The organism is Candidatus Palauibacter scopulicola, assembly GCF_947581915.1.
GTDB classification, from domain to species: Bacteria; Gemmatimonadota; Gemmatimonadetes; order Palauibacterales; family Palauibacteraceae; genus Palauibacter; species Palauibacter scopulicola.
Genome location: NZ_CANPWG010000028.1, coordinates 1 through 55766, shown reverse-complemented (window position 1 = coordinate 55766; position 55766 = coordinate 1). Strand labels below are relative to the sequence as shown.

58 protein-coding genes and 1 pseudogene (1 of these 59 running past the window's edge) are annotated in these 55766 nt (G+C 69.5%); 36 read left to right on the top strand and 23 right to left on the bottom strand.

Translation table 11 applies throughout. The features are described from left to right. From RN743_RS05740 to RN743_RS05690, 11 genes are all read right to left on the bottom strand, one after another. Positions 1 to 208, bottom strand: partial view of a solute carrier family 23 protein gene (locus RN743_RS05740; protein WP_310777401.1) — the 5' end (the start) only. It extends 1580 nt beyond the left edge of the window; 208 of the gene's 1788 nt are visible here — the first part of the coding sequence; its start codon is at positions 206 to 208; the stop codon falls past the left edge of the window. 24 nt (positions 209 to 232) lie between these two features. Continuing rightward, positions 233 to 1537, bottom strand: a complete 1305-nt coding sequence (locus tag RN743_RS05735) for a TRAP transporter large permease (RefSeq protein WP_310777397.1) — start codon at positions 1535 to 1537, stop codon at positions 233 to 235. Next, complete coding sequence (locus RN743_RS05730) at positions 1537 to 2076, bottom strand: TRAP transporter small permease subunit (RefSeq protein ID WP_310777394.1); 540 nt, start codon at positions 2074 to 2076, stop codon at positions 1537 to 1539. Before RN743_RS05730 ends, RN743_RS05735 begins: the two co-directional genes overlap by 1 nt. Before the next feature lie 131 nt (positions 2077 to 2207). Beyond that, on the bottom strand, positions 2208 to 4253 hold the full coding sequence (locus RN743_RS05725; RefSeq protein ID WP_310777391.1) for a TonB-dependent receptor: 2046 nt from the start codon (positions 4251 to 4253) through the stop codon (positions 2208 to 2210). 119 nt (positions 4254 to 4372) lie between these two features. Continuing rightward, positions 4373 to 4741, bottom strand: a complete 369-nt coding sequence (locus RN743_RS05720) for a transcriptional repressor (RefSeq protein WP_310777387.1) — start codon at positions 4739 to 4741, stop codon at positions 4373 to 4375. Positions 4742 to 4814: 73 nt separating this feature from the next. After that, complete coding sequence (locus RN743_RS05715) at positions 4815 to 5600, bottom strand: MerR family transcriptional regulator (RefSeq protein WP_310777384.1); 786 nt, start codon at positions 5598 to 5600, stop codon at positions 4815 to 4817. Positions 5601 to 5689: 89 nt separating this feature from the next. Further along, positions 5690 to 6979 (bottom strand): HEAT repeat domain-containing protein, encoded by a 1290-nt coding sequence (locus RN743_RS05710; RefSeq protein ID WP_310777381.1) that lies wholly within the window; start codon positions 6977 to 6979, stop codon positions 5690 to 5692. A 7-nt stretch (positions 6980 to 6986) separates the two neighbouring features. Further along, positions 6987 to 8579 carry an Hsp70 family protein gene (locus RN743_RS05705; protein ID WP_310777379.1) on the bottom strand — a complete coding sequence of 531 codons (1593 nt, stop codon included), beginning with the start codon at positions 8577 to 8579 and terminating at the stop codon, positions 6987 to 6989. A 72-nt stretch (positions 8580 to 8651) separates the two neighbouring features. Beyond that, entirely contained in the window at positions 8652 to 9305 is a 654-nt protein-coding gene (locus RN743_RS05700) for an energy transducer TonB (RefSeq protein ID WP_310777377.1), read from the bottom strand. A gap of 145 nt (positions 9306 to 9450) precedes the next feature. After that, on the bottom strand, positions 9451 to 10572 hold the full coding sequence (locus RN743_RS05695) for an NAD(P)/FAD-dependent oxidoreductase (RefSeq protein ID WP_310777374.1): 1122 nt from the start codon (positions 10570 to 10572) through the stop codon (positions 9451 to 9453). Positions 10573 to 10579: 7 nt separating this feature from the next. Further along, positions 10580 to 10975, bottom strand: a complete 396-nt coding sequence (locus RN743_RS05690; protein ID WP_310777372.1) for a rhodanese-like domain-containing protein — start codon at positions 10973 to 10975, stop codon at positions 10580 to 10582. A gap of 178 nt (positions 10976 to 11153) precedes the next feature. On the opposite strand from RN743_RS05690, the gene RN743_RS05685 reads away from it, so the two are divergent. From RN743_RS05685 to RN743_RS05615, 17 genes and pseudogenes are all read left to right on the top strand, one after another. Further along, positions 11154 to 11600, top strand: coding sequence for a VOC family protein (locus RN743_RS05685; RefSeq protein ID WP_310777370.1), 447 nt, complete (start codon positions 11154 to 11156; stop codon positions 11598 to 11600). Continuing rightward, on the top strand, positions 11597 to 12409 hold the full coding sequence (locus RN743_RS05680; protein WP_310777367.1) for an ankyrin repeat domain-containing protein: 813 nt from the start codon (positions 11597 to 11599) through the stop codon (positions 12407 to 12409). Before RN743_RS05685 ends, RN743_RS05680 begins: the two co-directional genes overlap by 4 nt. A gap of 77 nt (positions 12410 to 12486) precedes the next feature. Further along, positions 12487 to 12837, top strand: coding sequence for a PadR family transcriptional regulator (locus RN743_RS05675; protein ID WP_310777364.1), 351 nt, complete (start codon positions 12487 to 12489; stop codon positions 12835 to 12837). Then, on the top strand, positions 12821 to 13531 hold the full coding sequence (locus RN743_RS05670) for a hypothetical protein (protein ID WP_310777361.1): 711 nt from the start codon (positions 12821 to 12823) through the stop codon (positions 13529 to 13531). The genes RN743_RS05675 and RN743_RS05670 overlap by 17 nt, the downstream gene beginning before the upstream one ends. A gap of 14 nt (positions 13532 to 13545) precedes the next feature. Then, positions 13546 to 14325: a hypothetical protein gene (locus tag RN743_RS05665; protein WP_310777357.1), complete on the top strand. Its 780-nt coding sequence runs from the start codon at positions 13546 to 13548 to the stop codon at positions 14323 to 14325. 193 nt (positions 14326 to 14518) lie between these two features. Beyond that, the gene (locus tag RN743_RS05660) at positions 14519 to 15697 is read left to right on the top strand and encodes a hypothetical protein (RefSeq protein WP_310777356.1); all 1179 of its coding nucleotides are present in this window, start codon (positions 14519 to 14521) and stop codon (positions 15695 to 15697) included. 105 nt (positions 15698 to 15802) lie between these two features. Next, positions 15803 to 16981 carry a membrane dipeptidase gene (locus RN743_RS05655; RefSeq protein ID WP_343218995.1) on the top strand — a complete coding sequence of 393 codons (1179 nt, stop codon included), beginning with the start codon at positions 15803 to 15805 and terminating at the stop codon, positions 16979 to 16981. A gap of 2 nt (positions 16982 to 16983) precedes the next feature. Then, the gene (locus tag RN743_RS05650; RefSeq protein WP_310777350.1) at positions 16984 to 18486 is read left to right on the top strand and encodes an amidohydrolase family protein; all 1503 of its coding nucleotides are present in this window, start codon (positions 16984 to 16986) and stop codon (positions 18484 to 18486) included. A gap of 180 nt (positions 18487 to 18666) precedes the next feature. After that, positions 18667 to 18957, top strand: coding sequence for a hypothetical protein (locus RN743_RS05645; protein ID WP_310777347.1), 291 nt, complete (start codon positions 18667 to 18669; stop codon positions 18955 to 18957). Next, positions 18954 to 19139, top strand: coding sequence for a hypothetical protein (locus tag RN743_RS05640; protein WP_310777345.1), 186 nt, complete (start codon positions 18954 to 18956; stop codon positions 19137 to 19139). Before RN743_RS05645 ends, RN743_RS05640 begins: the two co-directional genes overlap by 4 nt. Further along, positions 19140 to 20336, top strand: a complete 1197-nt coding sequence (locus tag RN743_RS05635; protein ID WP_310777341.1) for a dicarboxylate/amino acid:cation symporter — start codon at positions 19140 to 19142, stop codon at positions 20334 to 20336. A 31-nt stretch (positions 20337 to 20367) separates the two neighbouring features. Further along, on the top strand, positions 20368 to 21543 hold the full coding sequence (locus tag RN743_RS05630; RefSeq protein WP_310777338.1) for an aminotransferase class V-fold PLP-dependent enzyme: 1176 nt from the start codon (positions 20368 to 20370) through the stop codon (positions 21541 to 21543). A gap of 65 nt (positions 21544 to 21608) precedes the next feature. After that, positions 21609 to 21812: a type II toxin-antitoxin system HicA family toxin gene (locus tag RN743_RS05625; RefSeq protein WP_310777335.1), complete on the top strand. Its 204-nt coding sequence runs from the start codon at positions 21609 to 21611 to the stop codon at positions 21810 to 21812. Beyond that, complete coding sequence (locus RN743_RS16000) at positions 21761 to 22021, top strand: type II toxin-antitoxin system HicB family antitoxin (RefSeq protein ID WP_343218993.1); 261 nt, start codon at positions 21761 to 21763, stop codon at positions 22019 to 22021. Before RN743_RS05625 ends, RN743_RS16000 begins: the two co-directional genes overlap by 52 nt. Positions 22022 to 22661: 640 nt before the next feature. Beyond that, positions 22662 to 22931 (top strand): annotated as a pseudogene (locus tag RN743_RS15995) (amidase family protein); the annotation flags it as partial. 82 nt (positions 22932 to 23013) lie between these two features. Then, complete coding sequence (locus tag RN743_RS05620) at positions 23014 to 23877, top strand: amidase family protein (protein ID WP_343218992.1); 864 nt, start codon at positions 23014 to 23016, stop codon at positions 23875 to 23877. Further along, positions 23874 to 24914, top strand: a complete 1041-nt coding sequence (locus RN743_RS05615; RefSeq protein WP_310777333.1) for a GntG family PLP-dependent aldolase — start codon at positions 23874 to 23876, stop codon at positions 24912 to 24914. Before RN743_RS05620 ends, RN743_RS05615 begins: the two co-directional genes overlap by 4 nt. 22 nt (positions 24915 to 24936) lie before the next feature. On the opposite strand, the gene RN743_RS05610 is transcribed toward RN743_RS05615, so the two are convergent. Then, positions 24937 to 26043, bottom strand: a complete 1107-nt coding sequence (locus RN743_RS05610; RefSeq protein ID WP_310777329.1) for an AI-2E family transporter — start codon at positions 26041 to 26043, stop codon at positions 24937 to 24939. A 170-nt stretch (positions 26044 to 26213) separates the two neighbouring features. On the opposite strand from RN743_RS05610, the gene RN743_RS05605 reads away from it, so the two are divergent. From RN743_RS05605 to RN743_RS05570, 8 genes are all read left to right on the top strand, one after another. Continuing rightward, positions 26214 to 26639: a cobalamin B12-binding domain-containing protein gene (locus RN743_RS05605; protein ID WP_343218994.1), complete on the top strand. Its 426-nt coding sequence runs from the start codon at positions 26214 to 26216 to the stop codon at positions 26637 to 26639. Positions 26640 to 26647: 8 nt separating this feature from the next. Then, on the top strand, positions 26648 to 28258 hold the full coding sequence (locus RN743_RS05600) for an acyl-CoA carboxylase subunit beta (RefSeq protein ID WP_310777323.1): 1611 nt from the start codon (positions 26648 to 26650) through the stop codon (positions 28256 to 28258). Next, complete coding sequence (locus RN743_RS05595) at positions 28255 to 29727, top strand: acyclic terpene utilization AtuA family protein (RefSeq protein WP_310777320.1); 1473 nt, start codon at positions 28255 to 28257, stop codon at positions 29725 to 29727. Before RN743_RS05600 ends, RN743_RS05595 begins: the two co-directional genes overlap by 4 nt. Further along, positions 29724 to 30062, top strand: coding sequence for a hypothetical protein (locus RN743_RS05590; RefSeq protein ID WP_343218991.1), 339 nt, complete (start codon positions 29724 to 29726; stop codon positions 30060 to 30062). The genes RN743_RS05595 and RN743_RS05590 overlap by 4 nt, the downstream gene beginning before the upstream one ends. Positions 30063 to 30089: 27 nt before the next feature. Beyond that, complete coding sequence (locus RN743_RS05585; protein WP_310777313.1) at positions 30090 to 30878, top strand: enoyl-CoA hydratase/isomerase family protein; 789 nt, start codon at positions 30090 to 30092, stop codon at positions 30876 to 30878. A gap of 2 nt (positions 30879 to 30880) precedes the next feature. Next, positions 30881 to 31567: a hypothetical protein gene (locus RN743_RS05580; protein WP_310777309.1), complete on the top strand. Its 687-nt coding sequence runs from the start codon at positions 30881 to 30883 to the stop codon at positions 31565 to 31567. A gap of 4 nt (positions 31568 to 31571) precedes the next feature. Continuing rightward, positions 31572 to 31760: a hypothetical protein gene (locus RN743_RS05575; protein ID WP_310777306.1), complete on the top strand. Its 189-nt coding sequence runs from the start codon at positions 31572 to 31574 to the stop codon at positions 31758 to 31760. A gap of 61 nt (positions 31761 to 31821) precedes the next feature. After that, the gene (locus RN743_RS05570; protein ID WP_310777301.1) at positions 31822 to 33189 is read left to right on the top strand and encodes a RecQ family ATP-dependent DNA helicase; all 1368 of its coding nucleotides are present in this window, start codon (positions 31822 to 31824) and stop codon (positions 33187 to 33189) included. Here RN743_RS05570 and RN743_RS05565 read toward each other — a convergent pair. The 3 genes from RN743_RS05565 to RN743_RS05555 all read right to left on the bottom strand — a co-directional run bounded on the left by RN743_RS05565 (position 33122) and on the right by RN743_RS05555 (position 36915). Next, positions 33122 to 35287 carry a TonB-dependent receptor gene (locus RN743_RS05565; protein ID WP_310777298.1) on the bottom strand — a complete coding sequence of 722 codons (2166 nt, stop codon included), beginning with the start codon at positions 35285 to 35287 and terminating at the stop codon, positions 33122 to 33124. The two genes, RN743_RS05570 and RN743_RS05565, sit on opposite strands and share 68 nt — an antisense overlap. 235 nt (positions 35288 to 35522) lie before the next feature. Continuing rightward, positions 35523 to 36296, bottom strand: coding sequence for a hypothetical protein (locus RN743_RS05560; RefSeq protein WP_310777294.1), 774 nt, complete (start codon positions 36294 to 36296; stop codon positions 35523 to 35525). Positions 36297 to 36384: 88 nt separating this feature from the next. Next, positions 36385 to 36915, bottom strand: a complete 531-nt coding sequence (locus RN743_RS05555; RefSeq protein WP_310777291.1) for a sigma-70 family RNA polymerase sigma factor — start codon at positions 36913 to 36915, stop codon at positions 36385 to 36387. A gap of 270 nt (positions 36916 to 37185) precedes the next feature. On the opposite strand from RN743_RS05555, the gene RN743_RS05550 reads away from it, so the two are divergent. The 4 genes from RN743_RS05550 to rpmA all read left to right on the top strand — a co-directional run bounded on the left by RN743_RS05550 (position 37186) and on the right by rpmA (position 41123). Next, the gene (locus RN743_RS05550; protein ID WP_310777287.1) at positions 37186 to 38412 is read left to right on the top strand and encodes an acyl-CoA dehydrogenase family protein; all 1227 of its coding nucleotides are present in this window, start codon (positions 37186 to 37188) and stop codon (positions 38410 to 38412) included. 176 nt (positions 38413 to 38588) lie between these two features. Beyond that, the gene (locus RN743_RS05545) at positions 38589 to 40130 is read left to right on the top strand and encodes an Rne/Rng family ribonuclease (protein WP_310777285.1); all 1542 of its coding nucleotides are present in this window, start codon (positions 38589 to 38591) and stop codon (positions 40128 to 40130) included. 127 nt (positions 40131 to 40257) lie between these two features. Beyond that, positions 40258 to 40866 (top strand): 50S ribosomal protein L21, encoded by a 609-nt coding sequence (gene rplU / locus RN743_RS05540; protein ID WP_310777281.1) that lies wholly within the window; start codon positions 40258 to 40260, stop codon positions 40864 to 40866. Then, positions 40866 to 41123, top strand: coding sequence for a 50S ribosomal protein L27 (gene rpmA, locus RN743_RS05535; protein WP_310777279.1), 258 nt, complete (start codon positions 40866 to 40868; stop codon positions 41121 to 41123). Before rplU ends, rpmA begins: the two co-directional genes overlap by 1 nt. A 78-nt stretch (positions 41124 to 41201) precedes the next feature. Here the strand turns inward: rpmA and RN743_RS05530 are convergent, their stop codons facing one another. The 6 genes from RN743_RS05530 to RN743_RS05505 all read right to left on the bottom strand — a co-directional run bounded on the left by RN743_RS05530 (position 41202) and on the right by RN743_RS05505 (position 46784). Next, positions 41202 to 41981 (bottom strand): enoyl-CoA hydratase-related protein, encoded by a 780-nt coding sequence (locus tag RN743_RS05530; RefSeq protein WP_310777276.1) that lies wholly within the window; start codon positions 41979 to 41981, stop codon positions 41202 to 41204. Positions 41982 to 42070: 89 nt separating this feature from the next. Continuing rightward, positions 42071 to 42403 carry a type II toxin-antitoxin system PemK/MazF family toxin gene (locus RN743_RS05525; RefSeq protein ID WP_310777273.1) on the bottom strand — a complete coding sequence of 111 codons (333 nt, stop codon included), beginning with the start codon at positions 42401 to 42403 and terminating at the stop codon, positions 42071 to 42073. Beyond that, entirely contained in the window at positions 42393 to 42617 is a 225-nt protein-coding gene (locus tag RN743_RS05520; RefSeq protein ID WP_310777271.1) for an AbrB/MazE/SpoVT family DNA-binding domain-containing protein, read from the bottom strand. Before RN743_RS05520 ends, RN743_RS05525 begins: the two co-directional genes overlap by 11 nt. A gap of 127 nt (positions 42618 to 42744) precedes the next feature. Continuing rightward, on the bottom strand, positions 42745 to 44451 hold the full coding sequence (locus RN743_RS05515; RefSeq protein ID WP_310777268.1) for an amidohydrolase: 1707 nt from the start codon (positions 44449 to 44451) through the stop codon (positions 42745 to 42747). A 10-nt stretch (positions 44452 to 44461) separates the two neighbouring features. Further along, a complete protein-coding gene (locus RN743_RS05510) occupies positions 44462 to 46171 on the bottom strand; it encodes an amidohydrolase (protein ID WP_310777265.1) in 1710 nt (569 codons plus the stop codon). Between the two features lie 85 nt (positions 46172 to 46256). Further along, on the bottom strand, positions 46257 to 46784 hold the full coding sequence (locus RN743_RS05505; RefSeq protein WP_310777262.1) for a cupin domain-containing protein: 528 nt from the start codon (positions 46782 to 46784) through the stop codon (positions 46257 to 46259). Positions 46785 to 46940: 156 nt separating this feature from the next. Between RN743_RS05505 and RN743_RS05500 the strand changes: the two genes are divergently transcribed. From RN743_RS05500 to RN743_RS05490, 3 genes are all read left to right on the top strand, one after another. After that, positions 46941 to 47195: an AbrB/MazE/SpoVT family DNA-binding domain-containing protein gene (locus tag RN743_RS05500; protein WP_310777260.1), complete on the top strand. Its 255-nt coding sequence runs from the start codon at positions 46941 to 46943 to the stop codon at positions 47193 to 47195. Further along, a complete protein-coding gene (locus RN743_RS05495; protein WP_310777410.1) occupies positions 47195 to 47527 on the top strand; it encodes a type II toxin-antitoxin system PemK/MazF family toxin in 333 nt (110 codons plus the stop codon). Before RN743_RS05500 ends, RN743_RS05495 begins: the two co-directional genes overlap by 1 nt. Before the next feature lie 163 nt (positions 47528 to 47690). Continuing rightward, complete coding sequence (locus RN743_RS05490) at positions 47691 to 48959, top strand: aminotransferase class V-fold PLP-dependent enzyme (RefSeq protein WP_310777257.1); 1269 nt, start codon at positions 47691 to 47693, stop codon at positions 48957 to 48959. A 48-nt stretch (positions 48960 to 49007) separates the two neighbouring features. Here the strand turns inward: RN743_RS05490 and RN743_RS15990 are convergent, their stop codons facing one another. Continuing rightward, a complete protein-coding gene (locus RN743_RS15990) occupies positions 49008 to 49232 on the bottom strand; it encodes a DUF2188 domain-containing protein (RefSeq protein ID WP_343218990.1) in 225 nt (74 codons plus the stop codon). A gap of 134 nt (positions 49233 to 49366) precedes the next feature. Between RN743_RS15990 and RN743_RS05485 the strand changes: the two genes are divergently transcribed. Continuing rightward, the gene (locus RN743_RS05485) at positions 49367 to 50458 is read left to right on the top strand and encodes an XRE family transcriptional regulator (RefSeq protein WP_310777254.1); all 1092 of its coding nucleotides are present in this window, start codon (positions 49367 to 49369) and stop codon (positions 50456 to 50458) included. A gap of 226 nt (positions 50459 to 50684) precedes the next feature. Here RN743_RS05485 and RN743_RS05480 read toward each other — a convergent pair whose 3' ends face one another. Beyond that, complete coding sequence (locus tag RN743_RS05480; RefSeq protein ID WP_310777251.1) at positions 50685 to 52190, bottom strand: sodium/proline symporter; 1506 nt, start codon at positions 52188 to 52190, stop codon at positions 50685 to 50687. A gap of 174 nt (positions 52191 to 52364) precedes the next feature. Between RN743_RS05480 and RN743_RS05475 the strand changes: the two genes are divergently transcribed. The 3 genes from RN743_RS05475 to RN743_RS05465 form a co-directional block, all read left to right on the top strand. Next, a complete protein-coding gene (locus tag RN743_RS05475; protein ID WP_310777248.1) occupies positions 52365 to 54377 on the top strand; it encodes a TlpA disulfide reductase family protein in 2013 nt (670 codons plus the stop codon). Positions 54378 to 54485: 108 nt separating this feature from the next. After that, entirely contained in the window at positions 54486 to 54785 is a 300-nt protein-coding gene (locus RN743_RS05470) for a YciI family protein (RefSeq protein ID WP_310777246.1), read from the top strand. Positions 54786 to 54808: 23 nt separating this feature from the next. Further along, positions 54809 to 55766: Rieske 2Fe-2S domain-containing protein (locus RN743_RS05465; RefSeq protein ID WP_310777244.1), on the top strand; the 958-nt coding region annotated here is incomplete at its 3' end.

Genomic DNA, 55766 nt, shown 5'->3' with positions numbered 1-55766 from the left:
GGAGGATGGTGGCGACGCTGCACGCGAGGACGGAGGCGAACACCGCCCACAGCACGAGTTCGTCGGCGCCCCCCGCCTGGAACACGATCGTCGGGATCAGCACGGCCCCGTTGATCCCCATCGCGGCGAGCTGCAGGCCGAGCCCCAGGGCGACCGGCCCCGGAACCCGGTCCTCCACCTCGTATCGGAGACCGTCGGCCGCGCTCATCCGTGGACTCTCATCCGTGGACCCTCATCCGTACATCGCGTTCGGGAGGAACGTGGCGATGCGCGGGAAGAGCGCGATCAGGATCAGCGCCGCCAGCATCGCGAGCCAGAACGGCAGGATGCCGCGGAACATCGTGCGCACCGCCACGTCCGGCGCGACCCCCTTCACCACGAAGATGTTGAGCCCCACGGGCGGCGAGATCAGGCCCATCTCGAGCGTGACCACGATCATCACGCCGAACCAGATCATGTCCACCCCCAGCGACTCGAGGATCGGCTGCACGAGTGGCACGGTCAGCACGAGCATCGCGAACCCGTCCAGGAAGGTGCCGAGCACGATGAACATGAGCAGCACGAGCACGACGACCTGCGCGCCCGAAAACCCCTGCTCGCCGACCCACTCCGCCGCGACGAACGCGATGCCCGTGAGTCCGAGGAAGACCTTGAACACGAAGGCGCCGAACAGGACGAGGAACGCCGTGCCGCTCGCTTTCAGCGTTCCGTTGACGACGTCGACGACCGTCTTCCGGTTCAGGGCCCGCCGCACGCAGGCCGCGATGAGCGTGAGGCACGCGCCGACGCCGGCCGCCTCGATGGCGGAGAAGATGCCGGCGTAGATGCCGCCGATGGTCACGATGACGATGCCCACGATCCACGCGGCGCTCGCGGTGGCGCGCAGGCGCTCCCGCCACGGAACGGGCCTCCGGGCGTGCGGCGCCTTGTCCGGGTCGCGGCGGACGACGACCCAGACGGTGAGCACGAAGAGCAGCGTGAGCACGATCCCGGGCACGACGCCGGCCATGAACAGCCGGCCGATGCTCTCTTCGGTGACGATCCCGTAGATGACGAGGCCCGCCGAGGGCGGGATCAGGAAGCCGAGCGTGCCGCCGGCGGCGATGGCCCCGGTCGCGAGCGAGTCGTCGTACCTGAAGCGCCGCATCTCGGGCAGCGAGACGCGGCCCATGGTGAGCGCGGCGGCCAGCGACGAGCCGGAAAGGGCCGAGAACCCGGCGCAGGCGACGATCGACGCGGACGCGAGACTGCCCCGGAAGCGGCCCAGCCAGCTGTGGGCCGCGCGGTACAGGTCCCGACTCATCCCGGAGACGACGGCCAGACTCCCCATCAGCATGAACAGCGGGAGGATGGTGAGGGGATAGCGCGAGGCGACGGCGAAGATCTCGCCCGCCAGCACCGCCGTGACGGCGCCCGGGCGGACCGCGGCGATCCCGCCGAGGCCCACGACGAGCATCGCCAGCCCCACCGGCACCCGGATGAAGAGCAGGACGAAGAGGGCGAGAAAGCCCGCGAGGGCGATGCCGGTCCCGTCCATCACTCGGCCGGCTCGTTGGGGTCTTCGGCGTTCCACGCCGCGAACCCCAGGAGGAGTTGGGACAGGAGCAGCAGTCCGTAGGCGGCGAGCGACGCGCCGAGCGCGTAGTAGAACGGGAGGTGCGGGATCGACACGCTGCCGGTGACGGCGCCGCAGGGAAGACCGCAACTGCCGTGCGCGAACAGCGCGTACGCGGCCGCGGCGGTCGCGCCCACGCCGAGCAGCCGGGCGACGGCGTCCGTGATCCTCGTGACGCGCCGGCCCGCGAGGCGCGCGAGCAGGTTCACGCACACGTGCGAGCCCTCGCGCGCGCCGTACGCGACCGCCGCCGCCACGACGACGGCGAGCGACATCGTCGAGACGTCCTCGATCCAGAGCAGGGAATCGTTGAGGACGTAGCGCCAGAAGACCTCGGCCACCGTGATGGCCAGCAGCACAGCGAGTGCGACCCCGCCGGCGACGGCGAACCCCGCCGCCACGCGGCCGCAGAACGCCTCCGCGCTGGCGAAGGCGTCTCTATGCTCCTCGAAAACCGTCATGTCCCCCGCACAGACCGAGAGCTTCCGCGAATTCGCGCCTCAGCATAGCGGGTCGGAGCGGGTTTGCGTACGGAGCCTCGGATGCCGGGGGGGCGGACGCCGCGTTGGACGGGGGGCGCCCGCCGTCCGCGCTAGTACACGACGCGGTACGTCACGCTCAGGCTCCTCCCGGCCTCGGGCATGATCTCCTTCACCCGCGACAGGTGCCGCCTGTACTCCGTGTTGCCGATGTTGTCGAGGTGGAGCGTCAGGACGTGCGGCCGCCCGGCGAAGGTGAAGCGCACGCCGCCGGAGAAGCCGAAGACCGCGTATCCATCGGTGGGGTCCTCGAACCGCCCGGTCCGTTCCTGGCTTGAGGCCATCCGCGTCTCGGCCTCCACGAACCAGTTCACCGGCGAATAGCCGATCGCCACGCGACCCTGGAGCGGGGGCATGAACGGGAGGGGCTCGTCGGTGGCGCGGATCGTGCCGCGCACGTACGACGCGGCGGCCTCCAGCCTGAATCCGGCCGGCACCGACCATTCGAGCTGGCTCTCGAAGCCGGTCAGCACGGCGTCCTCCCCCACGAACTGATAGATGGGGAGCCGTACGCGGCTGAGTCGCCCCGTCGCCTGCGGAAAAATGTAGCCCGCGATCGTGTTCCTGAACCACGTCGCCTCGGCGCTCACGCGCTGTCCCGTGACGCGCCCGAACACGTCGATGCCGAGCCCCTTCTCCGTCTCGAGCGAGGGATTGCCGACGTCGTATGAATTGGCCGCGAGGTGCGGCCCCTCCGAGTAGAGTTCGTGTACATCGGGGGTACGAAAGGCGCGACCCACGCTCGCGCCGAGGGTGAACTGCCCCGTCACCGGCAGAAGCGCGCCCAGCGATCCGGAGACCGCGTCGAAGGAACGCGCGCGGATGTGTCCGATGTCGGAGGACGCGTCTTCCTCCTCCGGTTCAAGTTCGACCCGGTCGTAGCGGAGCCCGGCCTCGACCCTGACCGGATCGAGTCGAATCTCCTCGAGGAGGTATGCGGCCTGCGTCCTGCGCCGCGAATTCGGGGTGTACAGCGCGCCCGCGAATCCGAAGTCTTCCCACGAGACTCTCGCCCCGACGGCCCCCGATGCGAACGGCCCCCATCCCGCGTGCCGCGCCCGGGCCTCCCCGCTCACGATCTCGCGATCGTATTGGGCGCCGAGGATGTCCGGGGGTTCCATCTCGTGGTGCCGGTACCACGTGTAGCCGGCATCGACTTCGATCGCCTCCAGGCCGTGCCCGGGCCGGATGACGCTGCGGAGCCGGCCGGCGGCTCGCTCCTGCTCCGTGCGCACCGCGTTCGTGTGGCCGCCGACGAAACCTCCGGGGATCCCGTAGTCGTTCGCGAAGTAGCGAAACGAACCGCCCGCGTAGCCCCAGTCGTCCACCCATGACGTTCCGGCCGCCACGCTCCGCACATCGGTCTGGGTGCCCACCAGCCTCCCGATGGGCGTCCGCAGGTCCCCTCCCTCGCGCTTCGAGACCTCGACGCGAAGCGGGATGTTCTCGGTGACGCCGACGGTGAGCTGGCTGCTCCCCCCGATGCCGCGGGTCGCTCCCTGCCCCTGAAGCGAGGTGAACCCGGTCGCGCGGCCAGGCACCGTCCGCGGAACCTCATCCCGAATCACGTTGATCACGCCCCCGAGCGCGTTGCTGCCGTACAGGATCGCGCTCGGTCCGCGAATCACGTCGATCCGCTGAGCGGAGGAGGTGGTGACCGCCGAGGCGTGGTCCGGGCCGCTGCTGAGGACGTCCCCCACCCTCTGTCCGTCCTCGAGCACGAGGATGCGGTCTCCGCTCAGGCCGCGGATGACGGGCTGGGACGTGCCCGGCCCCATGCTGGTCACGGTGACCCCCGGAACCGATTCCACCGTCTGCGCGAGGGTTCCCGCGAGGTGCCGCTGCAGCGTCTCGTCCGAGAAGACGGCGGAAGGCCGGATCGCCTCGCTCACGGCCGTGGGACTCAGGACCGCCGTGACGACGATGTCCGGCAGGGTGATGGCGGCGACCTCGGAGGCCACCTCGACGGTGTCCGCGGCCTGCTGCTCGTGCGCGGCCTGCTGCGCGACCGGCGGCGAGCCCGCGGCGCCCGCCGGCACGCCCGCGAGGGTGATTCCGAGGAGGAGAAAGAGGATGTAGGAGCGTCTGGACATCATCATGTGGGCCCGGTGCGAGGGGTGGAGGGGAGGCTTGCCTGCGCCCGATTCTTAATGATAACGGGTTATCGTTAAACGGCAAAGGGTGGGGGGCCGTGGGGAGCGGCCGGGTCAGAGGTGCGTCACGCGCACGCCGCGCAGCGGCCGAAGAGAACCAACTCGTGGCTGTCGACCTGGAAGCCGTCGGGCGCCAGCGTCTCGACCTCGTCGGGGCACCGGTGGACGTCGAACGCCTGGTCGCAGGAGTTGCAGAGGAAATGGTGGTGATGCGGACGGTCGGCCAACTCGTAGCGAAGCCCGCCGCCCGGGAGCTTCACCCTCGACAGCCACCCCTCGCGGACCAGGGTCTTCACGTTCCGGTAGACGGTCGCCACGCCGAGCGACGGCACGATCCGCTGGCCGTACTCGAGGATCTCGTCGAGCGTGAGCGGGCGCCCCGCGTTCGTGAACACGCGGCGAATCGCGCGGCGTTGTCGAGTATCTCGTTGCATCGAAGTACACCCCCCGTGCAGTTGGACCATAATGATAACGCATTATCGCCCCCTGTCACGCGAGGCCCGCGCATCACTCACGCTCACGGTTTCTCCAGCGGGCTTCGTTGGCGCGGATCGCGTCCTGCACGAATACGGCGAGCCCCTCCCCGCGCTTCTCGAAGTACGCCTCGAAGCGCGCGTCGGCGGTGTACATGTCGGCGAGGTTCCGGTGCATGCCGTGGCTGCACGGATAGAACCAGCGGTCGATGTGGCGCCGGTGCTCCTCGGCCAGGTCCATCGCCGCGCGTCCGGCGGCCTGGGCGCCCTCCGCCATCAGCGCGGCCAGCCCGGCCACCACCGTCTCGCCCTCCTCGGTGATCCGCGCCCAGTCGTCCTTGCCGTACCCGCGCGTGCGCCGTATCGACTCCGCGTAGGCCTCCGTGCCGCCCCAGCGCCGCTCGACCTCCTCCCGGTACTGCTCGTGATCGAACTCCTCCAACCCCTCGAACATCTCCGTCCTGTCCATCTCCGTCTCCTCATCCATCGCCCTCAGGGCCCGGTCGACCCCTCGGATGATGCCGTCGGTCCTCCGCTGTCGTTCCCTGAGCAACTCACGCTGCGCCTCCAGCGCGCTCCGCCGGTCGTAGGCGGGGGCGTCGAGCAGCCGGCCGATCGCGTCCAGGCTGAACCGCAGCTCGCGCATCAGCCGGATCTGGCGCAGCCGCTCGAGGTCGTCGTAGGCGTAGAGCCGATACCCGTTCTCCGCCCGCCCCGACGGAACGAGCAGCCCGATCCGGTCGTAGTGATGCAGCGTGCGCACCGTCACGCCGGCCAGCCGCGCGACCTCCCCCACCGTATGAAGTTGCCCGCTTTCCATGCGCCCACGGTAAACCCTTACGTAACGTCAGGGTCAAGACGAGCAGATCACGGCTTCGAGGAGTCGGGCGAGGGGCCTCACCGTTCGACTCAGGGGGCTGGGGAGCTGCGGGGGAGGGTGCCGGGGTCGGGGGCCGGGGCCTGGGCGGAGCGGGGGAGGGTCTCGACTTCGACGTCGGCCGCGCTGGCGGCGCGTGGGAGGGCGGCGCGTGCCTCGAGCTTTCCGATCGCGGCGGAGATGGCCTGGCCCAGGTCGTCGCGCGTGCCAGCGCTCCTGTGCACCTCGCGGAGCCGTGGGAGCGCTTCCACGGCGTGGATCTCGGCAAGGGCGTTCGCGGCGTGCGCGCCGGAGGACCCCCCGAGCGCGTGGCCGAGCGCCGCGACGATCCCCGCCCGGTGTCCGCCGTCGTAGGCCTTGAGACGCCCGAAGTCGCCGCCGAGCGCCGCGCCCACGGTGACGACCAGCTCCGCCTCGCCCAGTTGCCGCAACGCCTCGGCGACCCCGTCGCGGAATCGCAGGCCGGCGGCCTTCCGCGCGTCGCCGAGCAGCGGGACGAGCGGCCCGATCGCGTCGGGGTGCCGAATCGCCGCGAGCGCCTCGACCGCCCGCAGCCGGAGCACCGCGTCGTCGTCCCAGAGGACATCCGCCAGGGCCGGGATCGCCGCCGGGTCCCCGAGCCGTCCGAGTTTGGCGGCCGCGTCGCGCCGCGGTCGGTCTCCCTCCCAGAGGACGTACTTGTCCATGATCTGGCCCCCGGGCGAGCCGAGCCGCCGGATGTGGACCGGGACATCGTCCGGCTGTGCCTTTCCGTTGTGGCAGACGTGCCGCAGGATCTCGCCGAAGAGGTCGAACAGGGCCCGGAGTTGCGCGAGGTCCTTGATCGCCCGCTCCGCCCGGAAGTGGAGTTCGTCCACCCCGTCGGGGAACCTGCTGAACCACCCGGCATGACCCTTGACGGACAGGTGGATCTTGGGCTGGACCTGGATGCCCGCCCGGATCTTCCGGTTGTCGAAGAGCCGCCGCAGGCGTCGCGGCGCGTTGCCCTTGATCACGAAGTCCCGGTCGAACCGGGGATGGCCGACCTCGATGTCCTGCAGGCCCATCGCCTTCCCCAGCCCGCTCAGGAGGCCCGCGCGGTAGATCTCGAACCGGAACCCGTCCGGATTGAAATAGGGCGCGCGGAGTCTTGTGAACGTCTGGTTCGTCTTGCCGTCGCCCGACGTGAAGGTGTCGAGCGTGAGGATCCAGTCGCCGGTGCGGGCCTGGACGGCGAACGGGTTGAAGAGACCGCCTTCGTGGAACTGCCCGTCCACCTCGCCCGCGAGCTGCCGCCAGACGTCTCTCCGCCTCGGTCCGAACAGGGCTTTGAGGAAGTTCATCGCAATCTCATCGCAGTCTCACCACGGGGTGCCTGACTTTCAGGTCCGTCTTCCGGTGCAGGTCATGTACGGTTACACACAGCCAGCGGTTTTCGTCCACCGAGTACGTGACGCGCAGCCGGGGCGCCGTGCCTCTGCCGGGCGGGTCCAGCGGGAGGGCGGGGTCCGCCTCGTTGAGGCACAGGCAGAACGCCCGCTCGCCCGCGGTCCGGGGCACGAAATAGCTGGAGCCGTTGCTGCGCTCCGTCCAGTCGATCGGGCGTCCGGCCACGCGTCCGACCTCGCAGATGAAGAGGTTGATGTGCCGCTGGCCATCTCGGCCGGGGGCGTAGTAGCGCGTCGCGAAGTTGTCGACCGTAGGGAAGCACGTGCCGCCGGGGATGAGCAGTTCGTACTCGGCGTCGGCATCGTCGTCGGGGAGGACGCGCAGCGCGTAGTCGTGGTAGATGAAGTCCTCGACGTGCGCGCCGCCGGCGAAGATGCATGCGCCGCGCGCGACGGCCGCGAAGGGGAGCCATTCCCGCACCTTCTCCCGGCCGAGCACGTCGCCCACGACGTTCCGCACCTCCGGCAGCAGCGTCGACCCGCCCTCGAGGATGACATCGTCGATGCCGTCGGCGAGGATCCCGTGCCGGGCGCGCAGCTCGGCGAGAAGCGCGTCGAGCAGTTCCCGGATCCGCACGTACAGGCCGTTCGCGGCGAGAATGTCGTTCAGGACGGGATAGTCGAGCTTCCCGTACGACTCGTTGCGGAAAGTGAAGTCACCCTCGTTCCCGGCGCTCGCGAGCAGCTTCACGCGCTCGGCCTCCCAGCGGAGCGCGACCTCCCATTCGGGCCAGTCGTGTAGCGCCGTGGGGACGAAGCGCTCCAGGATCCAGCCGTCGACGTCGTCCCCGCCGAGTTCCACCGCCTGCTTCGCCAGCACCTCCGCGCGCCCCGTCTCCACGGTCTGCGCGCCGTGGGTCCTCACGACGGCGGCCTCCATCGATCCGCCCCCGAAATCGAAGGCGACGAGCGTGGTGGGGCGTCCGACATCCACGCCGTAGCCGAGTGCGGCCGCGACGGGCTCGTCGAGCGTCCGGAACACGATCCCGGCCGGCCGCCGCCGAAGCCGCGCCCACACGCGCGCCCACCAGCCGCGGCGCTTCAGGCGCCGGACGATCGCCTGCAGTTCGGCCCGGTACGTCTCGTAGAAGCCGCTCGGCGTGGCGATCGTGAGGTCGGTGACTTCTTCCCCGAACCGCGTCTCGAGGGCGCCGATGACCTCCCGCAGGAAGAGCGCCGCGATGTCCTGGGCGGTGAAGGCCCTCCCGCCGGCCCGCGCCAGGGCCCGGCCGCTCTCCGTGCCGAGGTAGCGCTTGAAGCCGCGCGCGAAGCCGGTGGCCTGTCCGTCCCAGTTGTAGGTGACCGCCGCCTGCCCGATGAGGACTTCCTCGCCGTCCCCGTCCATGACGCACGCGCACGACGGAATGACCGGGGTCTGCGTGACGGGCTCCAGCTTCGCGAGGTCCGGCAGGTTCACGATGTGCGGCCGCCCGGACCGGTCTTCGCAGATGGTGGTGTTGGACGTCCCGAGATCGATGGCCCAGTGGGTCGACATGCGCAGCATTCTGCGCCGGTCGGGGGGGCAGGGGAAGGGAGGGAGGCTCCCGTCCGCGCCCGGGCGTTGGCGCTAGTTCACGCGGAACGTCACCCACTGCGAGACCCAGACGGCGGTGGCCCTGTCGCGGCTCTTCGCCGGACTGAACCGCATCGCCGGAACGACCCTGCCCGCTGCCTCGTCGAGGAGCGGATTACCGGAGGACGTCTTGACCTCGGATCTCTCGACCCGGCCCTCCTCCGACAGGTAGATCCACAGTTCGACGCGCCCTTCGATGCCGGCGTCCATCAGCGCCCGCGGATATTCCCGTTCCAGCACTTGCAGGACGTCCGCTCCGTTCAGCAGCACGGGGGGCGTGTCGTAGGGGATCAGGATCGGACGCTCCGACGGGTCGGGGGCCCGGGGACGCGGAGGCAGACCCCTCGGGGCCCGGTCCGGGACCGTGGGCGCGATCGTGATGTCCGGGGAAATGTCGACGGTGGAAACCCTCGGCGTGGCGGGACGCGCGATCGCTTCCGGCGGGGGCGGAATCCTCACCTCCGGCGGGAGCCGGATCGACTCGATCTCGTTCGCGACGGACCCCAGGGCCGCCGCCTCGAACGGCCGCACGAGGACGAAGAGCCCGATGTGGAGAAAGACGGCGACCAGCAAACCGATCCGTGTGAAGTTCGTACTGGCGCGCTTGAACCTGTCGTTCGCCGTGAGCCGAATGCCGGTGTCTTCCATCAGAATCACCTCCCGGTTCCCGCGGCCCTCCCGAGGCCCGCCACCGTTCGCCCCTCCGGTTGTCCCCACCCCCCCAATCTCATTGACGGACGTTCCCGCGGGAACGTCACATGGGCGGTTCCATCCTGCCGGGCCCGTGGGAGGCCTACCGGGAGCGGTGGAAGAACACCCCTTCGGCCAGTCTCCGGAACAGACTCCGGCTCAGGAGCCCGGCCTGCAACGCGCGCGCCACGGGAAGGTGGTCGAATCCCCAGCGGGCGACGCGTTTCAGGGCGTGGTTCGGATACGCGCGGCGCACGACCTCGCCGGGGTGGGGAGCGCCTGGGCGGTCGCCGCCGGCTCCGGGGCCGCCTCCGCCCAGGTGGTCGGTGATCGCGTCGGCGGCGAGCTTGCCGAACCGGTAGGCCTGGTGAATGCCGCCGGCGGTGAGCGGCGACACCATTCCGGCCGCGTCTCCGACGAGCAGGACCCGGTCCGCATAAAAATTACGCAGCCGCCCCCCGATCGGGATGACGCCGCCGCGCTTCTCCAGCACGCGTCTCCCGGCCAACCCGAACAGCCCGTCGATCTTCTCGCTGAACCGGCGCAGGTCGGCGCGGCGGTCCCGGTGGAGCGCCAGCCCGACCTGCGTGGCCCCGACGCCGGGCACGACCCACCCGATGTAGCCCGGCGCGCACTCGGGATCGATGAAGCAGTGCAGGCAGTCGCCGTCGCCGCCTCGGAACTCGTACTCCCACTCCACGCCCTTGAGGAGCCGGCGGTTGCGGTCCAGTCCGAAGCTCTCGGCCACCCGGGAGCGTGCCCCGTCGGCCCCGACGAGGAACCGGCACGTCACGCCGGAAGCCGGGCCTGAGCCCGCGAGCGTCAGCGGGCTCGAGCCCTGCGTCGACACCACGCCCTCGAAGGGAGCGCCGAAGCGGACCTCGGCGCCCGAGCGGCGCGTCTCATCGACGATGTGGCGGAGAAGCCCTGCCGTATCCGTCGCCATGAAGAAGTAGGAGTCCCGCTCCAATTCGACGAAGCGGTGGCTCGGATCGTAGACCCGGACGCGCTGGATTCGGCGGACGAGCGATGCCGGGGCGGCCCATTCCTCCCACGCCTCCTTGACGAGGATCCCGGTCGTGTGGATGCGCTCGCCCGGTTCCGACTGCCGCTCCAGGACGAGCACGGAGAGCCCGCGCTCCGCCGCCCGCCGCGCGCAGGCCAGCCCCGCGAACCCGGCCCCCACCACGACAAGATCGTAGTCCGCCGACTCCCGCGACCCCACAGCGGGTTCAGCAGCCGCAGGCGATCTCGGTGCCGGCGCGGGCTTCGGCGCCCTCGGTCGCGTGGCCGTCGCGCTTCCACCAGTCGAGGCCGCCCATGAGTTCGCGCACCTCGAACCCCAGGCTGAGGAGCTTGAGCGCGGTCTTCGTGGAAGCGTTGCAGCCGATGCCGTCGCAGTAGCAGACGTAGAGCCTCGACCGGTCGAGCGACGCCGTCGTCTCGGCGCTGATCTCCCGGTGCGGAAGGTTCACGGCGCCGGGGATGCGCTCGCGGGCGTACGCTCCGGCGGACCGGCCGTCGATCACGACGACGGGATCGTCCCGGTCCAGCGCTTCCTTGAGGTCCCACGCGTCGGTCTCGAAGGCAAGCTTCTGCCTGTAGTGATCCATCTGGGCGGTGTTCATGGTTCGCTCCGATTTCATCTGGAAGGTTCCCGAAGGAGGTGTGGGCGCGGGCCAGCCGGCTGCGGGGGTCACGCTCCTACTACCGAAGAGCATGAGCTGGTGCAAGTGCGGGCCAGGTGCGGGCCGGTGGCTGTCGCGCGGAGTTGTCATAACTCGCGATGATCGCCAACCTTGAGCCATGCAAACAACGAGGAACGTCTTTATCAACCTCCCGGTGGAGGATCTCGCTCGCGCGCGGGCCTTTTTCGCCGCTCTCGGTTTCGCCTTCGATGACGATTTCAGCGACGAGGCGACGCTCGGGATGGAGATCAACGGGAACTGCTACTGCATGCTCGTAACGCACGAGCGGTTCTCCACTTTCACGCCGCGACCCCTCGCGGAAGCTCGGGAGGCGACGGAGGTCCTGGTCTCCCTCCAACTGGAGAGCCGCGAGGAGGTGGACGGCTTCATGGAGACGGCGCTCGCGCACGGGGCGGACGAACCGCGGGAACCGATGGACTACGGCTTCATGTACGCCCGCGCCTTCGCGGACCCGGACGGGCACATCTGGGAACCGTTCTGGCTCGATCTCGAGGCGGCCCTCGCGGCCGGCCCCGTTGATGTCGACGAGGAGGGCGCCTCGTGACGGAGGCAACGCTGTTGTCGACGCTCCTTGCTCTTCCCGTTCTGGCAGCGGTCGGCGTCGCGCCGGTCCAGGCGCCGTGCGAGGGCTGGTTGACCGGGCCGTTCTGGGAAAAGGCGGATCCGGGGGCGGTGAGGGCCTGTCTTTCCGCCGGATACAGCGTCGACGACCGGTCCGCCCCCAATGAGGCCACGCCCCTGCATTGGGCGGCGCGGTTCAGCGACGATCCCGACGTGATCGGCACGCTGGTCAGGGCGGGTGCCCGCCTGGAAGCCACGACGCGCGCGCGTCTGACTCCCCTGCACTGGGCGGCCCGGTACAACCGGAACCCGACAGTCGCAGGGGCGCTGCTGGAATACGGGGCGGACGCATATGCCGAGACGCGACACGGCCGTACACCCCTTCACCTCGCCGCGCTGGTCAACGAGAACCCGCTCGTCGTGGATACGCTCGCCGGCGTGACCGACGTCAACGTCCGGAAGCACAACGGAGGGACGCCGCTGCACGACGCCGCCAGAAGAGTTCGGGACGGCACCATGGGGAACCCGAATCCCGCCATCGTGGACGTGCTGATCAGGCGCGGCGCCGACCTTTCGGCCGAGACCATGGGCGGCCTCACCCCCGCGGGGAGGGCCAGGGACGAGCGTCTGGCCGAGCTGCTGCGGGAGGAGGAAGCGCTCCTGGAGGCGGTACGAGCGCAGTTCCTTCAGTCGGTGGCGATGAGATGCGCCGTGGCGGTCCTCATCCTAGGCTTGCTGGGATACCTAGTCGCGCGATTGCGGAGAATGCGCCCCCGAGTCTCGGGCGCTTGAGAGCGAGTTGCCGCGCTTCGCCATGCATGATATGTAGTTATTCAACCTACGTGGCACTTCTATATGTCGAAAGGTGGATGAAGAACTCGATCTACAAGGAGCTGGTGGCGGCTTCGTCGCGCCCCTTGGTGCTCTCGATCCTCGCCGGTCGAGACACGTACGGCTACGAGATCATCAAGCAGGTGAAGCGGATTTCCGGCGGCGACCTGGAGTGGTCGGGCGGGATGCTCTATCCCCTCCTGCACCGGCTGGAGAAGGACGGCCTCATCGAAGGCTACTGGGAACCCGCCGAGGATGGACGACCGCGCAAGTACTACACGCTGACGACCCGCGGGCGGCGCCGGTTGGCCACCGACCGGAAGAGCTGGCGGGCTGTGTACGGAGTGCTCGAGTTATCCTGGCGAGGCGGCGATGTCCCGGCTGGATGACGAGATCCGGAACTGGCGCAGGGGTCTGGCGGCCGGGGGTCGGTTCTCAAGACGCGAACTGGCTGAACTCGAGGACCACCTGCGGGCCCACGCGGCCGACGAACGGGCGCGGGACGCCGCCCCGGGCTCCGCCGCCGGAGTCGAGGCTGCCGCCCGGGAAGAACTGGGCGACCCGACCGTACTCTCCCGCGAGTTCGCGAAGCAGGACGCCCCCGCGTGGCGAAGCCTCCTGCTGGCGGGGTGGGGGCTGTACGCGCTGTCGCTGATACTCTCGGACTTCGGCACCGTGGCATTCGAGCCGTCGCAACCGGACTTCAGGATGGCGGTCTCGTGGCAGGAGCTTCTGACGCCCGCCCCGATCTCCGTTTGGATCCTCGGGGCGTTCACGGCCCTGGTCATGGCGTCCACGTCGCTGGCCTTTCGGCGTGCCCGACGCTCGGTCGACGCGTGGGTGAGACACGTCCTCGTCGCCGTCGGCGCTTCAGCGCTTGGACTGGGAATGCTGAGCCTCCTCCGACCTATCCCGATCGCGGTCGACGCCGAACTCGTCGTGTACGGGCACCTGGGCCCGACCTATTGGGCGTGGTCGGCCTCCTTCGCCCTGGCGGGCTGCGCCTTGTGGCTGCGGGAGCGCGAGTGGCTCTCCCCGCCGCCGAAGGGCTCGCCGATGGACCCGAAGCAATCGCTGGCGTAGCCGGGCGTCGACGAATGATCGGCATCCTCGCGGACACGCCTCGCGATGCGGAGCTCATGCGACGGGCCGTCGTCGGCGGTGCTCGCGTAATCCACGCGGCGAACGACCTCGCGGCCACCGACCTCGAGATCGAGTGCCTGGTGTTCAGCAGCCGCAGCGGGCTCCTGGAGGAGAGGATCTCGCTCCTGCGTGAGGTCGAGCGGAAACTGCCGTGGGTTCCGGTCATCCTGGTGACGGACCGAAGAATCTCCATCGCGCGTCTCCTGAGCAGAGTGCAGGTGGCGGATCTCGTCTGGTTCGAGGATGTCGATCGCCAGCTCGCGTCCCGCATCGAGTCCGCACGCGGCGGGTCCGCGCTGCTGCAGATGGCGGAGAAGATGCGGCGGTCGACGGCGCCGCCGGCCCTCCGTTCCGCCGTGGCTCACGCCCTTCGGGAGGCCCGCCGCACGCCCGTCCGCAACGTGCAGGAACTCGCGGCGGCGGTGGACTGCTCTCCCGTGACGCTGTTTCAGCAGTTTCAGGCCCGCGCCCGCGGCCGGACGACGTTCAACCGGCTCCTTGGCGCGCTCGCCATCCTCCGGGCGCAACAGGTTCGAGCGACCGGCGCGAAGTGGAAGCAGGTGAGCGCGCAACTTGGACTCCCGCGGGAGACCCTCCGCCGGAAGGCGCAGAGGTGGCTGGGCTGCAATCTCCTCGAGCTTGAACGCATCCCCCCCAACCAGCTCCTCGCCGCCTTCGCCATGGAGCATTTCGCCCCGCTCCTCGACCCGCCGCCGCCAGACGGCGGGAACTGACGCGGGTCCGCGGCCGACCGGCCGCCGCGCCCCCTGAGCAGACCCATCCGATCTGTGCCGCAACAGTCCGCTGTGACTCCTATTTCATAGGGTTGCGTCCTGTTCCGCCGTCACGGTCGGATGCAGGTTTTGACCTCTCGACCGCCCCAACCGGAAACCCTGCCGACACGCTGCCTCCGGCGACACGACGAACATGCATTTCTCTCTGCAGCTCGAACCGCAGAACTGGCTCGCGGAAGGCAACCTGTATTGGATCCTCGGTATCGCACTGCCCGTGCTGATGGTCGGCATGGCGGCCGGCACGATTTCCGTCAACTCCGCGACGCACCTGTCCAATGTTCGGCGGGCGAGCCGTAGGCTCGAGTCGTGGTTGACGCTCAGCGACAGGGCCACGGAGGAAAGGGCGGTGGTGCGCCACGCCTCGACACGCGGCGCCGGCGCCGCATTCAGCCGCTCCTATGCACGACTGTGGCTGCTCCTCCGGGTGCAGCTCCCCCGGCGCAGGTATCTCGACGACGTAGAGACGATTCGAAGACGCAACCGCAAAGCGTTCATCGACGCGCGGCTTGCCGCCCTCGAGAGGCAGACAACGCCCGAACGCAGAGACGTCGGATCTCTGGTCTCCGGCCTGCGGAACCGCATCAGGGTCATCCGCATCAGAGTCATCCGCGACAAGGGCGTCCGTCAGGCCCTCGCCATCGGTGTCGCGACATCGGTCGTGGCATTCGCCATCGCGATGACGCAGGCCCCAGCGGTTGCGGCCGGACTTGCGGAGTACGGTCCCGCAGCCGCGGCGCTGGCGATGTTTCTACTGCTCGCCATCGTGTACGTCCTGGGCGGGGTCCTGCTGCGGTGGTGTCGAGCGGACCGGCACACCGCGATCGGGGCGTTCGCCTGGGGAAGCTCCATTCCGCTTTTTCTGGGCGTGAACGCCCTCGGGTTGAGCGCGCTCGGGATGCCCGACAACGACAGGCTCTACCATCCACTGACCGTCGGCCTGGCGGCGATCTGCATGGTGATGATGTTCGCAGTACGGGAAGTCCTGTACCATCGATACCGCGCCATGGCGACCGCCACGCACGAGGACCACGCGAACGAGTATCGCGCCGTCGGCGAAACACTATGGTTCGCTTCCGATGGTGGCCGCCTGGAAGCGTGGCTGCAGATCCGGATCGGCGTCTGCTACACCTTCGTCGTCATCCACCTCCTCGTCCCCCCGATCCGCGAACTGGCGCTCTGTGGAACGATGTGCGGAGACCTGGTCGCAATCACCGCGATCGCCGCGACGACCCTCCTCGTGCCCCTCGCGGCGCTGTTCATGGACGGAAGAACCCGAATTTCCCGCACGCGGAGTGCCTGCGCGTCCCCTTGATCCTACTGTACGGGACCGTGCTATAACCGATGCGGTTTCGCGGCTTCGCCGGAGAGCGAACCCGGGAGAGCGACGGAGGAGCCTGTGATCCGGGGTATGGAGACGATGGAGACCACGAACGCACGGAGCCTGGGGCGGCGGGCCTTTCTCGGGGTCGGAGCCGGACTCGCGCTGGCGGCTACGGGAGTCGGGGGTCGAGTCTGGGCGGCGGGACGCCGGGGGCAGGCCGATCCGTTTGTTGTCAACATGCTGGGGGGAATCCGGAACCCGAATCGGCGGGGGTCGCGGGGGCCTCTTGGTGGCGATCCGGAGGACGGGCCGCTCACGCTGGATGAGCGGGCGCTCTCCGACGCCCTTGCCTCGGGGACGGCCGCCGTCAACACGACGATCGGGTACGTGGCGGGGCTGCAGGAGCCGTTCGAGTACTCCGTCGCGGAGGTGGCGCGCTGGAACCGGATCATTCGGAACCATCCGGACGTGCTCCTCAAGGTCCGGGCGGCGAGCGACATCGAGCGTGCCGCCCGCGACGGCCGGGTCGGCGTCATCCAGGGGTTCCAGAACGGGGCCATGCTGGGGGAGGACGCGGGGCGGGTCGGCGTCTTCGCGGGGCTCGGCGTCAAGATCATCCAGCTCACGTACAACGGCCCCAACCAACTCGGGCATGGGTCGATGGTGCCGGAGAACGGGGGGCTCACGGACTTCGGGCGGGATGTGGTCGCCGAACTCAACGCCACGCGGACGCTGGTGGACCTGAGCCACAGCGGCGAGCGGACCTGCCTGGACGGGATCGAAGCCTCCGCCGCGCCCGTCGCGATCACGCACACCGGCTGCCGGGCGGTGACGGACCTGCCGCGCAACAAGACGGACCGGGAACTGCGGCTCGTCGCCGAGGGCGGCGGGATCGTCGGGATCTACTTCATGCCCTTCCTCGCGGCCGACGGTATGGCCGTGGCGGAGGACGTGGTGCGGCACATCGAGCACGCGGTGCAGGTGTGCGGCGAGGAACACGTCGGGATCGGCACCGACGGGGGGACGACGGCCGTGGACGATCTCGACGCGGCGTACGAGGCGGCGCGCAGGGAGGTCGAGGCGCGGCGCAGGGCGGGGATCAGCGCGGCGGGGGAGCGCCCCGGCGTCGTCCCCTTCATCCCCGACCTTCAGGGCCCCGACCAGTTCCGGAAGCTGGCCGGCATGCTCGCCGCGCGCGGACACTCGTCGGAGCGCATCGAGCGAATCCTGGGACTCAACGCGCTGCGCGTCCTGCGCGACGTCTGGGGAGAATGAGGATGTGGAGACGGGCCGCGCGCAGGCCGCTGGCATGGTCGGCGGCGATGGTACTCTGCGTGCTCGCCGCCCCCCTCGCGGGCCAGTCGCGGAGCGGGGAACCGCCGCGGAATCCGAACGCGGAGTCCGAGACGACGATTTACGAGGGCGTGGCCATCCTCGACGGCACCGGCGCGCCGCTCATGCGGGACATGTCGATCGTCGTGCGAGACGGACGGATCGCGGCGCTCGCCCCGACGGACGGACTGTCGCTCGAAGACTGGCCCGAGGCGGAGGCCGAGGATGCGCGGGGGCTGTACGTCATCCCGGGACTCATTGAGAGCCACACGCACCTCGCCACGCGCGCGGATCGGGCGGCGGCCGAGTTCGAACTCAACCGCTTCATCTACGGCGGCGTGACGACGGTCCGGGACATGGCGGGCGATGTGCGGGCGCTCGCGGAACTCCAGCGGGCGGCGCTGGTGGGCGAGATCCCGGCGCCGGACATCCACTACGCGGCTCTGGTCGCGGGCGAGTCCTTCTTCGTCGACCCGCGCACACGGTCCTCGTCGATGGGAGAAGTGCCTGGGCGCGTGCCCTGGCTGCAGATCGTCGACGACGAGACGGATCTGGCCGAGACGATCGCGCTGGCCCGCGGCACCTGGGCGACGGGGCTCAAGACCTACGCTTCGATCGAGGGTCCCCTCCTGGCGCGGATCGCGGCGGAGGCGCGGCGGCAGGGGATGCCGGTGTGGTCCCACACGCACGTCGGCCCGGCCCTCCCGATGGACGTCGCGAGGGCGGGCGTCACCTCGATGTCCCACGTGTGCAGCCTGGCGAGCACCGCGATCCCGGACGAAGTGATGGCGGAGGCGCTGGCGGGCCGCCGCTCCGGCAGGGTCGACGTGGACCTCGACGATCCCCGCATCGACGCGGTCCTCGAGGAGATGAAACGCCAGGGCACGGTGCTCGACGCGACGCTCAAGGTCGGCTTCTTCCGCGAGCAGATGACGATGGCCCGGGACAGCGCCGCCGCACCCCCGGCGCCCCCGGCGCCGAGGCCGGACGCCCCGAGACCCGACGCCCCGAGTGAAGGGCCGGACGCGCCGCCTCCCGATCCGCGCCGGCGAGGCGTCCGCGCCGCGTGCAGCGCCGAGGAGAGCATTGGCCTCACGCGCCGCGCCCATGAGGCCGGCGTCCTGATCGCGGCGGGAACCGACGCCCCGCCGGCCCCGGGCGCCGAATGGCCGGCACTCTACGAGGAATTGGCTTACTTCCACGAGCGCGTGGGCATGCCCATGGCGGACGTCATCCAGACCGCCACGCGCAACGGCGCGCTCACGCTCGGTCTCGAGGGGGAGATCGGGACGGTCGAGGAAGGGAAGTACGCCAACCTCGTCTTCCTGGAAGCGGATCCCACGGCAGGCGTCGAAAACCTCAAGTCCATACGCTTCACACTGAAGCGCGGCGGCCGCTTCGACCGGGACGAATTCGAACTCGGCACCCAACCCTCGCGCCGTCCCTGACCGCGGTCGTCGGGCCGCCCGGCCCGGGCCGCCCCTCGGCCCGCAGGAGCGGGAATACGCCCGGAGCCGGCTGGAGCGGGACATGGAGTGGGACATGGAGCGGGGGAATCTCGATGGTCTCATTGCGTCACGTTCCACGCATTCTTACGCTGTGGATCACATTAACTGTGAGGCTGTGTCATGAGGAACATCACCGTGTCCGTGGATGAAGAGACGCATCGGATGGCGCGCGTCCGGGCCGCGGAGCTGGATACGTCGGTCTCGGCGCTCGTCAGGGGATACCTGAGAAGTCTTGCCGCTGAGGATGGGGTGGCGGCGGGAGGCGACTCGCGTGCCGTGGAGACGCCCAACGAGCGCCGGCGCAGGCTTCTGAAGGAATTGCGCGAAGACATCCGTGCCACCAGCGGGGGCTTCCGGGCGTCCGAAAACATCCCTCGCGACGAGCTTTACGAGCGCCGTGCGGTTCGTTGATACGAACGTCACTCATCTATGCGGCGAGCCTTTCGGCCGAGGAAGCCGGCAAGCGCCGGGCCGCGCACGCCCTCCTGAATCGAGAAGACCTGGCCCTTTCGGTGCAGGTCCTGCAGGAGTTCTACCACCAGGTCACAAGACCCAGTCGTCCGCACCCTAATCCGTTCTCCGAAGTGCGCTGAATGAAGGTGGGGCCGGGCGGGCGGATCCTCATTGGGATGCTCGCCGGCGTCGTCCTGGGGGCGGTGCTCGGGGAGCGCGTCGGCGCGATCCAGCCGCTGGGCGACCTCTTCATCACCCTCCTGATTCTGGCGGCCGCCCCCCTCGTCTTCTTCAATCTCCTCGCGGGTCTGACCTCGCTCACGGATCTGCGGACGCTGGGGCGGCTCGCGGGCAAGACCGTCGGGTTCTTCCTCACGACGGAACTGGTCGCGCTCTCGCTCGGATTGGGCGCCATGGCGCTCCTCCGCCCCGGCGTTGGCCTGCGGCTCACGGAGACGGGGCCGGAGGCGGTCTCGGGGGCGGTGGGCGAGGCCCCGTCGGTGGGCGATGTCCTCCTCGACATGATCCCGACGAACGTCTTCCGCGCCTTCGCCGAAGGGAACGTGGTGCAAATCGTCATCCTCGCGCTGATGCTGGGGATCGCGACCATGGCGCTGGGGGCCGGCCCGCGCGCTCGCCTCGCCACGCTGTTCGAGGACCTGGCGGGGCTCTTTCGGCGGCTCGTCCACATGATCCTGTGGATCGCACCCGTCGGGATCGGCGCCCTCGTCGCGGTCACGGTGGGCCGCTACGGGGCCGACCTGATCGGCCCGATGGCCCGCTTCCTCGCGGGACTCTGGGGGGCGCAGGTCGTCATCGTGACCGGGTACATGCTCCTGCTCAGCTTCTTCAGCGACTTCCGTCCTGCCCGCTTCCTGCGCGCCACGGGTTCGCTGTGGGCGACGACCGCCGCCACGACGTCCAGCCTCGCCTCGCTCTCCGTCGGTCTGGAGACGGCCGGGCGCCTCGACCTCCCGCGCCGCGTCTACTCCTTCGTCCTTCCCCTCGGGGCGCAACTGAACAAGGACGGGACCTCGGTCATGCTCGCGGCCGTCCTCCTCTTCACGGCGCAGGCCGCCGGCGTCACCTTCTCCCCGGCGGACTTCGTCACCATCCTGCTCCTGGGCATGCTGCTCTCGCACGGGACGGGCGGGGTTCCGGGGGGCGGGTTCGTGGTCGCGCTCATCTACGTGCAGGCGCTGAACCTGCCGATCGAGGTTGCGGCGATCGTGGGCGGGATCTACCGGCTGGTGGACATGAGCAACACGACGGTGAACATCATGGGAGACATGGTCGGCACGGCGCTCGTCGCCCGCTCCGAAGCGAGGCGAGCGTGAGGCGGAGCCCGATGGCGACCCGGAGGCGCCCATGAACCCGGATGTGAGAGCGCTCTTCCCCGGCGCGCGCGAGCAGCCCTACTTCGACATCTCCGCGAACTCACTCATGGCCGAGCCGGTGCGGGCGGCCATCGAGCGTCACCTCGGGGCGAGGATGTCGGGGCGGGGAGACAAGACGGAGATGGTGGCCACCGTCAATCGCGCGCGGGCCTCCTTCGCGTCGCTGATCGGCGCGCGTCCCGACGAGGTCGCGATCACGAAGAACGTCTCGGACGGCCTCAACCTGTTCGGCGCCAGCCTTCCGTGGCGGGCGGGGGACAACGTGGTGCTGTGTCCCGCGCTCGAGCACCCGAACAACATCTACCTCTGGTACAGCCTGGTCCGCACGGACGGGATCGAGGTGCGGCCGGTCGCGCCGGAGGAGGGGCACGTTCCGGTCGAGGCGATGGCCGCGGCGATGGACGAACGAACGCGGCTCGTGACCCTCCCGAGCATCACGTTCGCCCCGGGCTTCGTCACGGACATGAAGGCGATCGCTACGGCGGCCCGCGGCGTCGGAGCGCTGACGCTGGTGGACGCGGCGCAGTCGGTCGGCGCCCACCGCACGGACGTCGAAGATCTCGGCGTGGACGCGCTGGCCGTCGCGGCGCAGAAGGCCCTGCTCTCGGTGTACGGGTTCGGCTTCCTGTATGTGCGGCGCGAGGTGGCCGAGACGCTGACGCCGGTCCACGTGGCGCGCTTCGGGATCGAACTCGACGCGCACGAGACGGCGTACTCGGACGACGAACTCCGCTTCCGACCGGGCGCGCTGCGCTTCGACGTGGGCAACTACAACTACCTCGGGGCGGCGGCCACGGACGCGGCGCTGGACCTGCTCTCCGACTGGGGCGTCGGGCGCGTCGAGCGGCACGTGCGCGGTCTGGCAGCCGACCTGGCGAACGGGTTGCTGGACCTCGGCCTCCCGGTCGTCGGCGGGAGGCCCGGCCCCCACCTGGCGCACATCGTCTCCGTTGGCGAGAGCGGCGGCGGCCGCCACTACACGGCCGACGACCCCGCCATGAACTCGCTTTACGACCACCTGACGGCCGCCGGCATCCGCCTCGCGATCCGCACCGGCATGCTCCGCTTCTCCATCGGCGCCTACAACGACAAGTCCGACATCGACCGCGTCCTGAAGGCCGCTCAAGCCTGGTGCAGCACGAATTGAGACCCCGTTGAAGAGTGATCGGACACTTGGCGCAGCCAGGAACGAACAACTGCGCGGAGAGCTCGATGCCCAAGGTGCGAGAGGCCATACGGCTCGTGACGGCCGACGGCTGGAGACTGGTCCGAACACGCGGAAGTCATCGACAGTATCAACACCCCGAGAAGCCCGGTACGGTGACCATAGCGGGTCGACCGAGCAAAGACTTGGCCCTTGGAACGTGGAGGAGTATCCTCAAACAAGCGGGAATCGGACAGGGGAGGTTGCATTGAAATACGCGGCCGTCATCGAGAAAACCACGAATGGTTACTCCGGTTATGTGCCTGACTTGCCTGGGTGCGTGGCCGCCGGAGACTCATGTGAGGAGGCGGAGAAACTGCTCCGCCATGCGGTCGCCCTCCATGTTGAATCCCTTCGAGAGCACGGAGACCCCATCCCGGAGCCGCAGACTTCGGTTGCGTCGGTCGACGTGCCGGCATAGCAACTGCGGTAGCCGCCCGGCGGCGGTCGGCCTGGCGATACCCCACCTGCCGACAACATTCCCCCAATCAACTGTACGAGCGCCGCTGTGAGGGGTGACGATCATGTCACAGGACCATCGAAGAGAAGAATCTCGAACCCTGTCCGCCGGACGCTTGGATCGGCGGGGGTTCGTGGCGTCGCTGTCGGCGCTCGGGTTGGGCGGGACGGCGCTCCCGGCCGCGCTGTGGGCGCGCACCAACCAGGGGCAGGAGGCCGTGACCCGGGCTGACGTCAGCGCCGCCGTGCGCGTCGCCGGACTCGACTTCAGCGAGGACGAAGTCGAACTCATGGTGGAGGAAGTGAACGCGATGCGGGAGCGGTACGCGCAGCTCCGCACGCTGGGGATGCCGAACTCCGTCGTCCCCGCCCTCCACTTCGATCCCGTGCTTCCGGGGACCTCGTATCCGGCCCCATCCGCGTCGACCGTCTTCCACTACACGCGTCCGCGGGGTCTCGAGCGGCCCGCGGACCTCGATGCCCTCGCGTTTTGGCCGGTGACCGACCTGGCTCAGTTGATCCGCTCCCGGCAGGTGACGTCGACGGAACTCACGGAGATGTACCTGGGCAGGCTGCGCGCCCACGGCGATACGCTGCTGGCCGTGATCGCGCTCACCGAGGACCTCGCCATGCGACAGGCGGCGCGCGCGGACGCCGAGATCGCGCGGGGCTACTACCGGGGTCCGCTGCACGGGATCCCCTGGGGTGCGAAGGACCTTCTCTCCGAAGACGAAACCCTCACGACATGGGGCGCCAGGCCGTACGAGGACCAGTACATCCCGGAAGACTCCACCGTGGGGCGGAAGCTCGAGGAGGCGGGCGCGGTGCTCGTCGCGAAGCTCACGCTGGGGGCGCTGGCGCGCGGGGATGTGTGGTACGGGGGACTGACGCGGAACCCGTGGAACCTCGAGCAGGGGTCGAGCGGGTCCTCCCGCCGGTTCCACGGCGGCCGTCGTGGCGGGGCTCGTCGGATTTGCGATCGGGAGCGAGACGCTGGGCTCGATCGTCTCTCCCTCCACCCGCTGCGGCGCCTCGGGGCTCCGGCCCACCTTCGGGCGCGTGAGCCGGGCGGGGGCGATGGCCCTCTCGTGGTCGATGGACAAGCTGGGGCCGATCTGCCGCAGCGTGGAGGACTGCGCGATCGTGCTCGACGCGATTCAGGGATCGGACGACCAGGATCCGACGGCACGCGATGTGGCCTTCGACTGGGACCCGGAGCGCCCGCTCTCGGAGCTGCGCGTCGCCTACGTGCCCTCGGCCTTCGAGGCGGAGCGGGAGGACGCGGAGTGGAAGGCGTTCGACGAGGCGTCGCTGGAGGTCGTGCGCGGGTTCGGGATCGACCCGGTGCCCGTCGAACTCCCGGACGACCTCCCCTACGACGCGATGCGGATCATCCTCAGCGCCGAGCAGGGGGCGGCCTTCGACGACCTGATCGTGAGCGGGCGGGAGGATGAACTCGTGCAGCAGGGGGAGAACGCGCGCCCCAACATCATGCGCACCGGCCGCATGATTCCCGCGTCCGAATACATCCAGGCGAACCGGGCGCGCACGATCGCCATGCACCGCTTCGCGCGGACGATGGAGGGGATCGACGTCGTCGTCACGCCGAGTTTCGGGGGATCGATGCTCCTGCTCACGAACCTCACGGGCCACCCGCAGGTCGTGATCCCGAACGGGTTTCGGTCGGAGGACGGGACGCCGACGAGCATTTCGTTCGTCGGGAAGCTGTTCGGCGACGCGGAGGCGCTGCGGCTCGCGATGGCGGTGCAGGACGCGACGGAGCACCACCTGCGGCGCCCGCCGCGGTTCGCGTCGTGACGATCGACCTCCGCAGCGACACGGTGACGCGCCCCACGGAGGCGATGCGGGCGGCGATGGCGGCGGCCCCCGTGGGCGACGACTGCTACGGCGACGACCCCACGGTGCTCGAGCTGGAGCGGCGGACGGCGGCGATCCTCGGCAAGGAAGCCGCCATGTACGTGCCGACGGGGACGATGAGCAACCAGCTCGCCCTGCGCGCGCACACCGAGCCGGGCGACGCCGTGCTCATCGGGCCGGGCGCGCACATCTGGTTCGGCGAGGGGGGCGCCCCGTCGCCGATCTCCGGGGTCGTCATCCGGCCGCTCGAGGGCGAACGCGGCATGTTCGGCGCGGCGACGCTGCGGGCGGCGCTCAACCTCGACATGGGGACCGTGCGGGCCCGCATGCAGTCGCCCGTGCGCCTCGTCTGCGCCGAGAACACGCACAACGGGGCGGGCGGCGCCGTGTGGCCGCCGGAGCTCCTGCGCGAGATGCTCGCTGCCGCGCGCGAGGCCGGCCTCGCGACCCACCTCGACGGCGCCCGGCTGTGGAACGCGACCGCCGCCACCGGCATCCCCGAGGCCGAGTTCGCGGCGGGCTTCGACACGGTGAACGTCTGCTTCTCCAAGGCGCTCGGCGCCCCGCTGGGCTCCGCCCTCGCCGGCCCGGCCGACCTCATCGAGCGCGCCCGCCGCTTCAAGCAGCTGTACGGCGGCGGCTTCCGGCAGGCGGGGATCGTCGCCGCCGGCGCCCTGTACGCGCTCGAGCACCACCGCGGGCGGCTCGCGGAGGACCATGCCCGGGCGAGAACGCTGGTTCGCGGACTCTCCGCGATCCCCGGGCTGGAAGTCGACGTTGAAGGGGTGGAGACGAACATCGTCCGCTTCCGGACGACCGCGGTCGACGCGCCGGAGTTCGCGGCCCGCTGCCGCAACGAAGGGGTGCTGCTGAACGCCTACAGCCGGCGGGACCTGCGGGTCATCCCCAACCTCCACACGACGGATGACGATGTGAGGGCGGCACTGGACATCTTCCGCGCGGCCGCCGCGGCCTAGCGCGGCTTACGGATGTGCCCGCCTAGCCTTCTTTTCCGAGCGCGACGGCGACTTCGGCGTCGATCGCGGAGGTGATCTCGTCCGAGCGCTCCGAGCCCAGCAGGACCGCGATCCAGCGGGTGGACTCGTTCGTCCCCAGCACGATGCGGAACATCACCGTGAGCGGCACCGACAGCAGCATCCCCACCGGTCCCAGGACCCATCCCCAGAAGACGAGCGAAGCGAACACGACGAGCGTCGACAGGCCCACGCTGTACCCCATGACCTTCGGCTCGATGAGGTTGCCCCACACGATGTTGACGACGAGGAAGCCGGCCGCGGCGGCGACCGCCGTCCCGACCCCGACCGTGAGCCACGCGACCAGCACGGCGGGCACGGCGGCGATGAAGGACCCGATGTTGGGCACGTAGTTCAGCAGGAACGCGAGCACGCCCCACAGGATCGGGTAGTTGACGCCCAGGAGCGCCATCAGCCCCCACACGCAGAGCCCGGTGCCGAGGCTGACGATCGTCTTGAGCACGACGTAGCGCCGGACCGCGCTCCCGACCTTCTCCCAGTTCTCCCGCGCCTCCATCGCATCCGCCTCGCCCAGGGCGACCCGCACCTTGGTGGGAAAGCTCGAGACCTCGAGCAGCATGAAGACCATCGTGAGGATGATGAGGAGCCCGTTGGCGAGGATGAAGCCGAGGTTCTCGACGAGTTCCCGCATCAGGCCGAGCATCCAGCCCGGCGAGATCGCGATGAGTTCGTCGGTGTCGAGCAGAGGCGACTGGAGCCCGAACCGCACCATGTAGTCGCTCAGCGTGGCCTCCACCGCCTCGATCTGCTCCGCGAAGAGTCGGTCGAGCTGCGCTTCCGAGCGTCCGAGTTCGACGACGGGGGTCGCCAGCAGAGTCCCGGCCACCGTGCCGAGGGCGAGGATGACGAGCACGAGGACGAGGACCGCGACGGACTTGGGAATCCGGTGGTCCGTCATCCAGCGCAGCGGCGTCGAACACAGGATGGTGAGAAACAGCGCGAGCACGAAGGAGACGACGAGCGCGGAGGCGGCCCGCATCCCGGCCACGATGATGACGAAGGCCGCCAGGTTCAGAAGGGTTCGGTGTACTCGTGTCGCGTCGTCACGCATCACACGAGGGTGCGCGCCGGAGCGGGCCGGGGCAACCCCGGAGATGGCGGGCGCCGACGCCGGATCGTCGTTGCAGCGCGCGCCTTTCGGCGGATACTTTCGACCGTCCCCTCGTGACCGAAAACTCCCGGGATGAACGTCCGGGACGAACCGCCGGGAAGAAGCGCTTGATCGAACCGAAGATCCGTGTGCTCGTGGCCAAGCCGGGGCTCGACGGCCACGACCGTGGTGCGAAGGTGATGGCGGCCGCCCTCCAGGACGCGGGGATGGAGGTCATCTACACCGGACTCCACCAGACGCCCGAGATGATCGCCGCCACCGCGCTCCAGGAGGACGTGGACGTCGTGGCGCTCTCGATCCTGTCGGGGGCGCACATGACGCTCTTCCCGCGCGTGAAGTCGCTCCTCGACGGCCAGGGGATGGACGGCGTGCTGCTCACGGGGGGAGGGATCATCCCCGCCGAGGACATGGAGGCGCTGAACGACCTCGGCGTCGGCCGCCTCTTCGGGCCGGGGACCTCGACCGCCGAGGCCGTCGACTACATCCGCGCCTGGTTCGACGAGCACGGGCGCGAAGCCTCCGCGGCGAACGGCTAGCGGCGGCGGTGGGCAAAACCGACGACAGCCGGATGGGCGCGCTCGTGGCCGAACTGCGCGAGCTCGAAGCCCGGATCCAGCGCGGCGGCGGGGAAGCGCGCGTGGCCCGGCAGCACGCCCAGGGAAAACTCACGGCCCGCGAGCGGGTCGACCTTCTCATCGACGAGGGCGGCGGCTTCCTCGAGATCGGCCTCCTGATCGCGCACGACCGGTACGACGGCAAGGCGCCGGCCGCCGGCGTCGTCACCGGGGTGGGCGAGGTCTGCGGGCGCGAGGTCGCGATCGTCGCGAACGACCAGACGGTGAAGGCCGGGAGCTGGTGGCCCGAGACGATCGTGAAGATCCTGCGGGCGCAGGAGATCGCGATGCGGTGCCGCGTGCCGATCGTCTATCTCGTGGACTCGGCCGGCGTGAACCTGCCGTATCAGGGCGGAGTCTTCCCGGGACAGTACGGCGCCAGCCGCATCTTCTACTACAACTCGATCATGCGACACTACCTGGAGGTGCCGCAGATCTCCGCCGTGATGGGCCAGTGCATCGCGGGGGGCGCCTATCTCCCCGCCCTGTCGGACGTGATCGTGATGGTCGAGGGGACGAGCTTCATGGGTCTCGGGGGGCCGAACCTGGTGAAGGGGGCGACCGGGCAGGAGGTCGAGGCCGAGGAACTCGGCGGGGCGCTCATGCACAACCGCGTGAGCGGCGTGGCGCACTACCGGGTGGAGGACGACCGCGCGTGCATCGAGAAGGTCCGCGCGCTCGTCGCCGGACTCCCCGCCGGACTGCGCCCGGACCCCGCCGCCCGACCGCGGGACGCGGCGCGCGCCGCGGAGGAGGCCTACGCCCTCCTGCCCGGCGATCACCGGCAGCCCTTCGACATGGAGGCGGTCCTGGACACGATCCTCGACGAGGGTCCGTTCGATGAGTTCCAGGCGGACCGCGCGCCGGAGATGCTCACGGGCACGGGGCACATCGACGGCTACCGCGTGGGGGTCATCGCGAACCGGCGGGGCATGTTCCGGGGCGAGGCCGGCGAACCGCCGAAGTTCGGCGGGATCGTGTACACGGAGAGCGCCGAGAAGGTGGCTTACTTCATGGAGCTGTGCGACCGGCACGACACGCCGCTCCTCTTCGTGCAGGACGTGAGCGGGTTCATGGTCGGGCCGGAGGCGGAGCAGTCCGGCATCATCCGGGCGGGCGCGCGCATGGTGGAGTCGATGGCGACGGCCCGCGTGCCCAAGATCGTGCTCACGGTCAACCACGCGAGCGGGGCGGGGTATTACGCGATGGCGGCGCAGGGGTTCGACCCCGACTTCATCTTCACCTGGCCGACGGGGCGGATGGGGGTGATGGAGGGAGAGGCCGCCGTGCAGGCCGCGTTCGGACGCAAGCTGGAGGAGGCGGCGGGCGGGGAACTGGACGAGGAGACGGCGGCGGCGATCGCACGGACCCGGGAGAACTACGAGGAGCAGCTCGATGCGAAATACGCGGCGGCGCGCGGCTTCGTGGACGCGATCGTGACCCCGGAGGATACGCGGGCGGTGTTGTCGCTCGCGCTCCGTTGCTCCCTCGGAAACCCGGGGCCGCACCTCGGACCCTTCACGCTTCCGGACCGCCTGTGAACGCGCAGCCAGGGGCGCCGGAAGCCCTCGCGCTCGAGGAGCCATCCGCCGCGGTGGGACTCGAGGAGCGGCCGCTCCCGGCCCGCGCCCGGACCGACGGCAGCCGCCGGGTGCGCGTCGCCTCCGGGCAGGGGTTCTGGGGAGACTGGCAGGAGGCGCCCAAGCTGCAGGTGCGGCGCGGATCGATCGACTACCTGATGCTCGACTACCTGGCCGAGATCACGATGTCGATCATGCAGAAGCAGCGGGACCGGAACCCGGCCGCCGGCTACGCGCGCGACTTCGTGCCCCTGATGGACGACCTCATCCACGATCTCCTCGAGAAGGAGATCCGCGTGGTCTCGAACGCGGGCGGCGTGAACCCGGAGGGGTGCCGGGCCGAACTGGGGTTCGCGTTCGCGGACGAGTCGCTGCCGCGCCGGCCGCGGGTGGCGGTGATCACGGGCGACGACCTGATGGACTCGCTCGACGACCTCCTCGCGGCGGGACACGAACTCCGCCACATGGAGACGGGCGAGCCGCTCTCCACCGTGCGCGACCGGGTGGCCGCCGCGAACGCGTACCTCGGCGCCGAACCGATCATCGAGGCGCTCGGGCAGGGGGCGGACATCGTCGTGGCCGGGCGCTCGACGGACACCGCGCTCACCTACGCGCCGCTCATGCACGAGTTCTCCTGGCCGGCCGACGACTGGGACCGGCTCGCGCACGGGGTCGTCGCCGGGCACATCAACGAATGCGGCTGCCAGGCCTCCGGCGGGAACTCGCTCGTCGACTGGCGGGAGATCGACCTCACGCTGCCGGGCTATCCCATCGTCGAGGCCGAAGAGGACGGGACCTTCGTGGTGACGAAGCACCCGGGGCTCGGCGGGCGGGTGACGTGGGAGACGGTCGCGGAGCAGGTCCTGTACGAACTGGGCGACCCGAAGGAGTACATCACGCCGGACGTGATCGCGGACTTCTCGACCATCCGTCTCCGCGATCTGGGGAAGGACCGCGTGAGGGTCGATGGCGTGGCCGGCCGCTCGCGCACGGACAAGCTCAAGGTGTCCATCGCGTACCACGATGGTTTCAAGGCGGTGGGCGCCCTGACCTACGCCTGGCCCGACGCGGTGGACAAGGCGCGGCGCGCGGACGAGATCCTCCGCGGCCGCCTGCGGCACCTGGGGCTCGAGTTCGACGAGATCCGCACGGAGATCGTCGGCGCCGGCGCCTGTCACGGGCCGCTGGCGGGCGCTCCCTCCGAGGATCTGCCCGAGGTCACGCTGCGGGTCGGCGTCCGCAGTCCGGACCGGCACGCCGTGTCGCGCTTCAGCCGGGAGATCGCGCCCCTCATCCTCGCGGGCCCGCCCACCGTCACCGGCTTCGCGGGCGGCCGCCCCCGCGTTCAGGAGGTCGTCGCCTACTGGCCCGCGCTCATCGACCGCGGCGTCGTGGAGGGCAACGTGAGAGTGGAGACGATGGAGCTGTGAGAGTGCAGTTGAGGGAGATCGCATTCGCCCGTTCGGGCGACAAGGGAGACACCGCGAACGTGGGCCTCATCGCCTTTCGCCCGTCCATTTATCCGATTTTGGTAAAGGAAGTTACCGCTGAACGTGTGAAGTATCACTTCAAGGGAATCTGCGAAGGCGAGGTCGAGCGGTTCGAGCTTCCCAACCTGCGCGCGCTGAACTTCCTCCTCCACCGCTCGCTGGGAGGGGGCGGCACCGTGTCGCTCATGCTCGATGCCCAGGGGAAGACGTTCGCCACCGCGCTGCTGAGGATGGAGATCGACGTGCCGGACCACCTCCTGAACCGGGCGGACTAGGCTCGGCGCGGGGACTCGGAGGCCCTCATGTTCGAATACCTCGAGATCGAGATCGACGACCGGACCGGCGTGAACCGGATCCGTCTCGACCGCGCGGAGCGCCGCAACGCGCTGAGCGGGGCGCTCGTGGCGGAGATCAAGGAGGCGCTCGCGCTCGCCGAGGCGGACGCCCGGGTGCGCGTGATCGGGATCGGAGGGCGCGGCCCGGACTTCTGCGCCGGCGCCGACCTGGCGGAGGTGCAGGCCTCGGTCGAGGAGGGGGTCATGGCCAGCTTGCGGGAGGCGGAGGCGCTGGGCGAACTCTTCACCCTCCTGCGGAAGCTCTCGAAGCCGGTCGTCGCGGTCGTGCACGGCCGGGCGCTGGCGGGCGGTTGCGGTCTCGCGACGGCGTGCGATCTCGTGCTCGCGGCGGAGAGCGCCCGCTTCGGCTACCCGGAGGTGCAGCTCGGTTTCGTGCCCGCGATGGTGACGGCGATCCTGCGCCGGAACCTGGGGGAGAAGCGCGCCTTCGAGTTGATGGCGATCGGAGACACGATCGATGCGGCGGAGGCGTCGCGGCTGGGTCTCGTGAACCGGATCTATGGGGACGCGGCGTTCGAGGCGGAGAGTGCCGCCTTCCTGGCCGAACTCGCGGGGCGGAGCGCGTCCGCGCTCGCGCTCACGAAGAAGCTGCTGTACGGCACGGAGGGGCAGAGCTTCGAGGCGGCGGTGGCCACCGGCGCGCGCGTGAACGCGCTCGCCCGCATGACGGACGACTGCCAGTCCGGCATCCGCCGGTTCCTGGATCGCGGGGGGAAACGGGAGAAAGGGGAGTGAGCATGAGCGAGAACGGCGCGGCTTCGGCGTTGGGGTCGGGCTTCCTGTGGCGGGTCGGGGCGCTTGGCGCCGGCGCGTCGGGCATCGTCCTCCTCGCGACGGAAGGGGCGCCGCTCACCCTCGCCGTCCTCCTGCTCATCGCGGCGCTCGCCGCGGCGGGCGTGCTGCTGGGCGGCGGCGCGCACGGCGCCGCGGTCGAGGGCCCGCTCGACCTCAGCGCCCGCCTCGGGCTCGGGTTGCTCGGCGGCCTCCTCGGGGCCGCGGTCTCCGCCGTGGCGCGCACGGTCGTGGCGACGTTCGGCTCCATCGGCGCGGTGAGCATGGGACTGACCTCCGGATGGACGGGGGCGGAGTTCCTGTCGCACCTCGGCAGCGGCGCGGTCTGGGGCCTCATGCTCGGCGTGCTCTACACCTATCTCGCCGGCTCGCCCGCCGCCCGCGGCGCGACCTTCGCGCTGGCGCCGACCCTGTACGTCGTCATCCGGCTCGGCCTCGGCGAGCCCGCGCTCGACTTCGCCAGAGGGGACCTCCCGCTGGTGTCCGCGCTCGCGCTCTATGCGGGGCGGGGCGTGTTCGCCGTCTTCTCCATCCTCGCGGTCAACGTGCTGTGGGGGGCGATCGCCGGCGCGACCCTCGGCTGGGGGGAAGCGGGCGACGAGACCCCGGCCGCCCGCCCGATCGACGAATAGCGGAGTGAACGACCCGGCGGGGGCGTCGACGGCGGGCCGCGACTGGTGGCTCCGGCTGCAGGTCGGACTCGGCCTGGCCGGGGGCGCCACGTGGTTCATCGGCGCGTTCACGGAGCAGGACTTCGTCGCCGGCGTTGGCTGCGGCCTCCTCGTCGCTGCCGTCGTCCTCCGCCTGGGGCGCACGAGAGCCTGACCCGGCCCCGGGGGTGGATCCCGCGTTGATCCCGCGTTGACCGCGCGGCGCATCGAGGGGTGTGACGACCGACGACAGCACCGGCGCGGGGCGCCCCGTGGCCACCCTCGACGATGCGCGCGACCTCCTCAGGGACCGGTTCGGCTACGACGATTTCCGTCCCGCCCAGTCGCGCGTGGTGGAGGCGGTGCTCAGCGGACGGGACACGCTCGCGGTGCTGCCGACGGGCTTCGGCAAGTCCGTGTGCTTCCAGATCCCCGCCCTGCTGCGTCCGCGGGCCACGCTCGTCGTCTCGCCGCTCATCTCGCTCATCGAGGATCAGGTCGCCGGGGCCGAGCGCCGGGGCATGCGCGTGCTCGGCTGGACGAGCGCGACCCCGCGGCAGGAGGTGGACGAGGCCCTGGAGCGCGCCCGGCTCGGCGAACTCGACCTCCTGTACCTGGCGCCCGAGCGCCTGGAGAACCGGGCCGTGTGCGATCGTCTGCGCGAAGTGGGCGTGGCGGGCATCGCGGTCGACGAGGCGCACTGCGTGTCCCAGTGGGGGCACGACTTCCGTCCGTCGTACCTGCGGATCGGGCGGGCGAGGGAGAGGCTGGGCCGCCCCCCGCTGACGGCCCTCACGGCGACCGCGACGTGGCGAACGCGGCGCGAAATCGAGCGGTTCCTGGGGATGGAAGGGCCGATCCGCATCTTCGTGCCCGCGAACCGGCCGAACCTGCGCTACTCCGTGGAGATCGCCCCGGATGTGCGCGAGGCCTACCGGCGCGTGCGGCGCGAGGTGGCGGCGTGCGGGGGAGCATCGGCGGTCGTCTACGCGCGCACGCGGGGACTCAGCGCGCAGCTTGCGATCGCGCTCTCGAGGATGGGCGTGCCGAGCGCGCCGTACCACGCGCGCCTGCCGATCGAGCGGCGCCAGGCGACGCAGCGGGCCTTCCTGGACGGGAGCATTCGCGTGGTTTGCGCCACGACCGCGTTCGGCATGGGGATCGACCACCCGCACGTGCGCCTCGTCGCGCATCTCGGCGCCCCGGGGTCGCTGGAGGAGTACGTCCAGGAAGCGGGTCGCGCCGGCCGTGACGGCGAACCGGCGCGCTGCGCGATGGTCGCGATCCGCGGGAAACGCCGCCGCGCCCTTCCGTTCGGCCGGCGCGAGCGTCCCCGGCCGGGCAGCCCGCCGCCCGGCTCCGACCGGGCCGCCGCCCACGCCGAACGGCAAGCCGCCATGCAGGCCTACATCGAAACCCCCACCTGCCGCCGGGCGGCCATCGCCGCCTACTTCGGCGAACGCGCTCCGGTCTGCGACGGCTGCGACAACTGCGATCGCGACCGGGCCGCGCCCGCCCGCACCCCCGGTCGGAGCGTCAGAAGGACCACGACACGCCGAAGATGGCGATCACGGGGAGGGAAGCGAGCGGGGCGGGACGCGTGAGTTGCTGGTCCGACGTGGTCTGGTAGAAGAGCGCGTCCCGGCGATCCAGCGCGTTGAGCACCCGCACATACGGGGCGATCACGACGGACGAGCGGCCGATGCTCGCGACCCAGCGTCGGGAAATCTCGGCGTCGACCCGGAGATACGAATCCTCCGGCGCCCCGGAGAGCACCGGCAGGGGATCGTCACCGCTCGGCGCGCCCTTCTCCTCGCCTCCTCCGGTCACCGACGCGAAGGACAGGCCGGCCCCGTAGGCGAGCCGGATCCCGAAGTCGAACTCGCGCACGTTCGAGGAGAGCCCGCCGCTGAGGAGTTGCCGGCCCACGAACGGGGTGTCCTCGGCCGGATCGGTCGTCCACACGAACGCGATCGAGTAGCCGATCCAGCCTCGGATCGGACCCTCCTTCGCCTGCAGCCACAGATCCCCGCCCCAGGAGTAGAGCTGGTTTGCGTCGGGGAGATCGTCGAAGGACTTGAGGTAGGCTTCGACGCCGACGTCGACGCCGTTCTCGAGCGCGTTCTCGAATCCGACCACCAGATGGGAGGCGCCCGCGATACTGGACCCCGGCGTCGTCGGCGGGATGTAGTCGGGGTCCAACGTGGGTAGGACGCCGCCGATGGTGGGTCCGGTGAGGTCTCCCGAGAGGATGGATTCGGGTCCGCGCACCACCTGGTAGAACCTCCCGGCGGAGACGCGGAGGTCCGCCGCTTCCGTAAGGTGCCAGGTGACGGTGCCCCGCGGCGCGAACTTCGCGCGGCGGGAGGGGGCGAAATAGCTGGTCCGGAATCCCCCCCTCACCTCGACTTCGGGGGCCACTTCCCAGATGGCCTCGCCCCAGCCGGCCACCACGTCCGCGCGCCGCACCGCGTGGGTCAGGTCGTGCGCCGTTCGGCCACCGAGTACGGTTCTCCGGTCCACGACCGTCTCGTACGAGTCGAAGCCGCCGCCCGCGGCCCAGCGGAATTCGCGGCCTCCCGACTCGAACAGCGCCTCGGTGCGGGTGCGTACGGTCCGTGCAATGACGTCCGCGAACGAGACCTCGAAGTCGAGTTCCTTGTCGCGCGGCAACGGCAGGCCCGTGCCGAACCGCCCGTGCGCGCCCCGCAACGTGAACGTCCCGTTGCCCAGCGGAACGCGATAGCTCGCCGACCCCGCCAGGTTGCCCCAGTAGGCCGACTCCACCGCCCCGGCGTCCTCCAGGCGACCGATGTCGAGCAGCACGGACTCGCGGTTCCAGAACCCGGTGGCCGTAAGCTTCCCAGGCCCCAGGCGATAGTCCAGCCGACCCAGGAGGTCGCCGTACCCGTACGGCATCTCGCGCCCGTTCGTGATGACCCGATAGCCGAGCCCGTGCAGCGCCCGGCCGCTGAGGAGCACTCGCCCCGCGGGTCCGACCGGGCCCTCCGCCCGCAGGGTGCCGCCCAGGAGGTCGGCCGCGCCGGCGACGCGGAACCTCTCCGCGTCTCCCTCCCGGATCTTGAGATCGAGGACATAGGAAAGTCCCCCGTCGTAGCGCGCCGGCGTGCCGCCGATGTAAAGGGACGCTTCGTCGAGCACGCCGTCCGGGAAGGCGTCGAGGAGTCCGCTGAGGTGGAACGGCGCGTAGACGGGCGCGCCATCGAGCAGCACGAGCTTCAGGTCCGACGCGGCGCCCCGCACGTAGAGCACGCTGGTCGGATCCGCGGGATCGATGCCGGTTTCGTCCAGCGTCAGACCCGCCTCCGCCACGCCTGGAGATGAATCCAGCGCGCGGAGCTCCGTTTCTCCTTCCTCCCGGAACCCGTCGCGGGTGAGGCCCGGAGCGGGCAGCCGCCGCGCGAGGATGTGGGCGAACAGGCTCGGCATCGCGACGGGCCGCCGCTCCAGAGCCAGGTCGAGCGGGACGTCGCCGCCCGCCGGCACCAGGATGCTGGCGGCGAGCGGGTCGCGATCCAGCGCGCGCGCGACGAGATGGATGGGGCCCGCCGGAAGCCCTTCCGCCCGGTAGAAACCGTCGTCGTCCGTGACGAGGAACCAGGAAAACGCGGGAAAGCGGACTTCCACCGAAGCGGCTGCGATCGGCGTCTGGGATTCGGCGCGCAGCACGCGGCCGAACACGGCGCCAACAACCGGCGCGTCCTCGGGAGGGGGGGGCGGTGGGGGATCCTGAGCGAGAACCGGCGGAGCGAAGAGGCAGGTCGAAACGGGGCCGAGGAGCAGTGCGAATCGCCACGGATGGGAGACGGGCCCCGACCTTCGGTGCATGGGCTTCGTCATCCCGGGATCCACCCCTCAGGCTGGCAGTCCGTCAGGTCATCGTCGTCCGCCGCGGCGGCGTCCGGTGCCTGCGCTGCTACCCGTCGGTGCCGAGAAAGATCTCCACGCGACTCTCAGCCGCCGAATCCGTGCGCCGCAACTCGCCGCCCTCGAGGCGGACGACCTCGCTCTCATCGATGATTACAGAACCGGTCGCGGCGTTCCGCGGCAAGGTCACGCGGATCTCATCCGCCGCCCCCGCAACCTCGATGACGCCCGGCTCCACGTGGAAGCTCGCGTCACGGGTCTCCACCGTGGCCGTCTCTTCGTCGGACAGCTCGACCGTCAACCGCGTGCCTTCGTGCCCGCCGACCACCATGATGCGCACGGCGCCGTCGCGGGGGTCCACCGACACCCGGGAGGGTCCGGCGTCCCCGGCAACCTGGGAATCGCCCGCGATCCAGGCCGCAACGGCCTCGATCCCGCCGTCGACCCAGCCCCGGACCGGCGATCCCGGCACCGCGTACGCGCCCGCGGCGACGAGAAGCGTGATCCCCGCGGCCACCGCGACGGAGCGGCGGCTCAGCCTCGCCCAGCGTCGCGCCCGCGCGCTTGCGAGAGACGCCGGCGCCCGGCGCGCGGCTTCGCGCAGCGCCGCCGGCATCCCGGCCCGCGATTCCGGCGCCGAAAGCAGGTCGAGCGCCGCCGTCGCACGCCGCGTCGCGAAGCGCATCTCATCGAGGCGCGCCCGGGAATCCGGGCACGCCGCCACGCGCTCTTCGACGGCTCTCCGTTCTGCTGTGGTCAGCTCACCGTCGAGCAGCGCGAGCAGCGCTCCGTCGTCGACATGTGGCTGTTCACGCGTAGACATACTCAATCCTCACTATTTTCAACGCAGATTTCCAGTCGCATCCCGCAGATTTCCAGTCGCATCCCGACCGGTCACCCATCGTCCCCCCTCACCGGCCCCGACCGGTCTCGTCCTCCACGATCCGCGGATCCAGCGCCTCCGTGAACCGGCGCAGCGCCCGTGCAAGCAGCGTTCCGACCGATCCCGGCGCGACTTCGATCACTTCGGCGATCTCGGCGTACCGGAATCCTTCCTCTCTCATCAACAGCAACCGACGGTCGCGTTCGGGCATCTCCGCCAGCGCGGCGCGCACCGCCGCGACCCGTTCAGCCCGCAAGACCGGCTGATCCGGCGACTCGACCGGATCGTGCGCGAGATCGGTCTGGTCGTAGCGCTGCGACAGCAACCTTCGCCGTCGCGCGCTCATGCGAGCGTCGTCCCGCACCAGGTTCGTCGCCACCGTGAACAGCCAGCGCCGCACCTCCTCGTCCGGAAGCGTCTGTTCCAACAGCCGAACGAACGCCTCCTGTACGACATCCGCCGCAAGGTCGGCGTCACCCACCAGCCGGTCGACATACCGAAGGAGTGGCGTCCAGTGGTTCTTGTATGCCGCCTCGAAGTCCACGGTTTTCTCCTCCACACCGTTTCCGGTACGCGAAGAGCGCCGCGGGCTTGCACCCTTGCCATCCATAGGGTCAACGCCTGCCGGCGCCCGATCGTGACGCGTCCGGCCCTTCCAGATCTCCCGTTTCTGCCAGACGTTTCGGCGGGAGGCCCGCCTCCGGTACGTTAGGCACGCGGCGTCCCGAAGTCACAGCCCGCCCGCCGCCGGGCCACGCACCCGATCCTGGCGCGCAAGTGAGAAGTCCTGATTTGCGGCGCCGGCCGCACGCACCGAACAGAGGAGTGAATGGGAGACCCGAGTTTCCAACTGGAAGACCATCACGAGATGATCCGCGAGATGGTGCGGGAGTTCGCCAAGGCGGAGATCGCGCCCGTCGCCGCCGGCTACGATGAATCGGAGGATTTTCCGTGGGATACGGGCGCCCTCATGTCCGAACTGGGGCTGTTCGGGATTCCCTTCGAGGAGGAGATCGGCGGCGCCGGCATGGACCTTCTCGCCGCGTCCATCGCCGTCGAGGAACTCGCGCGCGTGGATGCGAGTCACTCGATCATGATCGGGGCGCACATGAGCCTGGCCGCGACCCCGATCGCGCGCTGGGGGACGGATGCACAGAAGGAACGTTTCCTCCGCCCTCTCGCGAGCGGCCGCGTGCTCGGCGGATTCGGGCTCACGGAGCCGGGGTCGGGTTCCGACGCGGGCGCCATGCGGACGACGGCCCGGAAGGCAGGGGACCGCTGGATCCTCAACGGCCGCAAGACGTGGATCACGCACGGGGGGGTGGGAGAGGTGTTCGTCGTCGGCGCCCTCACGTCCCCCGAGAAGGGTTCGCGCGGCATCACGGCGTTCGTCCTCACCAAGGAGACGTGCGATCTCGAAGACGCCGCGCGCGTCGGGTTCGGCCACTCCGAGGATCTCGAGCCGATGCCGGGCTTCAGCGCCGGGCAGAAGCTGCGCAAGCTGGGCTGGAACGCTTCCGACACGCGCGAACTCACGCTGGAGGACGTGGAGGTTCCGGAGGAGAACGTGCTCGGCGAGGTGGACCGGGGTTTCCCCGTCTTCCTCGACACCCTGGACGGCGGACGGGTCGGGATCGCCGCCCACGCGATCGGGATCGCGCAGGGGGCGCTGGACGAGACGGTTCGCTACACCGGCGAGCGGAAGCAGTTCAGCAGGAAGATCCACGACTTCCAGGGCGTCCGCTTCATGCTGGCCGAAGCGCAGACGCGCATTCACGCGGCGCGGCTCATGATGCACCACGCGGCGCGCCTCCGGATGGCGGGGGCGAAGCACAAGAAGGAGGCCGCGATGGCCAAGCTCTTCGCCTCGGAGACGGCGATGGACGTGACGACGATGGCGGTGCAGTTGCACGGCGGGTACGGCTATTCCCGCGAGTATCCCGTCGAACGGATGATGCGCGACGCGAAGATCACGGAGATCGGCGAGGGGACGAGCGAGATACTGAAGATCGTGATTTCAAGGGAGATGCTGCGCGAAGCGGGCTCCCTCGATTAGTTTGGGGGAGCGGTTCGGCCATGCGTTACGGCCGTAAGCGAAAGAAACCGGGCAGTAACGGAGAGATACACGAACCCCCGGCAGCGGCCGGCGGTTCGCAGCGAAGAATCGAGCCTTACAGGATGCCAGCCCCCTGGTAGCACAATCGGGCGCGGCGACCCCGTGCGCGTGCTGACGTGCGCCGCGAGATCGTCGTAAACGCCACGACCCGCGAGAAACGGGTCGCGATCTTGGAAGACCGCAAGCTCGTCGAGCTGCTGTACGAACGGCCCGACGAGCGCCGCATCGCCGGCGATATCTATCTCGGTGCGGTCGAGGCGATCGTGCCCGGGCTTCAGGCCGCCTTCGTCGACATCGGCGCCGAGAAGTCCGCCTTCCTGCACGCCTCCGATCTACAGTCCGACGAAGATCCCGACGAAAACGGGAACGAGGGGCGGGAACGAAACGGGGGGCGCCGGAGGGGGCGCAACGAGAACGCACCCCGCATCGAGGAGGCGATCCGCAAGGATCAGACGCTCCTCGTCCAGGTCGTGAAGGAACCGATCGGCACGAAGGGGGCCCGCGTCACGACGCAGGTCTCGCTCCCGGGCCGCTTCCTCGTGTATATCCCGGACTCCTCCCACGTGGGCGTCAGCCGCAAGATCGGCGACCGGGAGACGCGCGCCCGCCTGCGGCGCATGGTGCGGGACATCCTCGGCGACGACGGCGGGGTCATCGTCCGGACCGTCGGCGAGGAGCTGACGAAGGAGGCCTGCGAACGGGAACTCAAGTCGCTGCGCAAGACGTGGCGCAAGGTGCGGCGCCGGCAGAACGGGATGAAGGCGCCGGCCCTCGTGTACCAGGACGCGCGGCTGACGTCCGGCATCATGCGCGATCTGTTCAGCGACCGGATCGACCTGCTCACGGTGGATTCGGCGGAGCTGTACCACGAGATCCGCTCCTACCTGGGACAGGTGGACCCGGACCTGCTCGAGCGCGTGAGCCGGTACGACGGCGCGGCTCCCATCTTCGACGAGTTCGGGATCGAGGAGGAGATCCGGCGCGCGTTCCGCCGCACCGTGCACCTGAAGTCCGGCGGCCACGTCGTGATCGAACAGACCGAGGCCCTCGTCTCGATCGACGTGAACACGGGCCGCTACACGGGCCGCCGGGACCCGGCGAAGACCATCCTCAAGACGAACCTCGAGGCGGCGGGAGAGATCGCCCGCCAGCTCCGTCTGCGCGACGTGGGCGGGATCATCGTCATCGACTTCATCGACATGAACGAGGAGGAGTCGCGCAACAAGGTCGTGCAGCAGATGCGGACGCTGCTCGGCCACGACCGCGCGCGCACGAAGGTGTTCGGGCTCTCCGAACTCGGCCTGCTGCAGCTCAGCCGGCAGCGCGTGAGCCCCAGCCTGCACCAGCGGATGATGGAACCGTGTCCTTACTGCGAGGGCTCGGGGAGAATCCTCGCCTCGGAGACGGTGGTGCGCCGCCTGGAGCGGGCGCTTGACCGCGTCGCCGCGGCCGGCCGGGAGAGCGGGATCACCATCCTCACGCACCCGGTGATCGCCCTCCACCTGCTGGAGCGCGAACGCGAGTTCCTGGGCCGGATGAGGGACAGCGGCGGGATCGCGATCGATCTGCGCGACGACCCTCTGCTCGGGCTCGACGAGTTCCGGCTCCTCGCCCATCCGGCCGACGCCGACGTCACGAAAAAGTATATTTCGAGCTAGGAGCCCACTGCCCCATCGCCGGCCGTGACGTCGGGTCGGATGCACGCCGTTTTGTTTGACACATCCGCCCGCCGCGGGTAATCTCAGCGGCTCGCAATTCGTGGAATTCCAGCGGTGATCTGACGATATGTACGCGATTTTCAAGGCCCAGGGGAAGCAGTTTCGAGCGGTGGAGGACGCGGTGCTCCGCATCCCCTCCCTCGAGGCCGAGCCCGGGGACACGGTCAAGTTCGACGACGTGCTGCTCGCCGAGCAGGACGGGGATGTTCACGTCGGAGCGCCGTGCGTGGCGGGCGCCTCGGTCGCGGCCGAGGTAGTGAGCCACGGGCGCGGCGACAAGATCGTCGTCTACAAGATGAAGCGGCGGAAGGGCTACCGGCGGAAGCAGGGGCACCGCCAGGGCTACACGGAGATCCGCATCCTGGGCATCGATCTGCCCGACGAGCCGCGGGAGGCGGCGGCGAAGCCGGTGGCCGCGGAGCCCAGGCCCAAGGCCGCTCCGAAGCCGAAGGCCGCCCCGAAGGCCAAGGCCACGCCCGCACCTGCGGCTCCGGAAGCCGAAGCGGCTCCGGAAGCCGGGGCCCCCGAGCCGGCGGCGGTGGACATCACGCCCGTCGCGCGGAAGCTGGCGGAGGAGCACGGACTCGACCTGGGCGCGATCGAGGGGACGGGCAAGGACGGCCGCATCCTCAAGAGCGATGTGGACAAGGCCATTGCGGCGAAGGAAGGCGACTGATGGCGCACAAGAAAGGTGTCGGCTCGAGCCGCAACGGACGCGATTCGAACCCGCAGTACCTCGGCGTCAAGAAATACGGCGGCGAGCACGTGGTCGCGGGCAACATCCTCATCCGGCAGCGGGGCACGCCGTTCCACCCGGGCCGCAACGTCGGCCGGGGGAAGGACGACACGCTGTTCGCGCTCGCCGATGGACAGGTCGAATTTCACCGCCGGCGAGGCCGCCGCTTCGTCAGCGTCGTGACGCCGGCGTCCTAGCGTCGCGACACCGGCCCGCCGCGCGCTCGCAGCCGCACCGCCACCGGCTGCAGCCGCGCCGGGCCGTCCCCGCCGCCCTCAGGAGCCCCTGAACTCGGGCTTCCGCTTCTCCAGGAAGGCGCCTACGCCCTCCGCCATGTCGTCCGTCGAGAAGAGGAGCGAGAACCAGCTCCGCTCGAACTTCAGCCCCTCATCCAGCGGCATCCGCCGCGCGGCGAGGATGGACTCCTTGGCGGCCTGAAGCGCGACCGGGCTGCGGCTCGCGATGTTCGAGGCGAGTTCCATCACGTGAGCTTCGAGCTCCTCGGGCGCGACGGCCGCCTCCACGAGGCCGATCTGCTCGGCCTTCTCCCCCGGGATCAGTTCGCCGCTCATCACGAGCCGCATCGCCCAGCCCTCGCCCACCAGCCGCGGGAGCCGCTGCGTGCCGCCGGCGCCGGGGATGAGCCCGAGGTTGATCTCCGGCTGGCCGATGCGGGCCGCCGTCGAGGCGACGCGCATGTCGCACGACATGGCGAGTTCGCACCCTCCGCCCAGGCAGAACCCGTTGATCATGGCGATGACGGGCTTGGGGAAGGACTCGATCGCGCTGTACATGTCGCCGCGCGTCATGCTGCGGTACTGCTCGACGGGACGCGCGTCCTTGAACTCCGAAATGTCGGCGCCCGCGATGAACGAGCGGTCGCCCGCTCCGGTGATCACGACGACGCGTACGTCGTCGTCGCCCGCGAGGCGATCGAGCGCGGCGAAGATGGCGCAGCGGACGGCGCCGTTCAGCGCGTTGAGCTTCTCCGGCCGGTTGACCGTGAGCTTGGCGATATGTCCGTCGAGCTTCTCGACGAGAAGAACGTCACTCATGACGACTCCAGGCTACAGGTTGGCTGCCCGCGGGTCGAACGCTATCACGGGGGATCATCCGATACCACCCGAACCGGTCCCTCCCCGGCTCAGTTCGCAAGCACGCGCGTGAGGGCCTTGGCCGCAGCCTCCCGGTCACCTTCGGCCAGCCCGCCGACTCTACGGAGGATCAGGGAGTGATCGAGGGTGAACAGCTTGAAGCGAACGCGGCACGGGACGTGAAGGCCGGCCTCCCGCCAGCGCCGGATCGACACATCGCTCGGCCACCCGGCGCGGGTCGTGGTGATCATCGCCAGGATCGACTGTTCGTGTTCCGCGTGGAAGCTCTCCGACGAAACGACGAGCGCCGGCCGCCGCCGGGACGCGAGCCTGTCCGTGAAGGGGAAGGGAACGACGACGACATCGTACGGCTCAAAGGTCACGCCAGGCGTCCTCGTCCTCGCGGGAGACCCATTCGTTCAATCCCTCCGATACGGCGTGCAGGTAGCCGTCGCGGTTGGGTGAGATCTTGTGAACCAGCAGGTGATCGTCCTCGATTTCGAACGACAGGAGATCGCCCTCCGAGAGATTCGCCTGCTCGCGGATCCTCTTCGGGATCGTAGTCTGCCCGCGGGCCGTGATCCTTGAGACTTCCATCGCTCGCTCCCCTCGCTCGCTCCCTCGCTCATCCACGGCGGAGTCCGACGATTCAGAAAGTAGGAAAATCTGAATCGGCGTGCACCCGCCCGCCGTGTCGACGTGCGGCCGTCGGGGAGCGAAGCGTCTACGCTTCGTGGGTGGTGCGGCCGCCGACGACGGTGCGGACGACTTCGATCTCCTTGATTGCGTACGGGTCGGCCGTGTGGGGATCGTCGCCCAGGATGACGTAATCCGCCAGCTTCCCCCCGGTGATCGAGCCCTTGATGTGCTCCTCGAAAGAGGCGTGCGCCCCGTTGATCGTGCAGATGCGAAGCGCCTCGGGGACGGAGATTCTCTGGCTCGGGCCCCACTCGCGCCCCTGCATGTCCGTGCGCGTGACCATGCTCTGGATCGCCATCAAGGCCTCGAACGGGCCCGGCGGGTAGTCGGAGGCGCCCGCCACGGGGATGTCGTAGTCGAGGAAGCGGCGGTGCGCGAACATCCATTCCATCTTCTCCGCCCCGTACTCGCCCCACTTGTTCCCGTGGAAGTGGATGTAGGTGTAGAAGGGGGTGGGGATGGCGCCGACGTCCTTGATGCGCTGGAGGAGCGGATCGTCCACGAGCGAGCAGTGCTCGAGGCGGAAACGGGGGTCGGCCTGCGGTATCTCGCGCTGGACTCGCTCGTATGCGTTGAGGCACATGTCGATCGTCTTGTCGCCGTTCGCGTGGATCGCGATCTGGAAGCCGGCGCGGACGGCGTCGTCCACCGCCCGGTCGATGTCCTCCTGGGTCATGGTGCTGATGCCGTAGTCATCCGGACGGCCCACGTACGGGGTGCGCATCGCCATCGTGCGCTCCGAAGCGGAGCCGTCCGCGCTGTACTTGACCGCGCCGATGCGCAGGTTCTCGTCTCCGAAGCCGGTGCGAACCCCCGCCTGCTTGAGCGCCGAGAACAGCAGGCTGCCCCCGGAGGGGAAGTAGTACATGCGGAAGCGGAGGTCCCCCGCGTCGTAGGCGTCCTGCAGCGCGGTCAGGCCCTGGCTGTTCCCGCCCGTCTCGTGAACTGACGTGATGCCGGCCGCGGACATCAGTTGGCCGATGAGGGCGACGCCCGCCTGGCGGTCCTCCCGCGTGCTCCCGCCGGGGACGAGGCGCTGCAGGGGGCGGCGCGCGAGCGAGGCGACCTTGCCCGTGAGTTCGCCGTCCTCGCGGTAGAAGTGCCCGCCGGTCGGGTCGGGCGTGTCCACGGTGATCCCGGCCAGTTCGAACGCCTTCGAGTTGTAGACGCTCGTGTGCCCGCCCCGGTGCGTGACCTGGACGGGGTGGTCGGGGACGGCCTCGTCGATGTCGCGCCGGTTGAGCGGGCGCCCCTCCTCGATCTTGGTGTCGTCGTAGAGGAAGCCGACGACCCACTCGCCGGGAGGCGTGTTCTGCGCGCGCTCGCGGAGCGCGGACTTCATCCCCTCGATCGTGCGGATGTTCATGTCCACCTCGGTGAGGTGGCGCATGCCCGCGGAGGAGGGATGGTTGTGGGCGTCGATGAAGCCGGGGACGACGGTGCCGCCGCCCGCGTCGATGCGCTCGGTGCGCGGCCCGATGAGGTTGGCGATGTCGTCGTTCGAGCCCGCGGCGAGGAAGCGGCCGTTCCTCACGGCGAGCGCCTCCGCCCGCGGGTTCGCGTCGTCCACCGTGTAGACGGTCGCGTTGGTCACGACCTGGTCGGCGTGATGGGCGGCGCCGTCGCCGGCCTGTCGGCCGCCCCCGCCCGGCGTCCCGCAGCCCGCCAGGGCCGCGCCCCCGGCCGCGAGCCCGGAAAGGGCCATGAACTCCCGGCGATTGACCTCGCTCATCTTCGCCTCCTCAGGCTTCGTAGGTGGCGCGCCCGCCGACGACGGTGCGCAGGATCTCGATCTCCTTGATCGCGAACGGGTCGACGGTGTGCGGGTCCTCCGCGAGGATCACGAAATCCGCCAGCTTGCCCGCGGTGATCGATCCCTTGATCCCTTCCTCGAAGGAGGCATGGGCTCCGTTGATGGTGCAGACGCGGAGCGCCTCCTCGACCGTGATCTTCTGGCTCGGACCCCACTCGCGCCCCTGCATGTCCGTGCGTGTGACCATGCTCTGGATGCCCATCAGCGTCTCGAACGGCCCCGGTGGATAGTCGGAGGCGCCCGCCACGGGGATCCCGTAGTCGATGAACCGGCGGTGCGCGAACATCCATTCCATCTTCTCCGCCCCGTACTCGCCCCACTTGTTCCCGTGGAAGTGGACGTAGGTGTAGAACGGGGTGGGGATGGCGCCCACGTCCCGGATCCTGCGCAGGAGATCGTCGTTCACGAGCGAGCAGTGCTCGAGGCGGAAGCGGGGGTCGGCCTGCGGCAGCTCCCGCTGCGCGCGCTCGAAGGCGGTGAGGCACATGTCGATCGCGAGGTCGCCGTTCGCGTGGATCCCGATCTGCCACCCGTTCCGGACCGCGTCGTCCACCGCGTGGTGGATCGCCTCCTGGTTCATCGTGAGGATCCCGTAGTCGTCCGGGCGCCCGACGTAGGGCGTGGACATGGCCATGGTGCGCTCGGAGGCGGAGCCGTCGGCCCCGTACTTGATCCCGCCGATTCTCACCCACTCGTCCCCGAAGCCGGTCCGGATGCCCGCTGCCTTGAGGTTGGCGAAGAGGAAGGAGGCGTCGCCGGCGTTGGGGAAGACGTAGGCGCGGAAGTGGAGTTCGCCCGCCTCGTAGGCGTCCTGATAGCTCACGAGATCGTTGCCGGCGCCGGTCTCGTGGACGGAGGTGAGGCCGGCCGCCGCCATGCGTTCGCCGATGAGGCGGATGCTCTCCTGCCGCTCCGCGCGGGTCGTGCCGGCGGGGATAAGGCTCTCGAGTGGTTCCTTGGCGAGTTCGGCTACGCGTCCGGTGAGTTCGCCGTCCTCCCTGTAGTACTTGCCGCCGGGCGGGTCGGGGGTCTCGACGGCGATGCCGGCGAGTTCGAACGCCCGGGAGTTGTAGACGCCGGTGTGGCCGCCACGGTGCGTGACGGAGACAGGGTGGTCCGGGACCGCGTCGTCGATGTCCGCGCGGGTCAGCGGACGCCCGTCCTCGAGCTTCGTGTCGTCGTAGAGGAAACCCTGCACCCACTGGCCCGGCGGCGTGTTCTGGGCGCGCTCGCCCAGCGCGCTCTTGATCGCGTCGATCGAACGGACGTCGAGGCTCACCTGCTTGAGGTGCTTCGTGCCGGAGTAGAAGGGATGGTTGTGCGCGTCGATGAAGCCCGGGACGACCGTCTGGCCGGCGGCGTCGATGACGTCCGTGCCCGGGCCGATGAGGTTCGAGACGTCGTCGCTCGAGCCCACGGCGAGGAAGCGGCCGCTCTTGACCGCGAACGCCTCGGCCCGCGGTACGTCGTCATCCACCGTGTAGACGGTTGCGCCGCGCACGACGATGTCCGCGTGACCTCCCGCCGCGCCCGCCCCGGCCGATCCGCCGCCGCCCGGTCCCGCGCACCCGGCCGTGGCCGCGCCACCCGCGGCCAGCCCCGTGAGCGCCATGAAGTCGCGCCGCGTGAAGTCGCTCATCTCGCCCCCCTGATCGGTGCCGCCCGGGATCCCGCGCTGCCCCGTGCGCCGGCTCGCGCTTTGCCGGCTGTTGCGTAGCCGAATCTTACTTTAGCTCGACGAGTTGTTCGGGGTCCACGCGCACGACGATGTAGGTGATCGTCTCGGTGATCTCGCTGAAGCCGTGCGGTGAGCCCGCCGGGATGATGAGCATGTCGCCGGGTCCGATCTCCTGGCTCTCGCCGCCCACGATCCCGCCCACGGCACTGGGTCCGGTGAGCGTGCGCACCGTCTGTCCTTCCGGGTCCAGCTCCCGCGCGTTCGAAAGTTCGCCTCCGGTCACCAGCGTGCCGCGGCCCGATACGACGTAGTAGACCTCGGTCTGCTTGTGGTGCTGGATCGCCCCGAGCGACGTGGACGGCGGGCGCTGGACGACGCCGACGCCGGTGTTGTGTCCGCCCGCGTCGATGTGCCGGATCGCCTGGTCGCTGACGCGGCCCTCCGGCGCGTTGGCGATCGTGGCGAGGATGTCGGCCGCGGAGATGTAGGTGGCCGGCGGGTTGTCCGGGCGGTCCCCCGGCGCCGCGCTCCAGAGAATGCCCGCCGTGAGGGCGGCGACGATGAGCTTCGACATGGTCCGGCTCCCGTTCCGATTGATGGAGAGATGAGACGGCCCCCGACACTAAGCACGGCCGAGGGTCCCGGTCCACGGCTCGCCCCACGGCTTGACTGGCGCCGGGGAGTAATTACAGTAATTACCGTACAACTCGCAAGGGAGAAGAATCCAACCATGGGCCGAGCATCAACGACCCGCACCGTCAAGCTTGTGGCGATCGGGAACTCAAGGGGCATCCGGCTGCCGAAGGTCCTGCTGCGCAAGTACGGCTGGGGGGAGTCTGTTGTCGTGGAGGAGGCGGAGGACGGGCTGATTCTCCGGCGGGAGACCGAGCCCCGAACCTCCTGGGAGGATACGTATCGAGCCATGGCCGCTGAGGCTGAGGACTGGAGCGATTTTGACGTCACCATCGCCGATGGTCTGGATTGATGGGGGACTTCCCCAAGCGCTACACGATCCACTTCGCCGATCTCAACCCGACGATCGGCGCGGAAATCAGGAAGGTCAGGCCGGTCGTCGTCGTCAGTCAGAACGACATGAACCGGTTGCTCGAAACCGTCGTCGCCTGTCCCCTGACGACAGCGCTCCATCCTCAGTGGCGCACGCGCGTGCAGATCGTGTGTGCGGGCCGAGACGCGGAGATCGCCGTGGATCAGATACGCACGATCAGCAAGCGTCGGCTTCGTCGCCGGATCGATCGGCTATCCCCGGGGAAGGCGGCCGAGCTCCGCCGAGTCATTACCGAGATGTACGGGGAGTAGCGAGTCCCGCGCGACTCCGACTTCCCATGTCTGCCGGTACACGTTCCCGCGGGAACGTTTCGGGGCGCGTAGCTGTCCTGCGCACAGGAAGAGGACGTATCTTCCAAGGGTCGTTTTCGGGGGTCTGCGACAGACCGCTCACGAGAGGGATCAGGAGGGACGGATGACCGAGTGGAGCCGCCGCAACTTCGTCAGGACGGCCGCCGCCGCGGGGCTGGCGCTGCCCGCCGCGCCCGCCCTCGCGCACGCCGCCGGGGCGCCCGAAGGCGCTGACGACGCCGGGCCGGTCCTCGGCTCACGTCCACGCTCGGACGATGATCCGCTGGGGATCAGGGGCCAGTTTCCGGTCGCCGGGGAGTTCGCCTACCTGAACACGGCTTCTACGGGTCCGCTTCCGCTTCCGGTCCGCGAGGCGCTCGTCGGCTACGCGGACGAGAAGATGACGTATCGGGATCCCGCGAGCCGCAGGCGCGCCGTGGACCGCGCGCGGAGCCGCTTCGCCAACCTGTTCGGCGCGGACGAGGAGGAGATCGCCTTCCTCTTCAACACGAGCGACGGCGAGAACATCGTGGCCAACTCGATCGACTGGCGGCCGGGCGACAACGTCGTCATCGACGAACTCCACTTTACCACCGCGTTCGTCGTCTACCGGGAACTCGAGAAGCGGGAGGGCGTCGAACTCCGGATCATCCCCTCGCGCGAGGGCCGCGCCCACCCCGAGGACTACGACGCCTACACCGACGACCGCACGCGGCTCATCAGCGTTGCGTGGGTCTCGAATCGAAACGGGTTCCGGTACGATCTGCCGGCGCTGGCCGAGATCGCGCACGCCAGGGGCGGGTACCTGTTCGCCGATGGGATCCAGGCGTTCGGCACCTTCCCGACGGACCTGCACGCCGAGAACGTCGACTTCGCCTGCGGCAACGGGTACAAGTGGCTCCATGCCGACTTCGGCTGCTCGATCCTGTACGCGCGGCGCGAGCACCACGACTGGATGCAGCCCGACCGCTTCGGCCACGGTCAGGTGGCCGAGACGCTCCCGGAACACCAGTACCGGCTGAGGACGGACGCGCGGAAGTTCGAGCATGGGAGCCTCGCCTTCGGGCCCGTCGCGGCCATGGACGCCGCCCTCGGCTTCATCGACGAGGTGGGGCTGGCGCGGATCGCCGAACACACGCAGGCGCTCGCCGGCGAACTCCGCGAGGGAGCCGCGGGGCTGGGGATGAAACTGTTCACGCCGCCGGCCAACCCGTCACCGATCGTGAGCTTCTACCACGGGATGGATCCGGACGAACTCGGCGACGCGCTGCGCGAGGAAGGCGTGTTCTTCAGCTACCAGGAGGGCGGGGAACTCCTCCGCGCCGCCGTCGCGATGTTCAACAACCGCGCCGACGTCGACCGCCTCCTCGGAGTGATCGCCGCCCGCGTGTAGGGATCCCTGCCGGGATCCGCACACTACAAGTGTGTGTCCGCCGTTTGCTCAGCCGGGTGGCGGGAACGGATCGCCGCCGTAGGAGTCTCGTTCCCGGATCCGCCCGTCCCTGCGGTGGATGAAGAGTTCGGTCCTCTGATTCCGGGCAATGGATCGAGCAGCTTCAACGGCTTGTTCTTGCGTTCGGTGGAGCGACGTAGCACGCCGGCTTCCGGAACCTCGGACCGCCCAGCGACTGCCATGAGGCACCACGTGTTGGTTCCTTCTTGTCATTACAAGTCCTTTTAAAAAAATGACATGCGCCCTGATAACGGCGTTCTGTCTCCCATGTTGACCGAGCTGTCACCCGGGTTTACGATACAAGCTTAGTTTGTTGTATTGTAAACCGCAAGCTTACCGGAGGGTCCATGTTTGGGGACCGTTTGAGACTTGCTCGGAGAAGGGCAGGCTATTCGCTGCGCGGACTGTCGGGGGCGCTCGATGGGGACGTGACGGCGCAGGCGATCGGGAAGTACGAGCGCGGCGAGATGATGCCCAGTTCCAGTGTCCTTCTGGACCTGGCCCAGGTGCTCGGTGTGTCGCTCGAATACCTGCTGAGCGAGCAGGTCGAGGAACTGGAAGGCGTGAGATTCCGAAAGTTCGCAGGTACGAGCGCTCGCGAGCGCTCGCGGGTCGACGCGGAGGTCATCGACCATCTTCAGAGATATCTCACCGTTGAGGAGATCCTCGGGGCAAACGACTGTTCCTCGGCGGATCCGCCGAGGGGAGACCGTTTCTTCGGTCGGCCCGAAGACGGCGAAGTGGTGGCCGAGGATCTTCGCCGGGAATGGAAGCTCGGAATCGATCCCATTCCGAATGTGACGGCGCTTGTCGAGGACCGCGGAATAAGGGTTCTCGTCATTCCGCTGCCCGTCGGGGTGTCTGGGCTCACCTGCCTCGTACGGCGATCCGGACGGAGACAACGGGTCCCCGTGATCGTGACAAACCGGCACGATACGCTGGAGCGCCGCCGGTTGACCGTCGCGCACGAACTTGCGCATCGGCTGATTGATGACGTTTCACCCGTAGATCGGGAAAAGGCCTCGGACTTCTTTGCGGGCGCCTTTCTGGTGCCTCGGGATCATCTGGTGCGAGAGATCGGCAGGCACAGGCGTGCGCTCGGATATCGGGAACTGATTCAACTGAAGCGCATGTACCGCGTCAGCGCCGCCGCGCTTCTGGTACGCCTCGGGCAGGTCGGCGTCATCGCGGAGGCGACGCTTGACTACGCATTCCGGACGTTTGCGCGCGGCTGGCGGACGACCGAGCCGGAGCCGCTCGAACCGGAGGGAGCAAAAGGGAGACACGAGGTCCCACAACGCTTCGAGCGACTCTGCTACCGCGCCCTTGCGGAGAAGTTGATTACGCCAGCCAAGGCGGCGGAGTTGTTGCAACAGCCTCTGGCGGCCATCGAGCTTGGACTGAAAGGGCCCGTCAAAGGCGATGCGGTTCGTAGTTAGCGACACGACCTGTGTGATCGACCTCGGCAAGGCTCAGCTTCTGCATGCCCTGCTGGAGCTTCCCTATCGTTTTCTCATGCCCGACAAGCTGTTCCAGGACGAACTCCTCTGCCTATCGAGTACCGAGAAGCGCCACTTGATCGAAGGGGGCCTCGAAGTTCGCAGCTTGCCGGGGCCAGCCGTGCGGCGCGCTGCTGCCTACTTCAACCGTTACCGGACCCCAAAGCTAACGGATCTCCTGGCGGATGGTGGCGAGTTCCTCGGCGGCGCCCTCGGGGGGCTGGGTGAACAGGCTCACGCCGATCGTGACGGCGAAGCCGGCCGCGAAGCCCGGGAGCATTTCGTACAGGTCGTAGAAGCTCTCCTTGAAGAGGACGACCCACAGCATCGTCACGAGGAAGCCGGCGATCATGCCGGCGAGCGCGCCCGCGCGGGTGGTCCGGGCCCAGAAGAGCGAGCACAGCACGACCGGGGCGAACGCCGCCGCGAGGCCGGACCAGGCGAAGAGGACGAACCAGAAGATCGCCCGCTCGGCCGTGAGCGCGAGGAGCAGGCCGGTCACGCCGAGCACGACCGTCACCGCCTTGCCCAGCACGGAGAGCGCCCGCTGCCGGGCGTCGGGGCGGAAGATCTTCTGATAGACGTCGCGCACCGCCGCGGAGGAGGCGAGGATCAGCAGGGAATCGGCGGTCGACATGATGGCGGCGAGGACGACGATGAGGACGAGGCCCGTGAACAGGTCGGGCAGCAGTCCCGCGGCCATGGCGGGGAGCGCCGTCTCGGGGTCGGCGAGGGCCGGGTAGAGGACGCGGGCGGCCATTCCTGTGAACACGGCCCCCAGGTCGAACACGATGATGCAGCCGACGGCGATCGGCCCCGCCTTCCGGATCTCGCGCTGGTCGCGCGCCGCGAGGAAGCGCGCCAGGAGCTGCGGGGCGCCGAGGAACGCGAGCCCGACGCCCACGAAACCGGCCGCGCTCGCGATCCCGAGCGGGGTGAGTCCGAGTCCGCCGCCGAGCCGCAGGAGGTCCGGGCCGGACGCCTGCAGCCCCTCGAACACGGCGAGGGGTTCGGCCGCGCGCAGCCCGTCCATGAGGGCGCCCCAGCCTCCCACCGCGCCGATGCCGACGAAGGGCAGGACGAGGAGGCACGCGAACATGAGCACGCCCTGGGCGAAGTCCGAATACGCCACCGCCTTGAACCCGCCCACGACGGTGTAGAAGAGGACCACCGCGAGGCCGAGCCCGACGCCCACGCCGTAGCCGGTGCCGAGGAAGGAGTCGAAGGCCTTGCCGGTCGCCGTGAGCTGCGCTCCCACGTAGAAGGCGACCATGGAGAGGACGATGACGGCCCCGACGATGCGGAAGCTGTGCGTCTTGTCCCGGAAGCGGTCCTCGAGGTAGTCGGGGACGGTGATCGAGCCGTAGCGGTCGGTGAACGCCTTGAAGGGCCGCGCCACGAAGGCCCACGCGAGGGCGACGCCGAGCACCTCGCCGAGAACGACCCACAGCGCGTGCATGCCGAGCGCGTACCCGATGCCCGTGAGCCCGAGCAGGAGCCAGGCGCTCTCTCCCGTCGCGTTCGAGGAGAAGGCGAGGACCCACGACGGGAGCTTCTTGCCCGCGGCGTAATAGCCCTTCACGTCGTGCGATTCCCTCCCGCCCCACACGCCGATGACGAGGAGGAAGAGGAGGTAGACGACCACGACGCCGATGATCACGGGAGAGGGCATTCACGCCTCCGTTCGCGTTGTTTGGGCGACCTCGCGTGTCCTACCTTCCGCCACGGACCCGCCGCTGACAACCATCGTCCGAGGATTCGGTGTCGGGGGTGTATCGGTGGCCGTACGTCGGCGGCGCGGGATCCGCGGGTCCCGGATGCGCGCAACCCCTGCATCGAGGGACATATGACTTTCTCCACGGTCCGACTCGCGGGCCTCGCGGGCCTCGCGGTGCTTGCGGCGGGGTGCGGCGACGCGCGCCCGCACTCCGACCTGATGGCGGACGCGGCGGCGGACGTCGAGGCGGTCCGGCTGGAACAGGCCATGACCCGCTACGACTCCGCGCGCACGAAGGCTCCGGACCAGGCGGAGGCCCACCGGCAGTACGCGAAACTGGCCAGCTATTTCAGCCTGCACGCGGAGGCCGCGCGGGCGTGGGAACGCGTGCTCGAACTCGAACCCGGCGATTCGGCCGCCTGGGAAGGGTACATCCACGATCTTCGCTGGGCCGGCATCTTCGAGACGGACCGGAGGTACGCGGAGAAGATCCTGCAGGTCCTCCCGGAGGCGCTCCGCCACGCGCCGGATCGTCCCGTCATCTACGACGAAGGGCAAGAGGCGGCGGCGGACCTCGGACAACTCGACGCCTACGGCGCGATCCTCGCCGAGCTGCAGGCCATGCGGCCGGACGACCAGATCCTCCTTCATGCCGTGGGAGCCCTCCGCGTCGCGCTGGCGGATCAGGAGGAGGGGGACCGGGGTCAGGCCGTGAGGGACTCGATCGGCGTCGTGCTCGACGCGCTCGCCGCCGGGATCGAAGACGATCCGGATGTCGCGGCACCGGTCCTGTACCGGCTCGCGGCCGGATACGACTTCCGCGTGCTGCGGCGGGAAGACGACGCGGACCGCTGGCTGGAGCGTCTCGAAGCCGCGCCCGACCGTGGGGCCCTGGCGGACGACCCGCGCTACTGGGATCTGTTGTTCGATTTCCAGGAGGCCCTCTACGGCGACGCCGATGAAGGCGATCCGGCCGAGCCGTCGCGTCTCGTCGCCGAAGGGCTGAAGTCAAGGGATCTCGGGCGCCGCGCCGTGTGGGTGAGCCACAACCACACGGTCGTGACGCAGCAGGCGCTTGCTTCCATCACGGGCGATGCGCCGAGCCGCACGACCGTCTGGAGGGCGCCGGCCGTCGCCGGGGAACCACCGCACGCGCGGCTCGAGCCGGAGGTGGCCGGGCAGCTCCTCGCTGCCTCGATGGACGCGGTCCGCTGGCGGGAGAGCGTGTTCTCGACGCTTCGCGGCCTGCTCTTCTTCGGGATCGAGCCCGAGGCCGTGCTCGGGGAAGCGATCGCGATCGAGGAAAACCTCCGCGCCCACAGCCCCGGGTACCTGTACCCCGGCAGCCAGGGCGATGAGCGGGAGAGGTCGCGACAGTCCTCGATCGCCGGCGCGCGCATCCTCCAGGCTCGCGCGCTCACGCAACTCGGGGAGATCGAGGCGGCCGGCGCGTTGTTCGAGCAGGTGGCGGACGAGTCGCGCGGTGCCGCCACCCTGGGGGAGTATGGGCGTCACCTCCTCCGTACGGACCGACCGGCGGAGGCTCTCGACGTCTTCGTGGAGGCGATCGCGTTCGGCGGGTCCCGGTTCCGCCCGCTCGCGGATGAAGCGGCCGCCGAAGCCGGACTGTCCCCCGAGACGGTGGAGGAGCGGCTCGCGATCCGGCAACCCGTCGTGGCGGAAGAGTTGGAGCGGCGGGAACTCGGCCAGCGCATCGAGCGCGAGGCGCCGGAGTTCGCGATCGCGGACCAGAACGGATTCGAGTGGCGGCTGAGCGACCTCGAGGGGAAGATCGTCGTGCTGAAGTTCTGGGCGACGTGGTGCGGCCCCTGCATCGAGGAGTTCCCGCACTTCGTCGAACTCCTGAAGACGTACGAAGACGACGAGGATGTGGTGTTCCTCACCGTCGCCACGGCCGGGTCGCCGCGTGATGAGGTCGCCGCCCAGATCGAGGAGGGCGGCTTCACGTTCCCGGTCCTGTTCGACGAACAGGGCCTCGCCCTGGACTACGAGGTCCTCGGCTATCCGACGACGTTCTACCTGGACCAGGCGGGGTTCATTCAGTTCAAGCGCGGGGGCTTCGTCGAATCCGGCTACGAAGGGGGCGTCGCGCGACGCATCGACGCCCTCCGCGGCCAGTAAGGGTCGCCCCTCCGGGAGCGTTGCGTGAACCGCAACCGGGATCGCAGCTTGACGGCTTGAGCGGTGGGATACCCTCCGTGATGGGACACAGGCCAGAGAGGTGCATCAATGTACGTCGCTGCATTCATCACAGATAAGTCGGCAGTGTCGCAGGCGCGGGACGAAGCGCGTCCGGCGTTCATGGAGTATCTCCGCAGTCATCCGGCCCATCCGGATGTCGTCGTGCATCACGGCGGGCCGACGCTCGGGGACGATGGCGAGAGCATTGTCGGGCGGCTGATCGTGATGGAGGCTCCATCCGTCGCGGCGGCGCGCGCCTTCCTGGACGACAGTCCCTTCGGCAAGGCGGACGTGTTCGCCGAATGCCATGTCCACGCGTGGGACTGGACGACGGGGCGGCCCCGCTAGCGAGGCGTCCCCGCTAAGCGTCGGTGGACATCAAGGACCTGATCGTCGACGACCGGGACCGCGGGGTGTTCAGGGTTCATCGGTCGTGCATGACGTCCGCCGATCTGTTCCGGCAGGAACGGGAACGGATTCTCGATCGCTGCTGGATCTACCTGGGGCACGAATCGGAGGTGGAGGCCCCCGGGGACTACCGCCGCCGCACGGTAGCCGGCCGGCCGCTGTTCTTCATCCGCGGCAACGACGATCAGATTCGGGTCTTCCTCAACTCCTGCCCGCACCGCGGCGCCATGATCTGCCGCCGCGACGCCGGGAACGCCGGGGTCCTGCAGTGCTTCTATCACGCCTGGTCCTTCAGCACGGACGGCGATCTGATCGGTGTTCCCGGGGAAGATGCCTACGGCCCCCACTTCGACCGGACGGAGTTCTGCCTGAAGTCACCGCCCAGGGTCGACAGCTACCGGGGCTTCCTTTTCGTGAGCTTCAACCCGCAGGCCGAAGACCTCGTGACCTATCTGGCGGGAGCCAGGGACTATCTCGACCTGGTCGTCGACCAGGCCGAAGAGGGGATGCGGGTCGTTCCCGGCTCCAACAGGTACACGATCAAGGCCAACTGGAAGCTGCTGGCCGAAAACAGCCTTGACGGATATCACCTGCTCCCGACCCACCGAACCTACGTCGACTACATCGCCGGTTTCGGGGCGGACGACAGTGGAGACACCGTGGCCGCCCGTCCGCCCGGTGTGGCGAAGGCCCTGGGCGGCGGCCACTGCGTATCGGAAAACATATCCCGGAACGGCCGTCCCATCGCCCGCTGGCACCCCGTCTTCGGCGAGGAGGCCAGGGAGCGCATTGCGCGCGTGCGCCGGCGGCTGGTGGACAAATACGGAGAAGAGCGCACCTACCGCATGGCCGACACGTCGCGAAACCTGCTCATCTATCCGAACCTGCTGATCATGGACTTCGTGGCCATCAGCATCCGGT

What these genes read in the sequence shown, in the direction of transcription:
- RN743_RS05735 (WP_310777397.1), bottom strand. Translation starts at nt 1,537, where the DNA reads ATGGACGGGACCGGCATCGCCCTCGCGGGCTTTCTCGCCCTCTTCGTC.
- RN743_RS05730 (WP_310777394.1), bottom strand. Translation starts at nt 2,076, where the DNA reads ATGACGGTTTTCGAGGAGCATAGAGACGCCTTCGCCAGCGCGGAGGCG.
- RN743_RS05725 (WP_310777391.1), bottom strand. Translation starts at nt 4,253, where the DNA reads ATGATGATGTCCAGACGCTCCTACATCCTCTTTCTCCTCCTCGGAATC.
- RN743_RS05720 (WP_310777387.1), bottom strand. Translation starts at nt 4,741, where the DNA reads ATGCAACGAGATACTCGACAACGCCGCGCGATTCGCCGCGTGTTCACG.
- RN743_RS05715 (WP_310777384.1), bottom strand. Translation starts at nt 5,600, where the DNA reads ATGGAAAGCGGGCAACTTCATACGGTGGGGGAGGTCGCGCGGCTGGCC.
- RN743_RS05710 (WP_310777381.1), bottom strand. Translation starts at nt 6,979, where the DNA reads ATGAACTTCCTCAAAGCCCTGTTCGGACCGAGGCGGAGAGACGTCTGG.
- RN743_RS05705 (WP_310777379.1), bottom strand. Translation starts at nt 8,579, where the DNA reads ATGTCGACCCACTGGGCCATCGATCTCGGGACGTCCAACACCACCATC.
- RN743_RS05700 (WP_310777377.1), bottom strand. Translation starts at nt 9,305, where the DNA reads ATGGAAGACACCGGCATTCGGCTCACGGCGAACGACAGGTTCAAGCGC.
- RN743_RS05690 (WP_310777372.1), bottom strand. Translation starts at nt 10,975, where the DNA reads ATGAACACCGCCCAGATGGATCACTACAGGCAGAAGCTTGCCTTCGAG.
- RN743_RS05685 (WP_310777370.1), top strand. Translation starts at nt 11,154, where the DNA reads ATGCAAACAACGAGGAACGTCTTTATCAACCTCCCGGTGGAGGATCTC.
- RN743_RS05675 (WP_310777364.1), top strand. Translation starts at nt 12,487, where the DNA reads ATGAAGAACTCGATCTACAAGGAGCTGGTGGCGGCTTCGTCGCGCCCC.
- RN743_RS05670 (WP_310777361.1), top strand. Translation starts at nt 12,821, where the DNA reads ATGTCCCGGCTGGATGACGAGATCCGGAACTGGCGCAGGGGTCTGGCG.
- RN743_RS05665 (WP_310777357.1), top strand. Translation starts at nt 13,546, where the DNA reads ATGATCGGCATCCTCGCGGACACGCCTCGCGATGCGGAGCTCATGCGA.
- RN743_RS05660 (WP_310777356.1), top strand. Translation starts at nt 14,519, where the DNA reads ATGCATTTCTCTCTGCAGCTCGAACCGCAGAACTGGCTCGCGGAAGGC.
- RN743_RS05655 (WP_343218995.1), top strand. Translation starts at nt 15,803, where the DNA reads ATGGAGACCACGAACGCACGGAGCCTGGGGCGGCGGGCCTTTCTCGGG.
- RN743_RS05650 (WP_310777350.1), top strand. Translation starts at nt 16,984, where the DNA reads ATGTGGAGACGGGCCGCGCGCAGGCCGCTGGCATGGTCGGCGGCGATG.
- RN743_RS05645 (WP_310777347.1), top strand. Translation starts at nt 18,667, where the DNA reads ATGAGGAACATCACCGTGTCCGTGGATGAAGAGACGCATCGGATGGCG.
- RN743_RS05635 (WP_310777341.1), top strand. Translation starts at nt 19,140, where the DNA reads ATGAAGGTGGGGCCGGGCGGGCGGATCCTCATTGGGATGCTCGCCGGC.
- RN743_RS05630 (WP_310777338.1), top strand. Translation starts at nt 20,368, where the DNA reads ATGAACCCGGATGTGAGAGCGCTCTTCCCCGGCGCGCGCGAGCAGCCC.
- RN743_RS05625 (WP_310777335.1), top strand. Translation starts at nt 21,609, where the DNA reads ATGCCCAAGGTGCGAGAGGCCATACGGCTCGTGACGGCCGACGGCTGG.
- RN743_RS05610 (WP_310777329.1), bottom strand. Translation starts at nt 26,043, where the DNA reads ATGCGTGACGACGCGACACGAGTACACCGAACCCTTCTGAACCTGGCG.
- RN743_RS05585 (WP_310777313.1), top strand. Translation starts at nt 30,090, where the DNA reads ATGTTCGAATACCTCGAGATCGAGATCGACGACCGGACCGGCGTGAAC.
- RN743_RS05580 (WP_310777309.1), top strand. Translation starts at nt 30,881, where the DNA reads ATGAGCGAGAACGGCGCGGCTTCGGCGTTGGGGTCGGGCTTCCTGTGG.
- RN743_RS05560 (WP_310777294.1), bottom strand. Translation starts at nt 36,296, where the DNA reads ATGTCTACGCGTGAACAGCCACATGTCGACGACGGAGCGCTGCTCGCG.
- RN743_RS05550 (WP_310777287.1), top strand. Translation starts at nt 37,186, where the DNA reads ATGGGAGACCCGAGTTTCCAACTGGAAGACCATCACGAGATGATCCGC.
- rplU (WP_310777281.1), top strand. Translation starts at nt 40,258, where the DNA reads ATGTACGCGATTTTCAAGGCCCAGGGGAAGCAGTTTCGAGCGGTGGAG.
- rpmA (WP_310777279.1), top strand. Translation starts at nt 40,866, where the DNA reads ATGGCGCACAAGAAAGGTGTCGGCTCGAGCCGCAACGGACGCGATTCG.
- RN743_RS05530 (WP_310777276.1), bottom strand. Translation starts at nt 41,981, where the DNA reads ATGAGTGACGTTCTTCTCGTCGAGAAGCTCGACGGACATATCGCCAAG.
- RN743_RS05520 (WP_310777271.1), bottom strand. Translation starts at nt 42,617, where the DNA reads ATGGAAGTCTCAAGGATCACGGCCCGCGGGCAGACTACGATCCCGAAG.
- RN743_RS05515 (WP_310777268.1), bottom strand. Translation starts at nt 44,451, where the DNA reads ATGAGCGAGGTCAATCGCCGGGAGTTCATGGCCCTTTCCGGGCTCGCG.
- RN743_RS05510 (WP_310777265.1), bottom strand. Translation starts at nt 46,171, where the DNA reads ATGAGCGACTTCACGCGGCGCGACTTCATGGCGCTCACGGGGCTGGCC.
- RN743_RS05505 (WP_310777262.1), bottom strand. Translation starts at nt 46,784, where the DNA reads ATGTCGAAGCTCATCGTCGCCGCCCTCACGGCGGGCATTCTCTGGAGC.
- RN743_RS05500 (WP_310777260.1), top strand. Translation starts at nt 46,941, where the DNA reads ATGGGCCGAGCATCAACGACCCGCACCGTCAAGCTTGTGGCGATCGGG.
- RN743_RS05495 (WP_310777410.1), top strand. Translation starts at nt 47,195, where the DNA reads ATGGGGGACTTCCCCAAGCGCTACACGATCCACTTCGCCGATCTCAAC.
- RN743_RS05490 (WP_310777257.1), top strand. Translation starts at nt 47,691, where the DNA reads ATGACCGAGTGGAGCCGCCGCAACTTCGTCAGGACGGCCGCCGCCGCG.
- RN743_RS15990 (WP_343218990.1), bottom strand. Translation starts at nt 49,232, where the DNA reads ATGACAAGAAGGAACCAACACGTGGTGCCTCATGGCAGTCGCTGGGCG.
- RN743_RS05485 (WP_310777254.1), top strand. Translation starts at nt 49,367, where the DNA reads ATGTTTGGGGACCGTTTGAGACTTGCTCGGAGAAGGGCAGGCTATTCG.
- RN743_RS05480 (WP_310777251.1), bottom strand. Translation starts at nt 52,190, where the DNA reads ATGCCCTCTCCCGTGATCATCGGCGTCGTGGTCGTCTACCTCCTCTTC.
- RN743_RS05475 (WP_310777248.1), top strand. Translation starts at nt 52,365, where the DNA reads ATGACTTTCTCCACGGTCCGACTCGCGGGCCTCGCGGGCCTCGCGGTG.
- RN743_RS05470 (WP_310777246.1), top strand. Translation starts at nt 54,486, where the DNA reads ATGTACGTCGCTGCATTCATCACAGATAAGTCGGCAGTGTCGCAGGCG.